Origin of the sequence: Streptomyces scabiei 87.22 (assembly GCF_000091305.1) — a bacterium.
Classification (GTDB): Bacteria; Actinomycetota; Actinomycetes; order Streptomycetales; family Streptomycetaceae; genus Streptomyces; species Streptomyces scabiei.
Genome location: NC_013929.1, coordinates 4,827,292 through 4,883,004, shown reverse-complemented (window position 1 = coordinate 4,883,004; position 55,713 = coordinate 4,827,292). Strand labels below are relative to the sequence as shown.

Annotated in this window: 52 protein-coding genes and 4 pseudogenes (2 of these 56 cut by a window edge); 23 read left to right on the top strand and 33 right to left on the bottom strand. The window is 71.9% G+C overall.

Features of this window, described 5'->3' with window-relative positions; translation table 11 throughout:
* From SCAB_RS20675 to SCAB_RS20665, 3 genes are all read right to left on the bottom strand, one after another.
* A protein-coding gene (locus tag SCAB_RS20675; RefSeq protein ID WP_037723202.1) for a DEAD/DEAH box helicase crosses the window boundary here: on the bottom strand, nt 1–541 show its 5' end (the start). The gene continues 1,121 nt to the left of window position 1, outside the view; 541 of the gene's 1,662 nt are visible here — the first part of the coding sequence; the start codon lies at nt 539–541; the stop codon falls past the left edge of the window.
* A gap of 93 nt (nt 542–634) precedes the next feature.
* Nucleotides 635–838, bottom strand: coding sequence for a cold-shock protein (locus tag SCAB_RS20670; RefSeq protein ID WP_005483357.1), 204 nt, complete (start codon nt 836–838; stop codon nt 635–637).
* Between the two features lie 265 nt (nt 839–1,103).
* On the bottom strand, nt 1,104–1,991 hold the full coding sequence (locus SCAB_RS20665) for a hypothetical protein (protein WP_231885099.1): 888 nt from the start codon (nt 1,989–1,991) through the stop codon (nt 1,104–1,106).
* Between the two features lie 165 nt (nt 1,992–2,156).
* Here SCAB_RS20665 and SCAB_RS47030 point away from each other — a divergent pair, with 165 nt between their 5' ends.
* Complete coding sequence (locus tag SCAB_RS47030) at nt 2,157–3,104, top strand: hypothetical protein (protein WP_013002022.1); 948 nt, start codon at nt 2,157–2,159, stop codon at nt 3,102–3,104.
* A 152-nt stretch (nt 3,105–3,256) separates the two neighbouring features.
* Here SCAB_RS47030 and SCAB_RS20655 read toward each other — a convergent pair whose 3' ends face one another.
* Entirely contained in the window at nt 3,257–4,693 is a 1,437-nt protein-coding gene (locus SCAB_RS20655) for an APC family permease (protein ID WP_013002021.1), read from the bottom strand.
* Nucleotides 4,694–4,999: 306 nt separating this feature from the next.
* On the opposite strand from SCAB_RS20655, the gene SCAB_RS20650 reads away from it, so the two are divergent.
* Nucleotides 5,000–7,519: a SpoIIE family protein phosphatase gene (locus SCAB_RS20650; protein ID WP_013002020.1), complete on the top strand. Its 2,520-nt coding sequence runs from the start codon at nt 5,000–5,002 to the stop codon at nt 7,517–7,519.
* A 30-nt stretch (nt 7,520–7,549) separates the two neighbouring features.
* Here the strand turns inward: SCAB_RS20650 and SCAB_RS48595 are convergent, their stop codons facing one another.
* Nucleotides 7,550–7,930, bottom strand: coding sequence for a DUF2637 domain-containing protein (locus SCAB_RS48595; protein ID WP_231885098.1), 381 nt, complete (start codon nt 7,928–7,930; stop codon nt 7,550–7,552).
* A 571-nt stretch (nt 7,931–8,501) separates the two neighbouring features.
* On the opposite strand from SCAB_RS48595, the gene SCAB_RS20640 reads away from it, so the two are divergent.
* From SCAB_RS20640 to SCAB_RS20625, 4 genes are all read left to right on the top strand, one after another.
* Nucleotides 8,502–9,734, top strand: a complete 1,233-nt coding sequence (locus SCAB_RS20640) for a serine hydrolase domain-containing protein (protein WP_013002018.1) — start codon at nt 8,502–8,504, stop codon at nt 9,732–9,734.
* 54 nt (nt 9,735–9,788) lie between these two features.
* Nucleotides 9,789–10,859, top strand: a complete 1,071-nt coding sequence (locus SCAB_RS20635; protein WP_013002017.1) for a YihY/virulence factor BrkB family protein — start codon at nt 9,789–9,791, stop codon at nt 10,857–10,859.
* Between the two features lie 96 nt (nt 10,860–10,955).
* Nucleotides 10,956–12,020 carry a right-handed parallel beta-helix repeat-containing protein gene (locus SCAB_RS20630; RefSeq protein ID WP_037723190.1) on the top strand — a complete coding sequence of 355 codons (1,065 nt, stop codon included), beginning with the start codon at nt 10,956–10,958 and terminating at the stop codon, nt 12,018–12,020.
* A gap of 43 nt (nt 12,021–12,063) precedes the next feature.
* Nucleotides 12,064–13,155: a methyltransferase gene (locus SCAB_RS20625; protein ID WP_013002015.1), complete on the top strand. Its 1,092-nt coding sequence runs from the start codon at nt 12,064–12,066 to the stop codon at nt 13,153–13,155.
* A gap of 54 nt (nt 13,156–13,209) precedes the next feature.
* Here the strand turns inward: SCAB_RS20625 and SCAB_RS20620 are convergent, their stop codons facing one another.
* The 8 genes from SCAB_RS20620 to SCAB_RS20585 form a co-directional block, all read right to left on the bottom strand.
* Nucleotides 13,210–13,542 (bottom strand): TcmI family type II polyketide cyclase, encoded by a 333-nt coding sequence (locus SCAB_RS20620; protein ID WP_013002014.1) that lies wholly within the window; start codon nt 13,540–13,542, stop codon nt 13,210–13,212.
* A gap of 70 nt (nt 13,543–13,612) precedes the next feature.
* Nucleotides 13,613–14,092 carry an SRPBCC family protein gene (locus SCAB_RS20615; RefSeq protein ID WP_013002013.1) on the bottom strand — a complete coding sequence of 160 codons (480 nt, stop codon included), beginning with the start codon at nt 14,090–14,092 and terminating at the stop codon, nt 13,613–13,615.
* 1 nt (nt 14,093) lies between these two features.
* The gene (locus tag SCAB_RS20610; protein ID WP_013002012.1) at nt 14,094–14,351 is read right to left on the bottom strand and encodes an acyl carrier protein; all 258 of its coding nucleotides are present in this window, start codon (nt 14,349–14,351) and stop codon (nt 14,094–14,096) included.
* Between the two features lie 45 nt (nt 14,352–14,396).
* A complete protein-coding gene (locus SCAB_RS20605; RefSeq protein WP_013002011.1) occupies nt 14,397–15,647 on the bottom strand; it encodes a beta-ketoacyl synthase N-terminal-like domain-containing protein in 1,251 nt (416 codons plus the stop codon).
* Nucleotides 15,644–16,912: a beta-ketoacyl-[acyl-carrier-protein] synthase family protein gene (locus SCAB_RS20600; RefSeq protein WP_041669430.1), complete on the bottom strand. Its 1,269-nt coding sequence runs from the start codon at nt 16,910–16,912 to the stop codon at nt 15,644–15,646. Before SCAB_RS20600 ends, SCAB_RS20605 begins: the two co-directional genes overlap by 4 nt.
* Nucleotides 16,909–17,361, bottom strand: coding sequence for a cupin domain-containing protein (locus tag SCAB_RS20595; RefSeq protein ID WP_013002009.1), 453 nt, complete (start codon nt 17,359–17,361; stop codon nt 16,909–16,911). The genes SCAB_RS20600 and SCAB_RS20595 overlap by 4 nt, the downstream gene beginning before the upstream one ends.
* A gap of 87 nt (nt 17,362–17,448) precedes the next feature.
* A complete protein-coding gene (locus SCAB_RS20590; protein ID WP_013002008.1) occupies nt 17,449–18,603 on the bottom strand; it encodes a SchA/CurD-like domain-containing protein in 1,155 nt (384 codons plus the stop codon).
* A gap of 473 nt (nt 18,604–19,076) precedes the next feature.
* Entirely contained in the window at nt 19,077–20,762 is a 1,686-nt protein-coding gene (locus SCAB_RS20585) for an FAD-dependent oxidoreductase (protein ID WP_041669429.1), read from the bottom strand.
* A gap of 224 nt (nt 20,763–20,986) precedes the next feature.
* On the opposite strand from SCAB_RS20585, the gene SCAB_RS20580 reads away from it, so the two are divergent.
* Nucleotides 20,987–21,430 (top strand): hypothetical protein, encoded by a 444-nt coding sequence (locus SCAB_RS20580; protein WP_049875749.1) that lies wholly within the window; start codon nt 20,987–20,989, stop codon nt 21,428–21,430.
* Here the strand turns inward: SCAB_RS20580 and SCAB_RS20575 are convergent.
* Both SCAB_RS20575 and SCAB_RS20570 read right to left on the bottom strand, forming a co-directional pair.
* Nucleotides 21,373–22,941: a flavin-containing monooxygenase gene (locus tag SCAB_RS20575; protein ID WP_013002006.1), complete on the bottom strand. Its 1,569-nt coding sequence runs from the start codon at nt 22,939–22,941 to the stop codon at nt 21,373–21,375. The genes SCAB_RS20580 and SCAB_RS20575 overlap by 58 nt on opposite strands.
* Nucleotide 22,942: 1 nt before the next feature.
* The gene (locus tag SCAB_RS20570) at nt 22,943–23,968 is read right to left on the bottom strand and encodes a patatin-like phospholipase family protein (RefSeq protein WP_046774193.1); all 1,026 of its coding nucleotides are present in this window, start codon (nt 23,966–23,968) and stop codon (nt 22,943–22,945) included.
* A 159-nt stretch (nt 23,969–24,127) separates the two neighbouring features.
* Between SCAB_RS20570 and SCAB_RS20565 the strand changes: the two genes are divergently transcribed.
* Complete coding sequence (locus SCAB_RS20565; protein ID WP_013002004.1) at nt 24,128–24,736, top strand: TetR/AcrR family transcriptional regulator; 609 nt, start codon at nt 24,128–24,130, stop codon at nt 24,734–24,736.
* Nucleotides 24,737–24,889: 153 nt separating this feature from the next.
* Here the strand turns inward: SCAB_RS20565 and SCAB_RS20560 are convergent, their stop codons facing one another.
* From SCAB_RS20560 to SCAB_RS20550, 3 genes are read right to left on the bottom strand one after another with little or no spacing between them, the layout of a single operon-like run.
* Nucleotides 24,890–26,152: a sugar ABC transporter permease gene (locus SCAB_RS20560; protein WP_037723177.1), complete on the bottom strand. Its 1,263-nt coding sequence runs from the start codon at nt 26,150–26,152 to the stop codon at nt 24,890–24,892.
* On the bottom strand, nt 26,143–26,919 hold the full coding sequence (locus SCAB_RS20555) for an ATP-binding cassette domain-containing protein (RefSeq protein WP_013002002.1): 777 nt from the start codon (nt 26,917–26,919) through the stop codon (nt 26,143–26,145). The genes SCAB_RS20560 and SCAB_RS20555 overlap by 10 nt, the downstream gene beginning before the upstream one ends.
* A 22-nt stretch (nt 26,920–26,941) precedes the next feature.
* A complete protein-coding gene (locus SCAB_RS20550) occupies nt 26,942–28,066 on the bottom strand; it encodes a sugar ABC transporter substrate-binding protein (RefSeq protein ID WP_013002001.1) in 1,125 nt (374 codons plus the stop codon).
* A gap of 415 nt (nt 28,067–28,481) precedes the next feature.
* Between SCAB_RS20550 and SCAB_RS20545 the strand changes: the two genes are divergently transcribed.
* Nucleotides 28,482–29,198 (top strand): polysaccharide deacetylase family protein, encoded by a 717-nt coding sequence (locus SCAB_RS20545; RefSeq protein ID WP_013002000.1) that lies wholly within the window; start codon nt 28,482–28,484, stop codon nt 29,196–29,198.
* Between the two features lie 3 nt (nt 29,199–29,201).
* Here SCAB_RS20545 and SCAB_RS20540 read toward each other — a convergent pair whose 3' ends face one another.
* Nucleotides 29,202–29,567, bottom strand: coding sequence for a helix-turn-helix domain-containing protein (locus SCAB_RS20540; protein ID WP_041669427.1), 366 nt, complete (start codon nt 29,565–29,567; stop codon nt 29,202–29,204).
* 421 nt (nt 29,568–29,988) lie between these two features.
* Nucleotides 29,989–30,480 (bottom strand): DUF5990 family protein, encoded by a 492-nt coding sequence (locus SCAB_RS20535; RefSeq protein ID WP_106437425.1) that lies wholly within the window; start codon nt 30,478–30,480, stop codon nt 29,989–29,991.
* A gap of 651 nt (nt 30,481–31,131) precedes the next feature.
* Between SCAB_RS20535 and chvE the strand changes: the two genes are divergently transcribed.
* The 3 genes from chvE to SCAB_RS20520 all read left to right on the top strand — a co-directional run bounded on the left by chvE (nt 31,132) and on the right by SCAB_RS20520 (nt 33,281).
* A complete protein-coding gene (chvE, locus tag SCAB_RS20530; RefSeq protein ID WP_013001997.1) occupies nt 31,132–32,220 on the top strand; it encodes a multiple monosaccharide ABC transporter substrate-binding protein in 1,089 nt (362 codons plus the stop codon).
* Between the two features lie 144 nt (nt 32,221–32,364).
* On the top strand, nt 32,365–32,568 hold the full coding sequence (locus SCAB_RS20525; RefSeq protein WP_013001996.1) for a DUF4287 domain-containing protein: 204 nt from the start codon (nt 32,365–32,367) through the stop codon (nt 32,566–32,568).
* A gap of 236 nt (nt 32,569–32,804) precedes the next feature.
* Nucleotides 32,805–33,281 carry an MSMEG_6728 family protein gene (locus tag SCAB_RS20520; RefSeq protein ID WP_013001995.1) on the top strand — a complete coding sequence of 159 codons (477 nt, stop codon included), beginning with the start codon at nt 32,805–32,807 and terminating at the stop codon, nt 33,279–33,281.
* A 30-nt stretch (nt 33,282–33,311) separates the two neighbouring features.
* Here SCAB_RS20520 and SCAB_RS20515 read toward each other — a convergent pair whose 3' ends face one another.
* Nucleotides 33,312–33,536, bottom strand: a complete 225-nt coding sequence (locus tag SCAB_RS20515) for a hypervirulence associated TUDOR domain-containing protein (RefSeq protein WP_041669425.1) — start codon at nt 33,534–33,536, stop codon at nt 33,312–33,314.
* 188 nt (nt 33,537–33,724) lie between these two features.
* Here SCAB_RS20515 and SCAB_RS20510 point away from each other — a divergent pair, with 188 nt between their 5' ends.
* On the top strand, nt 33,725–35,380 hold the full coding sequence (locus tag SCAB_RS20510) for a serine/threonine-protein kinase (protein WP_041669423.1): 1,656 nt from the start codon (nt 33,725–33,727) through the stop codon (nt 35,378–35,380).
* Nucleotides 35,381–35,466: 86 nt separating this feature from the next.
* Here SCAB_RS20510 and SCAB_RS48590 read toward each other — a convergent pair whose 3' ends face one another.
* Nucleotides 35,467–35,979 (bottom strand): hypothetical protein, encoded by a 513-nt coding sequence (locus SCAB_RS48590; protein ID WP_041669416.1) that lies wholly within the window; start codon nt 35,977–35,979, stop codon nt 35,467–35,469.
* On the opposite strand from SCAB_RS48590, the gene SCAB_RS20500 reads away from it, so the two are divergent.
* Entirely contained in the window at nt 35,965–36,612 is a 648-nt protein-coding gene (locus SCAB_RS20500) for a hypothetical protein (RefSeq protein ID WP_013001991.1), read from the top strand. The two genes, SCAB_RS48590 and SCAB_RS20500, sit on opposite strands and share 15 nt — an antisense overlap.
* 122 nt (nt 36,613–36,734) lie before the next feature.
* Entirely contained in the window at nt 36,735–38,015 is a 1,281-nt protein-coding gene (locus SCAB_RS20495) for a DUF418 domain-containing protein (RefSeq protein ID WP_013001990.1), read from the top strand.
* Nucleotides 38,016–38,094: 79 nt separating this feature from the next.
* Here SCAB_RS20495 and SCAB_RS20490 read toward each other — a convergent pair whose 3' ends face one another.
* Together SCAB_RS20490 and SCAB_RS47970 are read right to left on the bottom strand one after the other, a co-directional pair.
* Nucleotides 38,095–40,749, bottom strand: a complete 2,655-nt coding sequence (locus SCAB_RS20490) for an RICIN domain-containing protein (protein WP_013001989.1) — start codon at nt 40,747–40,749, stop codon at nt 38,095–38,097.
* Between the two features lie 242 nt (nt 40,750–40,991).
* Nucleotides 40,992–41,375, bottom strand: a complete 384-nt coding sequence (locus SCAB_RS47970) for a hypothetical protein (RefSeq protein ID WP_193789218.1) — start codon at nt 41,373–41,375, stop codon at nt 40,992–40,994.
* Nucleotides 41,376–41,552: 177 nt separating this feature from the next.
* On the opposite strand from SCAB_RS47970, the gene SCAB_RS20480 reads away from it, so the two are divergent.
* Nucleotides 41,553–42,383: an FtsX-like permease family protein gene (locus tag SCAB_RS20480; RefSeq protein ID WP_041669412.1), complete on the top strand. Its 831-nt coding sequence runs from the start codon at nt 41,553–41,555 to the stop codon at nt 42,381–42,383.
* 156 nt (nt 42,384–42,539) lie between these two features.
* Here SCAB_RS20480 and SCAB_RS20475 read toward each other — a convergent pair whose 3' ends face one another.
* From SCAB_RS20475 to modA, 4 genes are all read right to left on the bottom strand, one after another.
* Nucleotides 42,540–42,959 (bottom strand): TOBE domain-containing protein, encoded by a 420-nt coding sequence (locus SCAB_RS20475; RefSeq protein WP_013001986.1) that lies wholly within the window; start codon nt 42,957–42,959, stop codon nt 42,540–42,542.
* Nucleotides 42,960–43,133: 174 nt separating this feature from the next.
* The gene (locus SCAB_RS20470) at nt 43,134–44,231 is read right to left on the bottom strand and encodes an ABC transporter ATP-binding protein (protein WP_013001985.1); all 1,098 of its coding nucleotides are present in this window, start codon (nt 44,229–44,231) and stop codon (nt 43,134–43,136) included.
* Nucleotides 44,228–45,115 (bottom strand): molybdate ABC transporter permease subunit, encoded by an 888-nt coding sequence (gene modB, locus SCAB_RS20465; RefSeq protein WP_013001984.1) that lies wholly within the window; start codon nt 45,113–45,115, stop codon nt 44,228–44,230. Before modB ends, SCAB_RS20470 begins: the two co-directional genes overlap by 4 nt.
* Nucleotides 45,112–45,951 (bottom strand): molybdate ABC transporter substrate-binding protein, encoded by an 840-nt coding sequence (modA, locus tag SCAB_RS20460; protein WP_041669410.1) that lies wholly within the window; start codon nt 45,949–45,951, stop codon nt 45,112–45,114. Before modA ends, modB begins: the two co-directional genes overlap by 4 nt.
* A gap of 367 nt (nt 45,952–46,318) precedes the next feature.
* On the opposite strand from modA, the pseudogene SCAB_RS20455 reads away from it, so the two are divergent.
* A pseudogene (locus SCAB_RS20455) lies at nt 46,319–46,800 on the top strand (molybdopterin-dependent oxidoreductase).
* A gap of 215 nt (nt 46,801–47,015) precedes the next feature.
* Entirely contained in the window at nt 47,016–47,849 is an 834-nt protein-coding gene (locus tag SCAB_RS20450; RefSeq protein WP_013001981.1) for a hypothetical protein, read from the top strand.
* A 137-nt stretch (nt 47,850–47,986) separates the two neighbouring features.
* Here the strand turns inward: SCAB_RS20450 and SCAB_RS47025 are convergent, their stop codons facing one another.
* A complete protein-coding gene (locus tag SCAB_RS47025) occupies nt 47,987–48,202 on the bottom strand; it encodes a hypothetical protein (RefSeq protein WP_148274217.1) in 216 nt (71 codons plus the stop codon).
* 599 nt (nt 48,203–48,801) lie between these two features.
* Between SCAB_RS47025 and SCAB_RS20440 the strand changes: the two genes are divergently transcribed.
* The 3 genes from SCAB_RS20440 to SCAB_RS20435 all read left to right on the top strand — a co-directional run bounded on the left by SCAB_RS20440 (nt 48,802) and on the right by SCAB_RS20435 (nt 50,762).
* Nucleotides 48,802–49,122, top strand: a complete 321-nt coding sequence (locus tag SCAB_RS20440) for a DUF6416 domain-containing protein (RefSeq protein ID WP_013001979.1) — start codon at nt 48,802–48,804, stop codon at nt 49,120–49,122.
* A 100-nt stretch (nt 49,123–49,222) separates the two neighbouring features.
* Complete coding sequence (locus SCAB_RS49075) at nt 49,223–49,345, top strand: hypothetical protein (RefSeq protein ID WP_267889119.1); 123 nt, start codon at nt 49,223–49,225, stop codon at nt 49,343–49,345.
* Between the two features lie 280 nt (nt 49,346–49,625).
* Nucleotides 49,626–50,762, top strand: coding sequence for a PQQ-dependent sugar dehydrogenase (locus SCAB_RS20435; protein WP_013001977.1), 1,137 nt, complete (start codon nt 49,626–49,628; stop codon nt 50,760–50,762).
* A 283-nt stretch (nt 50,763–51,045) separates the two neighbouring features.
* Here SCAB_RS20435 and SCAB_RS20430 read toward each other — a convergent pair whose 3' ends face one another.
* Both SCAB_RS20430 and SCAB_RS20425 read right to left on the bottom strand, forming a co-directional pair.
* Entirely contained in the window at nt 51,046–51,465 is a 420-nt protein-coding gene (locus SCAB_RS20430; RefSeq protein WP_013001976.1) for a DUF6578 domain-containing protein, read from the bottom strand.
* Nucleotides 51,466–51,743: 278 nt separating this feature from the next.
* Nucleotides 51,744–52,520 (bottom strand): annotated as a pseudogene (locus SCAB_RS20425) (transposase); the annotation flags it as partial.
* 108 nt (nt 52,521–52,628) lie between these two features.
* Here SCAB_RS20425 and SCAB_RS45095 point away from each other — a divergent pair.
* Nucleotides 52,629–53,168 (top strand): hypothetical protein, encoded by a 540-nt coding sequence (locus SCAB_RS45095; protein WP_013001973.1) that lies wholly within the window; start codon nt 52,629–52,631, stop codon nt 53,166–53,168.
* On the opposite strand, the gene SCAB_RS20420 is transcribed toward SCAB_RS45095, so the two are convergent.
* Entirely contained in the window at nt 53,086–53,892 is an 807-nt protein-coding gene (locus SCAB_RS20420; protein WP_086022879.1) for an IS5 family transposase, read from the bottom strand. The genes SCAB_RS45095 and SCAB_RS20420 overlap by 83 nt on opposite strands.
* Before the next feature lie 336 nt (nt 53,893–54,228).
* On the opposite strand from SCAB_RS20420, the pseudogene SCAB_RS49550 reads away from it, so the two are divergent.
* Nucleotides 54,229–55,315: pseudogene (locus tag SCAB_RS49550) on the top strand (IS630 family transposase).
* Here SCAB_RS49550 and SCAB_RS20405 read toward each other — a convergent pair.
* Nucleotides 55,314–55,713: pseudogene (locus SCAB_RS20405) on the bottom strand (IS1380 family transposase); its annotated part runs 8 nt beyond the window's last position; the annotation flags it as partial. The pseudogenes SCAB_RS49550 and SCAB_RS20405 sit on opposite strands and share 2 nt — an antisense overlap.

Here is a 55,713-nt window from a genome sequence, read left to right as displayed (position 1 = left end):
CGAGCGTCTTGCCCGACCCGGTGCGCCCGCGGCCCAGGACGTCCCGGCCGGCGAGCGAGTTCGGCAGCGTCGCGGCCTGGATGGGGAACGGGGTGGTCACCCCTTCGGCGCGGAGGGTCTCCAGCAGCCGCCCGGGGAGTCCGAGTGCGTCGAAGGCGTCGACCGCGGGCAGCGCGGGCGTGACGGTCACCGGCAGCGCGAACTCACCGGCGGCGGGCACGGCGGCGGGCCTGCCGCCTCCACCACGACGGCTCCGGCCGCTCTTGGGCGCGCCGTTCTTCGCGGCGCCGGTCTGGGCCGCACCGTTCTTGGGCGTGCCGTTCCTGCCCCCGCCGTTCCTGGCCGCACGGGAGGAAGTGCCCGGGTTGCCCGACCCCGACCCCGACCCCGACCCCGCTCCGGCTCCCGTTCCCTGGGCGCGGGTGCGGTTGCCCCGGGAGGAGCCCGCACCGGTGGAGCCCTTGTCCGAGCGGGTGGCAGAGCTCTGCTCCGTACGGGGGCGGGAGGAGCTGCTGCTGTTGGTACGAGCCGTGCGGTTCATGGGGACCTTCCTCGATGCGGCGACGCCGGTCACACACGAGCCGGGGCCCGCACCTTTCGGGCGCGGGCCCCGGCTCATGCGTACGCGTCAGAGTCAGGCGGGAACGATGTTCTCGGCCTGGGGGCCCTTCTGGCCCTGCGTGACGTCGAAGGTCACCTTCTGGCCTTCCTGAAGCTCACGGAAGCCGGAGGTGGCGATGTTCGAGTAGTGGGCGAAGACGTCGGGGCCGCCACCCTCCTGCTCGATGAAGCCGAAGCCCTTTTCCGAGTTGAACCACTTCACGGTGCCGGATGCCATGCTGTAACTCCCTTGATGCAGTGCCCGGAGTCCACACTTTGCGGACCCGGTGTCGCAGCACGGTTCGACCCGACGGGAAGATTCGAAAAGTCCCGGAAAGTCCCGGAAACAACAAAGAGTGCTCGTCGACGGAAGGTCGAAGAGCACTCAGAAGCCTCTGGTAACCAAAACTGCCACTTCATGTCAAGGTAGCACAGGCTGGGGGCGAGCGCTGTGAGACACGGGACACGACACCCCCAGCGGGATTTCCGACGCCCGTCCGGCGTCAGCCACCGGAGGGCGGCGGCGGTGGCTGCTGCGGGTGCGACGGCGGTGCCGGCGGTGGTGCCGACGGGTACGGCTGGGCCGCGGGGGTGCCGGGGGCGCCCGGGGTGGCGGCGGGCAGGGCCTGCCAGTGCTGCGGGGCCGGAGGGGCCTGTGCGGGCTGTGCGGGTTGTGCGGGCTGCGGGGCCGCGAACGGGTGAGGGGCAGGACCGGGGAGGGCTCCGGCGTGGCCGCGCAGGGCGAGGAGGCTGGTCACGGCCCCGCCGAGGGCGAGCAGCAGGGCGACGGTCAGCAGATAGAAGCCCGGACCGAAGGTCGTGGTCCGGCCGTCCCCGTCCCACTGCGTGTCGTTGAAGGCGTCCGTCAGCACGGTGAGTGTCGTGCCGAACAGCAGCACCCCGCCGGCGATGCCGAGCGCGGGCGCCGACGGGGACCGGCGGCCGCGGCCGCTCAGGAGGAGCACGGCGGCGGCGAGGGCCAGCAGGCCGCCCAGGAGGAGAGGGACGCCGGAGAACTGGGTGACCGAGGTCGGCGCTTCGGTCACTCCCCAGTTGGAGTAGGACCATGCCTTCGCGACGCTCTCGTAGGCCGGTTGCGCCTTCTTCCCGTCGCCGAGGTACTGGACCGACTTGTCCAGTGTGGCGAACGAGCCGCCGATGGCGAGGAGGGCGCCGAGTATGAGCAGCGCGCCCGCCGCGCGGTGGGTCGTCCCCGCCGGGCTTCCCGGCGGCGCGGGCGGTCTGCCGGGACCGGCGGCCGGCGGGGCCGCGTAGGGGTACGGGGCCCCTTGCTGCGGGGGCGGGGCCGGCCAGCCGGGTGCGGGTGCGGCCTGCTGGGGCTCAGGGGTGGGCGGGCCCGCGTACGGGCCGGACCGGGTCGGTTCCGTCATCGTCCGATGATAGGGAGCGGAGATCGTGCGCATAAGGTGAAGTGGCCCCGAAAATAAGGGAGTTGAAGATACAGTCCTCTGCTCTGTTCGCCGGTCGTGATATCGGATCTGCATACGTCCATCTCAAAGCATCACTGTGCGACCAAAATTCGTTACTCTCCGGGCATGGCTCTCCTCGGTCGCCGGCGAAGCACGACCAGACTCGCACCCGAACTCGACGACTCCGACCTCGGGAAGGTACGCAAGCGCCTGGTCGAGAGGGGGAGTTCGGGCGGCCGCAGTCTCGCGGTGGCCATGATCGAGCAGTTGCTGCGCGACAGCGGGCGGGACTGGGACCGCCGGGCCCACCGGCTGAGCGTCCTCGCGGAGTCGGCGTCACCGCCCCTGCAGCGCTCCTGGGCCGAGGAACAGCCGCAGGACCCGGACGCGCAACTGCTGTTCGCCTGGGGCGTCCTGCTGCGGGCGCGGTACGAGGAGCAGCCGGTGCCGGGGGAGACCCGGGAGGCGCTCGACGCCTGCGAACGCGCCGTCGCGCTGCGGCCCGAGGACCCCACCCCGTGGGTGGTGCGGCTCGGACTGCTGCGGCTGTGGCGGCGGCCGGCCGCGGAGGTGTTCCCGCTCTGGGACGAGATCGTCCGGCGCGATCCCTGGAACCGCGAGGCCCACTTCCAGATGCTGGGCTATCTGTCGCCGTGGGAGTGCGGTTCGCACGCGCAGACCGTCGACTTCCTGGACCGGGTGCGCGCGGGCGCGGCGCCCACGGCGCCGACGGCGGGCCTGGAGATAGCGGCCCTCATCGACCTCTACCAGGGCACCCTCGACCAGGGCGGTCTCGAAGCGCTCACCGCCGTGCATCTGTGGAGCCGGCCCAACGCGGTGGCGGCCCTGGGCCGGGCGCTGGCCGACTGGCCCCGCCCCGGGTATCTGACGCACGCGGCGGCCGTCGCCGATCTCAACCTGCTTGCGTACGCGCTGGTGCAGGCGAAGCGGGCCGGGGAGGCGGGGGAGGTCTTCCGGGCGATCGGGGGGCTGGCGACGGCGTATCCGTGGGCGCTGGAGAGTGACGACCCCGTGGCGACGTTCGGCGCGTGGCAGCAGCGCGCGATGAGCTGACGTTCGCGGCGGGTGGGTGCGGGTGGGTGCGGGTGCGCTGTCGGGTGCGGGCCCGGTGGGGCTTCTCGCGCAGTTCCCCGCGCCCCTGAAAAGACCAGCCCCCACGCGCCCGCACCCGACAACGCACCGCACCCGAAGGCACCCCCAGAGGGCTACCGCCTGTTCGGCGCCCCCGCGAGCAGCGGCATCGCCATCCCGGCCAGCAGCGCCCCCGGCACGGCCAGGCCGAGCCAGACGGCGGTGGTGGTGTCGCCGCCGATGAGGGTGGGGAAGTTGGCGACGATCAGCCAGATCGCACCGGCGATGCCACCGGCGCCCAGGGCCGGGGCGATCAGCGTGTTCCACAGCCGGGTGTCACCGGACTGCTCGTGGCGGAAGTACACGATGACCGACACGGAGGTCAGCAAGTACAGCAGCATGATCGCCAGCACGGCGAGACCGCTGAGCCAGGAGAAGAGGGTGATCACGGGGTCCTTGCCCGCGAGGGCGAAGGGGAAGACCAGCAGCGCGGCCACCCCGGTCTGCACGACACCCGCGAGCCACGGCGACTGGCGGCCGTTGAGCGTGCTCAGCGCGCGCGGCAGCAGGCCCTCCCGGCCCAGGGAGAACAGATAGCGGTTGGCCGAGTTGTGGAAGGCCAGGATGCTGGCGAAGAGCGAGGTGGCCAGCAGGATCGGCAGCGCGTCCCCCGCCCACGCGCCCAGCTCCGAGGCGACCGGCGCGGCGACGAAGGCCGCCCCGTCCCCGGACTCCAGGGCCTTGCCCGCGGCGGCCGCGCTGGAGTCCGGGCCGTGCGCCGAGATCAGCATCCAGGACGTGAACGCGAAGAACGCGGTGACGAGGACGACGGCGAGATAGGTGGCCCGGGGGACCGTCCTGTGCGGCTCGCGCGCCTCCTCGCCGTAGATCGCGGTCGCCTCGAAGCCGAACATCGACGCCACCGCGAACATCAGCGCCACACCGGGCGCGCCCTCCAGCGCCGCCGACAGGGAGAAGGAGGAGCCCGGGGCCAGTCCTTCGGGGCCGCCGCCCTTGAGGAGCATCACCACGCCGAAGACCAGCAGCAGACTGATCTCGGCCAGCACGAACACCGCGAGGACCTTGGCGCCCACGTCGACGCCGGTCGCGCCGAGCCCCTGCACGATCGCCATCGTGCCGAGCGCGAACAGCCACCACGGCACGTCCGTGTCCAGGTACTGCAGGGCCAGCCCGTTCATCACCGAGCCGAACAGGCCGTACACCGCCGCCTGGATGGCGTGGTAGGCGAGCAGGGCCACACCCGCGCTGCCCGCGGCGGCCGTACCGCCGAGTCCCTTGCCGACGTAGGAGTAGAAGGCGCCCGCGTCCACCACATGGCGGCCCATCGCGACGTACCCGACGGAGAAGAGCAGGACGACCACACCGGCCACGACGTACATCGCGGGGACGCCGGGGCCGTTGCCGATGGCTATCGCCACCGGTGCCGCTCCGGCCACCCCGGTCAGCGGCGCCTGCGCGGAGAGGACGAAGAAGAGGATGCCCAGGACGCCGAGCGCGTTCTGTTTGAGGGAGCCGGTGGACGCGTAACCGTCGCCGGCCGCGTGCCGCATTCTGGACGCACTTGTAGACATGTTCTACCTGTCGGGCGAAAGGGAGGGATGTGGTTTCGGCTCAAACGAGCTGCCCCATGTTTGCCCCAACGGGCCTGCCTGGCAAGGGAGTGACACGTGTAGGGCCACAGATTGTTCGGGTACTTACGACGTTCCGTGTGCGCTCTCGTCCCGGGCGGCCCCCGGCCCGCCGGTGCCCGGTTTGCGGTCTCGAATGAGAGTGAAAAGGTAGCAATCGGACATATCAAAGGTAGCGACGCGAGCCTCGGCGCGGGGTGGTCTCGGGCGAGAGTGAGATGAGCGGTCATGGAGCGGCATGCCGTCGGCGGACCGGGGGCGGACCCGGGCCCGGACACGGTCGGGGAGACGCCCACCGCGCGGGCCACCGTCGACGAACACGGCACGGTGACCGGCTGGAGCGCGGGCGCCGAACGGCTGCTCGGCTACACGCCGACGCAGATCCTGAACCGGCCGGCACTCGTCCTGCTCGCCGAGGCGCCCGCGCCGGGCGCCCTGCCGCGCTTCTCCGAGTTGTCGCGGTGGCACGGCACGCTCGTCCTGCGGCACCGGGACGGGCGGCGCGTGGAGGTCAGGGTCCTGGCGCACCACCGCACGTCGTACTGCGGGACCCGCGACTGGTCCCTCGTCTGCGCCCTCACCGGCACCCGGCCCCGCCCCGGCGACGACGCTCTCGCGCTCCGCGGCTTCCTCGACTCCCCGTGCTGCTCGACCTCGGTGCACGACACGGAACTGCGCTTCCGCCGGTCCAACCGGGCCTCGGGCGCCGCCCTGGGGCTGGACGACGACGCCCTGCGCGGGCTGCGGATGACGGAGGCGGTGGACGACCCCGCCGCCGGCGAGGTCGAGCGGCTGATGCGGCGGGCGCTGGAGACCGGCGAGCCGCAGTACGTGGAGAACCACGCACGCGCCCCCGACGAGACCCGTGAGCACGCGTGGTCGGTCCACTGCTACCGGCTGGAGGACGACGACGGCCGGGTTCTCGGCGTGGCCGCCACCGGGCACGACACGACGGAGCAGTACTGGGCCCGCACCCGCCTCCAGCTGATCGCGGAGGCCGGCCGGCGCATCGGCAGCACCCTGGACGTGACGCGGACGGCGCAGGAGCTGGCGGACGTCGCGGTCCCGGACCTCGCCGACTTCGTCAGCGTCGATCTGCTGGCCTCCCTCGACGAGCGGCACGAACCGCCCGAGCGGGTGCCGGGGGCGGGCCGTGCCCTCGGCCTGCGGCGCGTCGCCCACCAGTCCGTGCTGCCCGGCAGCCCGGAGGCGGTCGTCGCGCCGGGCGAGGTGGACGAGTATCCGGACGGCTCGCCGCCGGTGGAGAGTCTGCGCTCCGGGCAGGCCGTGCTGTACCGGGTGACCGAGCCCGCCATCGCCGACTGGGTGGCGCGCGACCCGCTGCGGACCGCCCGCATCCGCGACTTCGGGTTCCACTCGGCGATGACCGTGCCGCTGTCGGCCCGCGGGACCACCCTGGGCGTCGTCGTCTTCGCCCGTCACCGGCACCCCGACTCCTTCCAGGACGACGACCTCGTCCTGGCCGAGGAACTGGCGGCGCGCGCGGGGGTCAGCATCGACAACGCGCTGCGCTACACCCGCGAGCGCGGCACGGCCGTCACGCTGCAGCGCAGCCTGCTGCCGCAGAGCCTGCCCGAGCAGGACGCGGTCGAGGTCGCCTCCCGCTACCTCCCGGCCGGTGCCCGCGCCGGGGTCGGCGGTGACTGGTTCGACGTCATCCCGCTCTCCGGGGCCAGGGTGGCGCTGGTCGTCGGTGACGTCGTGGGCCACGGCATCCACGCCTCCGCGACCATGGGCCGGCTGCGGACCGCCGTCCGCACGCTCGCCGACATCGACCTGCCCCCCGACGAACTGCTCACCCATCTCGACGACCTCGTGGCCCGGCTGGCCACCGAGGCGGAGGCCGGTGCGGAGCGGGCTGCGGAGGGCGGGGCGGCGGTGGGCGACACGACCGCGGGTGTCGTCGGGGCGACCTGCCTGTACGCCGTGTACGACCCCGTCTCGCGCCGGTGCACGCTCGCCCGGGCGGGGCATCCGCTGCCGGTGGTGGTGGGCCCGGACGGCACCGCCGGACTGCTCGACCTGCCGGCGGGGCCCCCGCTGGGCCTGGGCGGACTGCCCTTCGAGTCACGGGAGACCGAGCTGCCGGAGGGCGGCCTGCTCGCCCTCTACACCGACGGCCTGATCGCGTCCCGGGGTGGCGGTGACGGTGGCGGCGTGGACGGCGGAGGCAGCGGTGGCGGGATCAACGGCGCCGGCACCGACGTCGACGACGGCATCGCCCGGCTGCGGCAGGCGCTCGACGCCCCCGGCGCCTCGCTGGACGCGCTGTGCGACCGGGTCCTCGGCGCCGTACTGCCGCGGCGGCCCACCGACGACGTGGCCCTCCTCCTCGCCCGGCCCCGCGCACTCGACCCCGCACGGGTCGCCACCTGGGAGGTGTCCCCGGATCCGTCCGCCGTCGCGGAGGCACGCAAGAACGCCCTGGGCCGGCTGGAGAGCTGGGGACTGAACGACGCGGCCTTCGTCACGGAGCTGGTTGTCAGCGAACTGGTCACCAACGCCATCCGGCACGCCGAACCGCCCGTGCGGCTGCGCCTGATCCACGACCGGAGTCTCATCTGCGAGGTCTCCGACGCCAGCAGTACGGCACCCCACATGCGCCGCGCCCGCACCTACGACGAAGGGGGTCGGGGCCTGCTCCTGGTCGCCCAGCTGACCCGGCGCTGGGGCACCCGCCCCACCTCCACGGGCAAGACGATCTGGACGGAGCAGGCCCTCGACTGACCCTCGGACGACCCAGGCCGTCCGTGCGGCCTACGGCCTGTTCTGCTGCTTGGGGCCGTTCAGGGGGTCGGCGGCGTGCCGGGGGCCCTGCCCCGCGGAGAACTGGCCGACCAGTTCACGGAAGCAGACGAGGGCGGTGATCGGCGGGATCCCGACGATCACCATGGCCAGCACCGAACTCGTCGACTGGCCGATGCACAGGGCCACCGCCGTGGCGGAGCACAGCAGCATCACCGCCCAGGACTTCCGCGCGGTCCGCTGCTGGACGGAGGCCCGCAGGATGGACAGGCCCGCGAGCAGCCACGGCCCGTAGACGGTCAGGGGCCACCAGCGCGCCAGATGCTCGGCCACGACCAGCAGCGCGATGCCGCGAAGCTGACCGTACGAATAAGAGACGGACCAATAAAGCATTGTCAGTGCGCAGACGGCGATTGTCGTAATTAAGAAAAAGACAGGGACGATCCTAGGGTTTTTCGAAAGGAAGTGGGTCCCCGGGCGTGGCCGCCGCCGGCTGACCGGGCGGCGCGGGCGGTCGCGCAGGTCCGGCAGCGGGGGGACCGGGACATCCATGGTGTGCGCCATGTACGGCATGTGGATCAGGTCTTCGTTCGGGTCCCACACACCCGAAGCGGCTCTCGGGCCGGGGAGCCAGATGGGCTGCGTCTCGAACGGCTGGGGCCCGTCGAAGTGATGATCCACCGCGTCGTAATCGGTTCTCATTTTGTATCCAGTCCATTCGGGATCCGCTTTTCCGACCGGTACGAGAGGAGTCGATACCTGATTTTGGGCATTCGGGAGAATAGCGATCGCCGGGGGTTTTCGCGAGTTTCGAATCGTGATCGATGGCCGTTGAAATGCTGCGAACGCGCGTGGCTCCGAACGAGTGGACTCGACTCGACGCGTCCGGGAGGGGGCTCTCGGCCCGGGGCCCGGATGGTGACGTGGGCGCCTCTGTTCCCCGCTCCGGAAGAGGCGCCCCTCCATGCGACGTACCCCCTCCCGCCGTCTGCCGGCCGCCGCCGCGCTGGTGGTGTCCGTACTGATCCCTGTGGCGGTGGCACCCGCCGTGACCGTCCACGCCGCGGCCGGCCGCCATGCCACGGTCGACCGCCACGGCACCGTCGACCGTCACGAGAAGGACGAGTGCCGGCCGGGCGGTCTCGGCCGGGAGCTGACCGCCCGGCTGGACAAGGCCGTCGCGAAGGTCCGCCGCGAGGCCGCCATCCCCGGCGTCGCCGTCGGACTGTGGATGCCCGGGCGGGGGTGCTACGTCCGCGCGACCGGCGTCGCCGACACCGCCACCGGCCGGCCGATGACCACCGACCAGTACATGCGGATCGGCAGCGAGACCAAGACCTTCACCGTCACCGCCCTGCTCGAACTCGTCGACGACCGCCGGCTCCGGCTCGACACCCCCATCTCCCGCTATGTGCGTGGGGTGCCGAACGGGGACCGGATCACCCTGCGCCATCTCGCGGAGATGCGCAGCGGCCTGTTCCCGTACAGCGCCGACTCGGACTTCGTGCGCGCCCTGCTGAGCGACCCGGCCCGTTACTTCACCCCGCGCGAGCTGCTCGCGTACGGCTTCCGGCACCGGAACACCTTCGAGCCGGGTGCGCAGTTCCAGTACTCCAACACCAACCTCGTCCTGCTCGGTCTGGTGATCGAGAAGGTCGGTGGGCGGCCCCTCGCCGAGTTCATCCGCGAGCGGGTGCTCGGCCCGGCCCGGCTGCGGCACACGCTGTTCCCCGAGGGGCGCGAGTTCCCCGAGCCGCACGCGCACGGCTACACGAACCAGACGCTGAGCGGTGAGGTCGAGGACGCCACGGACTGGAACCCCAGCTGGGCCTGGGCGGCCGGGGCGATGATCTCCGACCTGCACGATCTGCGCCGCTGGGCCAGGATCGTCGCCACCGGGACCCTGCTGAGCCCGCAGACCCAGCGCGAGCGGCTGACGATGCTGCCGACCGGTTTCCCCGGCACGAGCTACGGCCTCGGCATCTTCGAGTCCGGCGGCTGGATCGGGCACAACGGCTCCATCCCGGGCTACCAGAGCGTCACCGTCCACCTCCCCTCGCGGAAGGCCACCCTGGTCGTGCTGCTCAACACCGACATCACCCACGAAGGACAGGAGCCGTCCTCGCTGCTCGCCCGCGCGATCACCGAGATCGTCACCCCGGACAACGTCTACGACCGTCCCGCACCTCCGCGCTGACCTATTTGTGGCATATGCACGCATAGGCCGGAACGGGTCGGATACCCGGCCGCCATGATGCGGACGCTGAAACGACATGACAAGCGGCCCGACGTCGACCAGGGCGCCGAACGGGACGCCGAACGGGACGTCGGGCCGGACGAGCGGGTGGAACAGCGGGCGCCGGACAGCCCCACGCAGCTGTCCGGGCGCTCCTGGCGGTCGGTGCTGAAGGGCACCCTGAAGGAGTTCAAGAAGGACGAGCTGACCGACCGGGCGGCGGCCCTGACCTACTACGGCATCCTGGCCCTGTTCCCGGCGCTGCTGGCCCTGGTGTCCCTGCTGGGGATCGTCGGGGAGTCGGCGACGCGGGAGGTGCTGGACAACATCCAGAAGCTGGCGCCGGGCGCGGCCCGGGACGTCCTGACCAACGCCGTCCAGCAGATGCAGAACAACGCCGGGCTCGGCTCGGTCATGGCGATCGTGGGCCTCGTGCTCGCGGTGTGGTCGGCCTCCGGCTATGTCGCGGCGTTCATCAGGAGCGCGAACGCGGTGTACGACATCCCCGAGGGGCGTCCGGTGTGGAAGGTGCTGCCCGTCCGGGTCGGCCTGACGATGGTGCTGATGGTCATGGCCGTGATCAGCGCGCTGATCGTGGTGTTCACCGGCGGCCTCGCGCGCGAGGTGGGCACGGCGCTCGGGGTCGGCGACACGGCGCTCACCGTGTGGTCGATCGCGAAGTGGCCGGTGCTGATCCTCCTGGTCACGATGATGATCGCGGTCCTCTACTGGGCCACCCCCAACGCGAAGGTCCGCGGCTTCCGCTGGATCACCCCGGGCAGTCTGCTCGCCCTGCTGATCTGGATGGCCGCGTCGGCCGGGTTCGCGTTCTACGTGGCGAACTTCGGCTCGTACAACAAGACGTACGGCGCCGTCGCGGGTGTGATCATCTTCCTGGTCTGGCTGTGGATCACGAACCTGGCGATCCTGCTGGGCCTGGAGTTCGACGCGGAGCTGGCCCGTCGGCGTGCCGTCGAGGGCGGCCATCCCCCGCACGAGGAGCCGTACGTCCAGCCGCGTGACACCCGCGCGTGGGACGAGGAGGACCGCCGCCGCCTCGGCACCGACTCGGGGACCGGGTCCTGAGGGGCCGACCGGGTTGCGGTCCGGGGGGCGGGCGGGACACGCCGTCGGATGGGTTATCGGGGGGGTTGGGGCGAACCTGGTCATATCTTGCGGAATATGACGAAATGGCATATTGCCTTTGTGGCGAGTATCGCGGCGGTCATCGGGGTGGGGCTCGGGGCCGCCCCGTCGGCCGTCGCCGACCATCACCGGACCCATGTGGTCTTCCCTGGGGAGTCGATCCAGCAGACGGTCGACGCCGCGGCGGCGGGCGACACCGTCCTCGTGGCCTCCGGCACGTATCGAGAGAGCGTCAGGATCACGACGGACGGGCTCACACTGCGCGGCATGGGCCGCGGCACCGTCGTCGTGCCGGCCACGACCAAGGCCGCCGAGAGCTGCGCCGACGGCAACGGCATCTGCGTGGCCGGGACCAAGGACCGCAAGGTCGAGGACGTGACCGTCGCCGGGCTCACCGTGGCCGGCTTCACCGGTTCCGGGGTGTTCGCCCAGGACACCGACCGGCTGACCGTACGGCACGTGACCGCCGAGAAGAACGGCGTGTGGGGCATCGCCCAGGAGCGTTCGGTGCGCGGGGTGTTCCGCAAGAACACCGCGCGGGACAACGGCGACGCGGGACTGTTCCTCGCGAACACCGTCAAGGCCGAGCAGGGCGCCACGGACAGCGGCGGCGCCGTCGTCGCCCACAACCGCCTGGAGGGCAACCGGATCGGACTCACCGTCCGGCGCCTGCGCAACCTCACCGTCGCGGACAACCACCTCACCGGCAACTGCGTGGGCGTCTTCGTCGTGGGTGACGAGAACATGCCGCGGGCCGGCGCGCTCACCGTGCGCGACAACCTCATCGAGCGGAACAACAAGTCCTGCCCGAAGACCGCGCGGCTGGACGCGCTGCAGGGCACCGGCATCGTGCTGACCGGCGCCGAGGACACCCTGGTGACCCGCAACCGGATCACGGAGAACGTCGGTGCCTCCCCGCTGTCGGGCGGCATCGTCGTCTGGAAGAGCTTCGTGGGCACCACCAGCGAGCGGAACCGGATCACCGACAACGTGCTGGAGGGCAACGCCCCGGCGGACATCGTCAACACGGACACCGCCGGCAAGGGCAACACCTTCACGGGCAACACCTGCCGGGCGTCCAAGCCTGCGGGCCTGTGCTGACCGGCCCCGGTCGTCCCACGAACGCGAAGAAGGAGGACGTCGTATGACGACCGCTCAGACCCGACAGACCACCACCGCGCCGGTCTCCTCGGACAAGGCCCCGCACCCGGCGCAGGACACCTCGGCGCCCCCGCCCCCCATGCGGTTCAGGGAGCTGGTGTTCGGCGCCGCCTGTGCCGCGGCCCTGCGTGCCGCCGCCCGGCTGGGGGTCGCCGACGCCCTCGGTGACACCCCGCTGTCCGCGGAGGACATCGCCGCCGCGGTGAAGGCCGAACCGAAGCCGCTGCGGCGGCTGTTGCGGGCCCTGTCCTGCTACGGCGTCTTCACCGAGCGGCCGGACGGGACGTTCGCGCACACCGACATGTCCCGGCTGCTGCGCGAGGACGACCCGCACAGCCTGCGCGCCATCGCCCTGTGGTGCACCGAGCCGTGGACCTGGGACGCCTGGCCGAAGCTCGACGAGGCGGTGCGCTCCGGCCACAACGTCGTCGAGGAGCTGTACGGCAAGGAGTTCTTCGTCTACCTCAACGAGGACGCCCCGGAGTCGGCGGACGTCTTCAACCGCGCCATGACGACCTCCAGCGTGCAGTCCGCGCGGGACGTCGCCGACTTCCTCGACCTGTCGGGGAGTTCGTCCGTCGCCGACATCGGCGGGGGACAGGGCCACGTCGTGGCGAGCCTGCTGGAGAAGCACCCGGAGCTGCACGGCACCCTGCTCGACCTGCCGCGCGTGGTGGAGAACGCCGACCCCCGGCTGCGGCCGGGCGGCGCGCTCGCGGACCGCACCCGCGTCGTCCCCGGCGACTGCCGTGAGGCCGTCCCGGTCCGGGCCGACGTGTACGTCATCAAGAACATCCTGGAGTGGGACGACGACAGCACGGTCCGGCTGCTGCGCAACGTCATCGCCACCGGCGGCCCGGGGACCCGGGTCGTGGTCATCGAGAACCTCGTCGACGACTCGCCCTCGATGCGCTTCAGCACCGCGATGGACCTGCTGCTGCTCCTCAACGTCGGCGGGGCCAAACACACCACCGAGAGCATGACCCGCCGACTGACGGACGCGGGACTGGTGATCGACGACGTGCGCCCGGTCAACGCCTATCTGCACGCGTTCGACTGCCACGTGCCCGGATGACCGTACGGGCCGTCGGGCACGCGTCTCGCACGTGCCCGACGGCCCGACGGCGGTTCAGGAGCGGCCGTCCCGCTCCCACCGGTAGAAACGGTTCGCCATCGCGTCCTTCGGCGAACGCCAGGTCGCCGGGTCGTACGCGGTGACGTACGACGACAGCCGTTCGCTGATGGCCCGGAACTCGGGGTGTCCGGCCATCTTCGTGATGACCGGCGTGGGGTCCCGCTCGGACTCGACGAGGTGGATGTAGACGTCGTCGAACTGGAAGAGGCTGCGCCGGGAGACCCCGATGAGGTGCGGCAGCTCGCCCCGGTCGGACTCCTCGAAGATCTTGGCGATGTCCGGGGCCGACCCCGGGGCCATCCGGGCGACGATCAGGGACTGGTGCATACGGTGTTCTCCGTCCGGCTCGGTCGGTCGGCGCGTGGGGCGCGTGGGGCGCTCATGGTGCGCGTGGCGCTCAGTCGGTCAGGCCCGGCGCGGCGCCCTGTTCGGCGGCGGCCTTCTCGATGCGGTCCCGGATCAGGGCCATCTGCACCTTGGAGTTCCGGTTGATGTTGTCCGTCATCCAGTCGTCGTCGACCGGCGCGTCGGGCTTCATCGCGAAGTCCTGCGTCCAGGTCATCCGGGTGCCGGTGGGGACCTTCTCGTACTCCCACAGGATGTTCATGTAGGCGAAGGGCCCGGTCTCGACGCGGCGGGCCTCCACGCTGAGGGTGTCCCGGTCCGCCTCGCGCTCCGAGACCCAGCTCCACACCTTGCCGTTCTCGTCCGGGTGCATGGTCAGCCGGAACGTCACCCGGTCCCCCTCCCGGGAGAGGATCTCGGCGGTGGCGTACTCGCTGAACAGCCGGGGCCAGTTCGCGACGTCGTTGGTCATGTCCCAGACCAGGTCGACCGGGGCGGCGATGGTGATCTCGTTCTGCGTGTGTCCGGCCATGTCAGGCACCCGCCATCAGCGCGGTGTTGACCTGGTCGAGGAACTGCCGGGGGCTCCGGCTCTTCTCCGCGTCCGGCGGCATCGGTGTGCCGTACCGGTTCTCCAGCTCGCCGACGATGCCGAGCAGACCGAGCGAGTCGATGCCGATGACGTCGAAGCCGGACTCCAGGCGCCGCTGGAGCTCCTCCGGGGTGACGGTGACCCCGGCGGCCTTCTTCATCAGCTCGGACAGCTCTTCCACGGTGATGCGGTCACTCATGCGGTTCTCCTTGGTGGTGCGTCGGTGGTGCGTGGTGAGGGGTGGTCAGGAGGCGTTGCCGGGGCCGAGCCGCAGCACCAGTGCCGCGTTCGAACCCATGAGGCCCCGGCTGAGGACCAGCGCCGTGCGCGGCTCGGCGGCGCGGGCGGTGCCGGTGACGAGGTCGAGGTCGTGGCAGACGTCGAAGACGTTCGGGGTGGGCGGGATCACCCGGTGCTCCATCGCGAGCACGGCCGCCGCGACGTCCAGCACGGCCGCCGCCCCGTTGCCCCGGCCGATGGCGGTCTTCGGCGCCGTGACGGGGACCCGGGTGCCGTGCGCGCCGAGGGCGTCCGCGATCGCCAGCGCCTCCGCACGGTCCGCCTCCGGTACGCCGAGGGCGTCGGCGAAGACCACGTCGATCTCCTCCGGGGCGCAGCCGGCCTCGTCCAGGGCGGCCCGGATCGCCTCGGCGAGCCCCGCGCGGGACTCCTCCCAGCGGGAGGCGCCGGTGAAGGTGGCGGCATGGCCCGCGACCAGGGCCCGCACGGGCGCGCCCCGCTCCCGGGCCGCGCCCTCGGCCTCCACGACGAGCATCGCGCCGCCCTCGGCGGGCACGAACCCGCAGGCCGCGGCGGTGAACGGCCGGTACGCGCGGTCCGGGTCGGCCACGGTGCTCAGCTCCGGATAGCCGAGCTGGCAGACCATGGAGTAGGGGGCGAGCGGCGCCTCGGTCGCGCCGGTCACCATCACGTCGGTGCCGCGCCGCACGGCCCGTGCCGCGTGCGCCACGGCGTCCAGACCGCCCGCCTCGTCGGAGGCGATGACCCCGCAGGGGCCCTTGAAGCCGCGGCGGATGGAGATCTGGCCGGTGCTCGCCGCGTAGAACCAGGCGATGGACTGGTACGGGCCGACGAAGCGGCTGCCCTTGGACCACAGCTGCTGCAGCTCCCGCTGCCCGAACTCGCCGCCGCCGGAGCCGGCCGCGGTGACCACGCCCACCGAGAACGGGGCCGCGTCGGTCTCGGGCCGGTCCAGGCGGGCGTCGTCGAGCGCCTGGTCGGCGGAGGCCATCGCGAAGTGCGTGAACCGGTCGGTCTGGACGAGGTAGCGCTCCTCGACCGCCGACGGCGGATCGAAGTTGCGGACCTCGCCCGCCACCTTGAGCGGCAGGTGCTCGCAGCCCTCGCGGGTGACCCGGTCCAGGACGCTGATGCCCTCCCGGGTCGACTTCCAGAACGTCTCGGTGCTCGTTCCGTTGGGCGCGACCACGCCGATTCCGGTGACGGCCGCGCGCCGAGGACGCCGTTCGCTCATCGTGTCTTCTCCCTCGGCAGGCTCATGACCACCGCGGACTGGAACCCGCCGAACCCGCTGCCCACGGAGAGCACGTTGGTCAGCTTCCGTTCGCGGGCGACGCGCGGGACGTAGTCCAGGTCGCACTCGGGGTCCGGGGTCTCGTAGTTCGCGGTGGGCGGGACGACCTGGTGGGCCAGGGCCAGCGCACAGGCGACGACCTCGATCGCGCCGATCGCGCCCAGCGAGTGGCCCACCATGGACTTGATGGAACTCATGGGCGTGTCGTAGGCGTGCGCGCCGAGCGTCCGTTTGACGGCGGCCGTCTCGTGCCGGTCGTTCTGCTTGGTGCCCGAGCCGTGCGCGTTGACGTAGTCGACGGCCGTGCGGTCCAGCCGGGCGTGGTCGAGGGCGTCCTCGATGGCCCGCGCCATCTCCAGCCCCTCACTGGTCAGACCGGTCATGTGGTAGGCGTTGCCGAAGGTGGCGTAGCCCCCGATCTCGCAGTAGATCCGCGCGCCCCTGGCCTTCGCGTGTTCCAGCTCCTCCAGGACGAGCACGGCGCCGCCCTCGCCCATGACGAAGCCGTTGCGGTCGGCGTCGAAGGGACGGGAGGCGTGGGCCGGGTCGTCGTTGTCGGGGGAGGTGGCCTTGATCGCGTCGAAGCAGGCCATGGTGATCGGGGAGATCGGCGAGTCCGAGGCGCCGGCTATGCAGATGTCGGCCCGGCCCTCCTCGATGGTGTGGAAGGCGTACCCGACGGCGTCGAGTCCCGAGGTGCAGCCGGTGGAGACGGTCTGCACCGGCCCGCGTGCCTCGAAGCGCTCCGCGACCGTCGAGGCCAGGGTGCTCGGCGCGAACGCCCGGTGCAGATGCGCTCCGGCCTCGCGGTGGTCCACGTCCCAGCGCTGCCCGCCATGGCTGACCAGCACGTAGTCGTGCTCCAGTCGGGTGGTGCCGCCGACCGCGGTGCCGAGGGAGACCCCGACCCGCCAGGGGTTCTCCGCGGCGAGGTCGAGTCCTGAGTCCCGTACGGCCTCCTCACCGGCCACCAGGGCGAACTGGATGTACCGGTCGCACCGGGCGATCTGCCCGGCGTCCAGTCCGTGGGCCGCCGGGTCGAAGTCGCACTCGGCGGCGATCCGCGAACGCAGCCCGGACGGGTCGAAGAAGGTGATGCCGCGTGTCGCCGTGCGACCGTCGGCCAGCAGGTCCCAGAACGCCGGGACCCCGATGCCGCCAGGAGCGACGATGCCTATGCCGGTGACCGCCACGCGCCTGGTCATGAGCGGACCTGAGGTCGCTCGGCCCGTCCGGCGTGGGCCGCCTCCACCGGGATCGGTACGCCGTTCGCGTCCTCGGTGTCGACGTGGCCGAGCGGCGGGCTCGGGGCCAGCGGGCCGAGGTGGAAGACCATGCGGGCCTCCACCTTGCCGACGTTGCGGAACCGGTGCCGCATGTGGGCGGGGATCAACAGCCCCTGCTCCGGCTGGAGTTGGTGGGGCTCGCCGTCGAGATCCACCTCCAGCTGTCCGCAGATGACGTAGATGAACTCCTCGGAGTACGGGTGGTAGTGCTCGGCGATGCGGTCGCCGGGCGCCACGATGGCCACACCCATGAAACCGCTGGTGGAGCCGACCGTGGAGGGGGTCAGCATGGCGCGCAGATCGCCGCCGCGCCGGGTGTTGGGCTCGACCTCGCTGACATCCACGATGCCGGGATGGCGATTGATCACGACGTTCCTCCGAACATGAGCTGCGTCGGGCGGGTGCGGGGGTCGGGGGCGTGCCCGGTGGACGGGCACGGCCCCCGGTGCCGGGGATCAGGCGTCGGGCGCCCGGCGGTCGGTGACGAGGTCCATGCGGGCGACCGTGAGCAGGCGGGCGGGGGCGCCCTCCCTCGGCGAGCCGTCCGCGCCGAGGGCGCCGCCGTCCAGGAGCGCCGTCAGCTCGGCCGCACGGGCGCGGTCGGTGAGGCCGAGCACGGGGCCGGGGTCGTTGTCGATGCCGCCGCGCACGTCGACCAGCCGCACCACGATGTCGTCGCGCTGGAAGATCGTGCTGCGCAGCACCGGCCCCTGCGGGTCGTCCGCCGCCGCCTCGTCCTGCCGGGCGAGCAGTTCGGCCAGCTGCAGACCGCAGCCCTCGCGGGCCGGGTAGTACAGCGCGTGCCGTACGGCGTCCGGGCTCTCCTGGCCGGCCGTCACATGGTGGACGGCGGGCAGCGCCGCGCGGGTGAAGAAGACCCGGGCGGAGTCGGGGTCGTCCAGGTCCCGGTCCTGCTCCAGATAGGGGTTGATGGCCTCCTCGACGGCCCGCACCTCGGGCTGCCGGGCCACGTGCCGCAGCGCGGCGAGCAGGTCGCCCCGCACCTCGACGGCGCGGACCACGCGGTTGCCGTGCATGAACAGGGAGGTGCGGCACAGGCGGGTGGTGTCGTCGACCTTCGGGTCCGGCGCGGCGTAGTCGGCGAGGATCCGGGCGACCTTCTCCTCGCTGCCCGGCTTGACCGTGAAGGTGAGCGCGTGCCGGATCAGGCCGTCGCCGATGCGGGGCGAGGTCTGCAGCCGGCGCTCGCCGGTCTCGGCCGCCACGGCCGGGCCGCCGGTCTCGCGGACGATGTGGAAGCGCAGGGAGCGGGTGTCGCGGACGCAGTTGTGCAGCGGCTTGACCATGTCCACGTGTTCTTCGCTGTTCACCCAGGTGAGGAACGGCGGGGCGGACTCCCACTCACTGGTGATCAGCCACTGGGAGGGGTTCTCGATGGACTGGCACAGCTGGTCGCTGACGTGCCCGGGGACCGACGCGACCTGGTTGCACAGCTGCTCGTACGCCTCCAGGAACTGCTGCTGGGCGCCGTCGTAGACGTCCACGAGGAGGACGACACGGAGCCGGGAGCCGTCGAAGACGGACTGGGAGACCCGCTGCGACACCTGTCGCTTCAGCGTCTCCGTAAGACGTTCGGACGTGGTGGTCATCCTGCGCACATCTCCTCGGTGGGGGGCGGGGACGGACGAACGTCGGCCGGTTCGGCGAGACGTCGGCGTGCCTCGATCCTGGGCCCGCCCCTTCCGGCGCGCGACTCGTATGCACTGCGCGGGTGACCGGTGCGCCGCCCGGGTGACGGCCTCGCCGGGGCGGTGCGGAGCCGTACCACCGGCCAACCGCGGTCGGGCGGTCTGCGCCGCCGAGCGCCGGCCGGGGGCGGGGCGGGCTGCCGGCGTACGCGGCCGAGCCGCCGGTGGGGGTGGGGCCGGTGGGCCGGACCTCCGGGTGCGTCCTCGCTGCCGGGCGAGCCCCCGCGGAGTCGGCCGCAGAGTCGACGCCTCGTCGGGTGTGCGGGTGGCGCGTGCGGTGTGATGGATCGTCAGGTCCCTTGCCCAGGTGCGCGCATGACGCGGCCGGCCGGTACCGGGGGCGTCCCGGTGCCGGCCGGCCGTGTGTTCCCGGGTCAGTCCGTCGCCAGCAGGGTGGTCAGGGCCTCGCGCAGCGTGGACTCGGCGTCCGGGACCGCTCCCGGGGACCGCCATGCCACGAACCCGTCGGGGCGTACGAGGACGGCGCCGGGGGCGGTCGTCCCGTGGGCGGCCGCCCAGTCCCTCTCGCCCTCCGCGGTCAGCTCGGCGTCCGGTCCCGTGCCGAACCGGTACGAGGTCAGGGGGACGGACATGGCCTCGGCGAGACGGAGCGCGGCCGCGTGCCATCCGTCGGCCCCGCCGGCGGCCGCGTCGCTGAGCAGGACGAGGGAGCGTTCGTACAGGTCCAGGGTGGAGATGCTGTCGCCCCGGTGACGTACCGCCAGATGGGGGGCGCGGCTGCCGGGTTCGCCGGTCAGGTCGAGGCCCTCCGGGACGACCGGCGCGGTCGGGTCGGTGCCGAGGACGGCTCCCCGGGGGTAGCGGTAGCCGAGGGCCACGTTGAGGATGCCGCGCTGCGGGCCCCCGCCCCCGCCGACCCCCGGGGCCGGTGCGAAACCGGGGTGGCTGTGCTCGACCGAGCGGGCGGCGGCACGGGCGCTGGTGGCCTCCGCGACCGGGCGGCGCTCGGCGTCGTAGGAGTCCAGCAGAGCCTCGCCGGCCCAGCCGCCGAGCACCGCCGCCAGCTTCCAGGCGAGGTTGTGCGCGTCCTGGATGCCGGTGTTGGAGCCGAAGGCCCCGGTGGGGGACATCTCGTGGGCGGAGTCGCCGGCCAGGAAGACGCGTCCCGACCGGTAGCCGCGGGCGACGCGCTGGGCCGCGTGCCAGGGGGCCTTGCCGGTGATCCGGACGTCGAGACCGGCGACGCCGACCGCGCGGCGGATGTGCTCGACGCACCGCTCCTCGGTGAACTCCTCCAGGGTCTCGCCGTGTTCGGGGTGCCAGGGCAGGTGGAAGACCCAGTTCTCCCGGTTGTCCACGGGCAGCAGCGCCCCGTCGGCGTCCGGGTTCGTCAGGTAGCAGACGATGAAGCGGCGCTCGCCCACGACCTCGGCGAGGTCGCGGGAGCGGAAGGTGACGCTGACGTTGTGGAACAGGTCGCCGGGGCCGCTCTGGCCGATGCCGAGCTGTTCGCGGACGGGGCTGCGGGGGCCGTCGGCGGCGATGAGGTACTGCGCGCGGACGGTGGTGTGCTCGCCCGTCTCCCGGCTCTTGACGACCGCGGTGACACCGGAGGGGTCGCTGTCGAACGACATCATCTCGGTGGAGTACCGCAGATCGCCGCCGAGCCGCCCGGCGTGCTCGAACAGCACCGGCTCCAGGTCGTTCTGGCTGCACAGACACCAGGAACTGGGGCTGAACCGGGCGAGGCCGCCGCCCGCGTCGATCTCCTTGAACAGCCACTCGCCCGCGTCGCCGACCAGGGTGGGCGTCTGCAGGATGCCGTGGTTGCCGGCGAGCGTGGCGGCGGCCCGGCGGATGCCCTCCTCGACGCCGGCCGTCCGGAACACCTCCATCGTGCGGACGTTGTTCCCCCGGCCGCGCGGGTGGATGGAGGTGCCGGAATGCCGCTCCACCAGCAGGTGCGGCACCCCGAGCCGGCCCAGGAACACCGAGGCCGACAGACCGACGAGGGACCCCCCGACGATCAGGACCGGGACCTCGTGGGCCGCGGTACCGGTGGGACCGTTCCGGTCCGGGCTCTGTCTCATCGCGTTCATCGCTCCACTCCAGCGCGTCGTGTCCGCCGACTCGGCCGGATACGGCCGGGGGCTTCATCCATGCCCCGCGCCACGGGCCGGGGCCCAGGCTTCACCCGCTTAGGGGGCAGACTCCGCCCGGCCTCCGGTGCGGCCCCCGCCCGGCCTCCGTCCGCTCAGGTACTCGGGTGCGGATGAGTACGTGTGCTCTGTCCGGCCGAGGGGCGCGCCGGGAGGCTGGGGGCATGAACCAGCGACTCCTGAGATCCGTTTCCCCCCTGCTGCCGGCCGCGGTGACGGCCGTGGCCGCCCTGACGATGTGGGCCGCCTGGCTCGGCTGGGACCAGCGGCTCGATGTGCACCCCGACGGCACGTCGACCGGCCCGTACGAGGCGTGGCAGGTGATCGGCCTGGTGCTGACGCTGCTGGTCCCGGTGGTCTGGGCGGCGTCCCGGCGGCACATCGCGGGCGCCGTCGTCGGCACCACGGCCGGTCTGGCCGTGGCCTCCTTCTACGACTGGTCGGACGACGCCAGCGGTCTCTTCTTCATCGGCGTGATGATGGTGACGGTGGGGACCGCCGCCGTCACCACCGGCCTCTCCTTCCTGGTCGCGGCCCTGTGGTCGCAGCCTCAGCCGCCGGTGCCGGTGCCGGTGTCGGCGCCGGCGCCGGCGCCGGTCACGACGTAGGCCTCGGGGTCGAACCGGGCCAGCCGCCGCCGCATCCGGCCCGTGGACCAGGGCCAGCTGAAGCTGTTGACGCCGTTGTCGTCGAGGTAGTAGCTGGAGCAGCCGCCCGCGTTGTAGACGGTGGACGGCAGCGCCTGCCGCACCTCGGCGTTGAAGGCGGCCTGCACCTCGGGGCGCACGTCCATGCTGGTCAGGCCCGCCGAGCGGAAGTGGCGCACCGCGCCCGCCACATGGTCGAGCTGGGCTTCGAGGACGGCGTAGGCGGAGGAGTGGCCGGTGCCGAGGTGCGGGCCGAGGAGGACGAACGCGTTGGGGAAGCCGGTGACGGTGGTGCCGAGATAGGCGTCCGGGCTGCCCTTCCAGTGGTCGTCGAGGGCGGCCCCGTCCGCGTCGAACACGCGGTGGGCGATGGGCATGTCGAGGATGTGGAAGCCGGTGCCGAGGATGATCGTGTCGACCTCCGCACGGCTGCCGTCAGCGCCGACGATCCGGCGGCCCTCGACGGCCCGGACGGCCGTGGCGTGCACGGTGACGTTGGGCCTGGTCAGCGCCTGGTAATAGGTGTTGGAGAACAGCAGCCGTTTGCAGCCCAGCGTGTAGTCGGGGGTCAGGGCCCGCCGCAGTGCCGGGTCCTTGACGGTGGCCCGCAGATGGAGCGTGCCGACCTTCTGCACGGCCCGCAGGAGGGCCGGGTGGCGGAAGCCGACGCCGAGGGTCTCCAGCGCCGTGTACTCGGCCCGGCGCAGGGCCCGCCCGGCCGCGGGGAGGTTGCGCAGCAGCCATCGTTCGGCGCGCGGCACCGGGTGGTCGGGCTTGGGCAGCACCCACTGGGCGGTGCGCTGGAACAGGTGCAGCCGCTCGACGCGGGGCTGGATCTCGGGCACGAACTGCACGGCCGAGGCGCCGCTGCCGACGACGGCCACCCGGGCGCCGGTGAGGTCGTGGTCGTGGCGCCAGCGCGAGGAGTGGAAGACCTCGCCGGGGAAGCCGTCGAGGCCGGGCAGGTCGGGGAGCCGGGGCTCGTGCCAGGGCCCGGCCGCGGCTATCAGGAACCGGGCGGTGTAGCGGTCACGGCTGGTCTCGACGTGCCAGCGGGCGTCGGCCCGGTTCCACTGGGCCCGGGTGACCTCGGTGCCGTAGCGGATGAGCGGGGTGACCCCGTACGCGTCCGCCGTGTCGCGGAGGTAGGCCCGGATCTCGGGCTGGCCCGCGAAGGCCCGCGTCCACTCGGGGTTGGGCGCGAAGGAGTACGAGTACAGGGCGGAGGGCACGTCGCAGGCGCAGCCCGGGTAGGTGTTGTCGCGCCAGGTGCCGCCGAGGTCGTCCGCCTTCTCGACGATCACCAGGTCGCGGACGCCCGCCTCGCGCAGTCTGATCGCCGCGCCGATGCCGGAGATTCCGCTGCCGATGACCAGCGCCTCGACGTGACGGGTCTCGCGGGTGACGGCGGCGGCCGGGCTGCCGGTGGCGTCGGGGGTGCCGGGGCTGTCGGGGGTTTCGGGCCGGGGCATCTCAGGCTCCTGTCCGGGCGGGGAGGGCGTCGGTGGCGTCGGTCGCGTCGGTCGCTTCGGCGGGGCCCACGGCGGAACGGACGAGGGCGCGGGTGGTGCGCAGGGCGGTCTCCAGGACCGCCGGGCGGCGGCGGGGGTCCATGAAGTTGCCGCCCATCACCTCCAGGTCGGCGGCGCCGGGTTCGATGCGGACGACCCGGGTGCCCGCCGCCCGCAGCGCGGCGCACTCCGCGTCGAGCGTGCGGGTCATGACCCGGCGCAGCAGCGCCTCCGCCCGGCCGAGCCCCCGGCGCGGTCCGGGGGAGCGCGAACTCATCGGCGCGACGACGTACACCTCGTCGAGTCCGTTCGGGACCAGCAGGTCGGCGGAGGCGGTGGAGAGGATGCCGCCGTCGGCGTACCGCCGGCCCCCGATGGTGACGGGCCGGTACCAGCCCGGTACCGCCCAGGACGCCCGGAGCGCGTCCCGCAGCGCGGCCGGCGGGGTGTCGGGGTGACCGAAGACGGTACGGCGGCCGGTGTCGAAGTCGGTGGCCACCAGCCAGGTCGCCGGATGCCGCACCCATCGGCCGGGCGGCGTCAGCGCGTCCGCGAGGGTCACCAGCCGGCGGTCGTCGCCGCGGCCGTGGGGCAGCAGGCCGGACAGCCCGGCCAGGACGGGAGCGGTGCGGCCCAGCGCGCGGCGGGCCAGGCGGGGCGAGCCGAGGAAGGCCGCGGGCCGGGGCGGCAGCGCGGCGGGCGGGGCGGCGACGTGCCGGAGGAGTTCCGGGCGGGCGCCTTCCAGGCCCAGTTGCGCGGCCAGCAGCTCCTCCACGCCGACACCGGCGCCGAGCAGTGCGGCCACCTCGGCCCCGGCGGAGGTCCCCACCAGGACGTCGGCGTCCCGCGGGTCCCAGCCCGTGGCCCGCTGGAGCGAGTGCAGGGCGGCCGTCGTCCAGGCCGCTCCGAGTGTTCCTCCACAGCCCAGCACCAGGCCCCGGGAGGGGGTCGTCCGGGCCGGGGTCGTTCGTGTGCTCGTCGCGGTCACTGAGGTCTCTCCGCCCATTCGGGATACCGACGAGATCCGGATACTAGCGGTATCCGAAAGCGGTGGACAGCCCGTGCCGGAGATAGGATCCGGGTGCCGGGAGAGGGCGCGACCGCGCCGGTACCCGAGAACCGCGCAGGACGGGAGAGGGAGCGAGACATGGCCCGCCTCAGCCGCGTCGAGAGCCAGGAACGCACGCGGGAGCGGCTGGTCGCCACCGCGCGGCAGCTGTTCCTCTCCCACGGCTACGCCGCCACCTCGCTCAGCGACGTCGCGGAGACGGCCGGGTACTCCAAGGGAGCCGTCTACTCCAACTTCCGCGGCAAGGGCCATCTGTGCCTCGCCGCCCTCGACGACATCCGGGCCGAGCAGCTGGCGCTGCTCACGGACGCCGTCCTGGGCGGGGCCGGGATCGACGAGCGCCTGGCGGCCTTCGCCGGGTGGGCCGAGGCGCACATCGGCGACGAGGCGTGGACGACGCTGGAGGTCGAGTTCCTCACCAGCGCCCGGCACGACGCCGAACTGCGTGACGAGATCACCGCGCGGGTCGGCGTGGTCCGCGAGGCGCTCGCCGGGCTGCTCGACGCGCTCGCCGCGGAGCTGGGCGTCGCTCCGGCGATGCCCGCGGACCGGGCCGCGGCGGCCCTGCTCAGCCTGGGTATCGGGCTCGGTGTCCAGCGGGTCGCCGACCCGACGGTCCCCACCGCCGTCCTGACCGAGACCCTGCGCCTGGTCCTGCGGATGGACGGGACGGCCACGGCCGGCTGACGACCCGACGGCCGGCTGACCACCCGACGGCCGGCTGACCGCCCGACGACCGGGCTGACCGCCCGACGACCCGGCTGCCTGGTCACCGGTCCCGGCGGGGGCCGCTTCCGCTCCGGCGCCGGGCCGCCTCGCGGCCGACCGCCCCGGGTGCCCTCAGGCCCGCCCCCGTGACTCCGCCGCGCGGCGGGCCAGGGAGTCGAAGACCACCGCGATGAGCAGCACCCCGCCGGTGATCATGAACTGGACCGCCGGCTGGACCCCCAGCAGGGCCATGCCCGAGGCGATCGACTGGATGATGAGCACCCCCAGCAGCGCCGACCAGGTCGAGCCGCGCCCCCCGAACAGACTGGTGCCCCCGATGACGGCGGCGGCGATGGCGTTGATCAGCAGCATGCCGGAGCCCGGGACCTGGGTCGCCGAGGTGAGCCGGGAGGCGACGAACAGACCGCCGACCGCCGCCAGGGTCCCCGAGATCAGGAACACCGAGATCCGTACCCGCGAGACGTCGACGCCGGACCGCCGTGCCGCCTCCACACCGCTGCCCAGCGCGAGGACCTGCCGGCCGTACACCGTGCGGCGCAGCAGGAGGTCCGAGGCGACGACGACGGCGAGGAAGATCAGCAGCGCGAGCGGCAGCCCCTCGAACCGGTCCAGGACGAAGACCGTGGCGAACGCGACCGCCGCGAGCAGTGCCGTACGCAACCAGATCTCGCCCTTCGCCCGGCAGGGCATCCCGGCGGCGGCACGGCGCCGGCGGTCGCGCCGGCACAGCAGGAGGTACGCGGCCGGGCCGAGCGCCGCCAGTCCGTAGGTGACGGCCGGGGAGCCGAAGGACCGGGTGGTCAGCTCGGCGACCAGCCCGTCGTCGCTGAAGCTGATGGAGCTCTCCGGTCCCAGCAGGTAGAGCATCAGGCCGTTCCAGGCCAGCAGGCCCGCCAGGGTGACCACGAACGCGGGCACGCCGATCCGGGTGAACACGAACCCGTGGAGGGCCCCGGCCGCGGCCCCGCAGCCCACCGCGACGAGCACGGCGAGCCCTTCCGGCATGCCGTGGTTCACGTTCAGCGCCGCGAACATGGCACCGGAGAGCCCGGCCAGGGAGCCCACCGAGAGATCGAGTTCGCCGATCAGCAGCACGAAGACGACGCCGACGGCGACCATGCCGGTGCCGACGATCTCCACGCTGAGGACGGACAGGTTGCGCGGCGAGAGGAAGTTCTCGTTGAGGCTCTGGAAGACGGTCCAGGTCACGGCGAGCGCGAGCAGGGCCGGCACCGGACCCAGCCCGCCCGCGTGCACCCGGTGGCGCACGGCACGGGCGTATGCGCGGGGGCGGTCGCCGTACCACCGGCGCCCGCTCTCCTGCCGGTCCTTCGTCTCCCCGCCGTCCTCCCGGCCGCTCCCCCTCACGGCCATGTCTCCTCCGGGCCGGTGCTCCGATGGTCGGCGGTGTTGTCCACCGCGCCGGTGATGGAGGAGATGATCTGCTCCTGGGAGGTCGTGCTCACGTTGAACAGCCCGTTGTTGCGGCCGAGGCGCAGGACGGCGATCCGGTCGGCGACGGCCTTGATGTCCCCCATGTTGTGGCTGATGAGGAGCACTCCGGTGCCCCGGTCGCGCAGTTCCTCGATGAGGTCGAGGAGCTGGTTGGTCTGTTCCAGACCCAGGGAGGCGGTGGGTTCGTCGAGCAGCAGCAGACGGGGCGCGCTGACGAACGAGCGGGTGATCGCGACGACCTGGCGCTGTCCCCCGGACAGCGTGGCGAGCGGCACCCGCACATCGGGGATGCGGATGGAGAGGGTGCGCAGCAGCTCACGGGTCCTGCGCTCCATCTCCACCTCGTCGAGGACGCCGTACCGGTGGATCTCCCGGCCGAGGAAGAGGTTGCCGACGACGTCGAGGTTTCCGCACATCGCCAGGTCCTGGTAGACGGCCGCGATGCCGAGGAGCTGGGCGTCCTGGGGGCGGCGGATCTGGACGGCGGTGCCCTCCCACTCGATGACGCCCTTGTCGGCGGGCCCGACCCCGGAGATCACCTTGACCAGGGTGGACTTCCCGGCCGCGTTGTCGCCCACCAGGGCGACCACCTCCCCGGCCCTGATCTCCAGCTCGACGTCCACCAGCGCCTGGACGGCGGCGAAGCGCTTGGACACGCCACGCAGGGCCAGCAAGGGCTGAACCACCGGGCCACCTCCTGGATGCGGCTCACGGGCTGAGTCCGGCCTTCTCGCAGGCGGACCGGAGCTTCGGGGTGCAGATCTGGGCGATGGTGTACATACCGTCCTTGACCAGAGTCTCCTCGATGTTCCCGGCCGTCACCGGGACCGACGGGAGCAGGACCGCGGGGATGTCCTGGTCGGTGGGGCTGTCCACGGTTCCGGTGGCGATGCGGTCGACGCTCTCGCCGCGCCCCAGCGCGACCGCCATCTCGGCGGCGGCGTCGGCCGCCGGCTCGAACGGCTTGTAGACGGTCATGTACTGGTCCCCCGCGACGATGCGCCGCACGGCCGCGAGGTCGGCGTCCTGTCCGGTGACGGGCGGTGGCGGCCGGACCCCGCTGGCGCCGAAGGCGGAGACCACGGCGCCGGCGAGGCTGTCGTTGGCGGCCAGGACACCGTCGATGGCGTTCGCGCCGAGGGCGGAGATGGCGCCGCTCATGTTCACGTAGGCGTTCTCCGGACGCCATCCGACGGTGTCGTACGACTTGCCGATCTTCACCTTGCCCTCCAGGACGGAGAGGGCGCCGCGCTTGTACCAGCCGGCGTTGGGGTCGGTGGTGGCGCCGTTCATCATGACGATCTGACCGCCGTCCGCCTCGGGGCCCATGGCCTTGAGGAGGGCCTCGCCCTGGAGCCTGCCGACGGTCTCCCCGTCGAAGGTGACGTAGCCGGAGATGGGGCCCTGGGCGAGCCGGTCGTAGGCGACGACCGGGATGCCGGCCCGGTCCGCGGCCTCGACCGAGGAGCGCAGGGCCTTGGGGTCGACCGCGGCGACGATCAGCACGTCGACCCCCCGGGTGATCATGGCGTCGAGCTGCTGCCGCTGGACCGCCGGTTCCGCCGTGGCGGCGACGGTGGCCGCCGGGCAGCCCGGGCACAGCTCCTTGAGCCTCTTCTCGATCAGCGGTCTGTCGAACTGCCCGAAGCGGGAGGCTCCGCCGCCCGGGAGCAGGACACCGACGGTGAGGTCGTCCCCTTCGCTCCCGCTCGCACCGCCCTCGTCCCCGCCGCACGCCCCGGTCAGGACCAGGCCGACGGCGACCACGGCCGCCGCTGCCGTCCGACTGAGGGACCTTCGCTTCACGGCCGACCGGCCGACACCGAGACCCATGTTCGGTTCCTTAGGAAGATTTGCCCGATCCTAACCCGCTATGTGCGCCTTCCATCCAGCGTAGTCACGCGGCGGTCGGGGTCCAGTGCGGTCCGATGCGGTCCGGTGCGGTCCAGTGCGATGCGGGTGCGGGGTGCGGGGTGCGGGGTGCGGGGTGGTGCGAGGTGCGTCCCGGGGCGTGTGCCGGGTGCCCGGCTCCGGGGCGGGGTCGGGCGACGGGTCCTGTGAGAGGGGTGCCCGCCGGGTTCGCCGGGTGATTCGTCGACGCGCGGTACGTCACGCCTGGGTGCACCCGGGCAGTTTCGCTCCGGTATGACCCCTTCCGTTTCTTATGTACATCCAAGGCCGCGTCACATGCGTCTTACGAGGCAAGTCCCCTGCTCGCAAGGGAAGTTCACCGCCACCGGAGGACCCGATGCAACGACGCCTCGTCATCTCGGCCATCACCACAGTCCTGTGCGGCACCACACTGGTCGGTACCGCCACATCCGCCTCGGCCGCACCCCGCGCCGTGGACTGCCGCAAGGTCAAGTGCGTCGCCCTCACCTTCGACGACGGTCCGGTGGCCGACACCCAGCGACTCCTGCGCCTGCTGAAGGAGAGGGACGTCAAGGCGACCTTCTACGCCGTCGGCGTGAACGTCCAGAGGAACCCCTCGACGATGAAGGCCGCGGCCCTCGCCGGTCACCAGATAGGCAACCACAGCTGGGACCACGCCGATCTGACCAGGCTCAGCGCTACCAAGATCAAGTCACAGCTGTCCCGTACGGACGCGGCGATCAAGCAGGCGACCGGCATGAAGCCCACCACGTTCCGCGCCCCGTACGGCGCTCACAACGCGGCGGTCCGCTCGGCCGCCGGACGGCCGCTGGTGCACTGGAGCGTCGACACCCTCGACTGGAAGTACCGCGACTCCGCCCGGCTCATCAAGTACGTCAACGCGCAGACCAGACCCGGTGACATCGTCCTCATGCACGACATCCACCGGACGACGGTCGACGCCGTGCCCGGCATCATCGGAGCCCTCGAGGACCGCGGCTTCCACTTCGTGACCGTCGATCAGCTCTTCGCCCCGGCCAAGCTGCCCAGTGGAAAGGTCACGTACCACAACCGCGCCGCCTACCGGCCGTGAACGTCAGCCGGCACCGGGCAGCGCACCGGAGACCGGGCCGCCGGGCGCTTCGCTTCCGGCGCGGCGGCGGTACTCGGCGTTGAGGCGCTGCGCCTCCTCCAGCTGGTCCTCGAGGATGACGATGCGGCAGGCGGCATCGATCGGGGTGCCGCGGTCGACGAGTTCGCGCGCTCGCGCGGCGATGCGCAGCTGGTAGCGCGAGTAACGGCGGTGTCCGCCCTCCGAGCGCAGCGGCGTGATCAGCCGGGCCTCACCGAGGGCGCGCAGGAAGGCCGGGGTGGTGCCGAGCATCGCTGCGGCCCGCCCCATCGTGTACGCGGGGTAGTCGTCGTCGTCCAGGCGATCGCCCAGGTGGTTGTCTGCTGTCATGTCACCTCGTAGTACAACGCGTCGAGGGGCCCTGATGCCGTACGGCACCAGGGCCCCGAAGGAAATTCAACACCATCTGTCGGCTCTTGTGCTGTGCCGACCTTCTGTTTCCGCTACCAGCCCTGACGAAGGGGGGTGCGGGGATCGCGGCTGCTTGACCGGAGACCACCTTCCCATCCGGGGTCTTGCGGTACCCGGGCCGAGTGTTCCTCGGGCCGGGCGATCCTGATGGCGTCTCCTCCGTTCTTGCTCGTGTGCGGCGACCCTGCCGTTCCGTGTCCGGCAGGCCGCCAGTCCGTCTTGATGCGTCAGAGACTAGTCGCACCGAAGGGCAATGTCTACAGCGGCAACGACAGATTTCAATCGTCTGGAGGCATAGATTGTCTGTGACCAGCGGTGACGGGCGACATGCGCTCCGTGGCTAGTTGGTTGGCCGGTCCGTTCGCTGTTCCGCCCGCTCGGCGGTCCAGGTGATGAGGGGCGGCTCGACCCGGGCGCACAGGGGCCCGCCCCGGGCGTCGGTCAGGCCGAGGCGTCCGACCAGCAGTCCGTCGCGTGCGGCGGCGGCGAGGACGTCGGCGGGGATCACGTCGAGCATCAGCTTGGCGCGGCGGAACATCGTGAAGGTGCCCGACTCGTCGACCGTGCCCCAGGACAGGTAGACGAACCGCCGTCCCAGCCGGTTCTGCACATGGGGCCCGCTGATCCCGGCGCCGGCCGGTGACCCGCCCGGGGTGCACTCCAGGGTCCAGGTCGCGGACGGGGCGTCGCCGGGCTGTGGGTCGAGGAGTTCGGCCGGACGGTCACGGCGCTGCACCGCGACATGGAGGTTGTCGTACGCGGGGACCCTGCCGTCGGCGGAGGCGGGGCGGGTACGGCCGGGGAGGTCGACGGCGTCGATGCGGATGCGCATGACGGCCATCATCCCGCCCGTCCTCCCTCCAGGGCACCGCCAGGCCACCGCCATGGCACCTACATGGCAACGCCGAGACGCGCCAACACGACGGCTGCGGACGTCAGTTGGCCGACGTGCCGCCCATGGTGGGGAAATCGGCCAGATCACGTCGTCCCGGCGCGGGCGCCGTGGCCCATGCTGGACGTCACCGAGAACCACACCCCGGTTCTTCGCGGCGTGCGGCAGGGGAAAGCGTTTGTGGGCTTTCCGTTGACACCCGGCACATCCGCTCCTAATGTCACGCCAATCTCGCCAAACTTCTGACCATGTGACGAGATTTCGAACGACGGGAAAGGCAAGTGCCCTGCGCAGCACCGGAGTCGGCACGGACGTGGCCGGGATGCCGTGGCACAGCCCCACCCCTGTCCAGGTGCACGCGGGCAGCGGGACCACGACAGCCGCAGGGTCCCGGAGTGCCGACGCGTCCGGGCACCGGCCCGACCGAGGTGCCGGGCGACGCGATCCGCGATGACCCGGCGCGTTTTGCACCCCCGCCCACCGGTGCCGAGGCGGAACCGCGAGGCCGCGGGGCGGACCCTCCGCGACCGGCGCCGCTCCGCCCGACGTTCGGTCCGTCCCGACGACGACAAGAAACAGGGAACGATCACCATGCCCAACCGAAGAGCCGCGCTCGCCACCCTCGCCGGAGCGGTCTCGCTCGCGCTCACCCTGTCCGCCTGCGGCGGTGAGACCAGTCAGAGCAGCTCCGAGCGCGGCACCATCGGTATCGCCATGCCGACACGGGCCTCCGAGCGTTGGCTCACCGACGGCAAGAGCGTCGTCGAGGACCTCAAGGACAAGGGGTACGAGACCGAGCTGCTCTACGGTGATGACAATCCGCAGACCCAGGTCGCGCAGATCGAGAAGCTGATCAAGCAGGGCGTCGACGCGCTGATCATCGCGGCGATCGACAACAAGTCGCTCAACGGCGCGCTCGAACAGGCAGCCGCCGCGAAGATCCCCGTGATCTCCTACGACCGCCTCATCCTCGGCACCAGGAACGTCGACTACTACGTCTCGTTCGACAACGAGCAGGTCGGCCGGCTCCAGGCCCGCCACATCATCGAGAAGCTCGGCCTGGAGGACGGCAAGGGCCCGTTCAACATCGAGCTGTTCGCCGGCTCACCCGACGACAACAACACCAAGTTCTTCTTCGACGGCGCGATGCACCTGCTCCAGCCGTATCTGGACAACAGGCAGCTGGTGGTCAGGTCCGGCCTGACCGACATGGACAAGATCACCACGCTGCGCTGGGACGGCCCCACCGCCCAGAAGCGCATGACCCAGGTCCTCTCCCAGTCGTACCGGGACCGGCAGGTCGACGCGGTGCTGTCGCCGTACGACGGCATCTCGATCGGCGTCATCACCGCGCTGAAGGCCGCCGGTTACGGCACCGCCGCCAAGCCCCTGCCGGTCATCACCGGGCAGGACGCCGAACTGGCCTCGGTGAAGTCGATCATCGCGGACGAGCAGTCGCAGACCGTCTTCAAGGATCTCCGCCAACTCGCCGGCAGGGCCGCGAACATGGCCGACGACATCCTCAACGGGGAGACGCCGGAGCTGAACAACAGGAGGGCGTACAAGAACGGCGTCAAGGCCGTGCCCGCCTACCTGCTCCAGCCGATCAGCGTCGACAAGTCCAACTACGAGTACGTCCTGGCCGCGAGCGACCTCTACACAGAGGAGGAGCTCAAGTAGACCGGGCCGAGTGACCCGGATCACGCCGGGAGCCCGCTCACTTCCGGCGCCTCGGCCGGTCATCACCAACGACACGTGCCGACACGTGCCGCCGGGCGCCGCGGGCGTGGCGCCCGGCGGACCGACGGAAAGGACGCGACCGACATGACCGAACCCGTGAAGGGCCCCGCCGCCTACTTCCCCTCGATCGAGAAAAAGTACGGCCGCCCCGTCGCCGAGTGGAAGGACATGATCCGGGCCTCGCCGCTCACCAAGCACATGGAACTCGTCGCCTGGCTCAAGAGCGAGCACGGACTGGGCCACGGCCACGCCAACGCCCTCGTCGCCCACACGCTCGCCGAAGGGTGAGCGGAGGGCTCCGCCGCGCCGCCGGTCCCGTGGACCCGCGGGCGTGATGTCCTGGTATGCGTTCTTAGTGTGGTCTGGTCTGGCCTGGTCTGGCCTGGTCTGGCCTGGTCTGGCCTGGTCTGGCCTGGTCTGGCCTGGTGTGCCCGTGTGCGGGTACTCGTGACTCCGGGCCGCCGATCGGACCGCCGGGATCACCCGGACCGCGGTGGCCGGCGCGCGCAGAGAGGGGCCACGGCATGCAGACCTTCCTGCCCTATCCCGATTTCCGGGCCTCGGCACAGGCCCTGGACCGCCGCCGGCTCGGCAAACAGCGGGTCGAGGCGCTGCAGGTGCTGCGCGGGCTCGTCCGGCCCGGGTACGGGTGGCGGCGGCATCCGGCGGTGCGGATGTGGGCGGGTTACGAGGAGGCGCTGGTCCGCTACGGGCTGGAGATCTGCGCGGTGTGGTGCGAGCAGGGCCACCGGGACACCTGCGCGGCCACCCTGGTCACCGATTTCACGGAGTTCCGGCCGGGCGCCACGACCCGTGACCAGGCGGGCCTGGCGACCGCCGGGGAGCTGCCGCCCTGGCTCGGCGACGACGCCTTCCACCGCAGCCACCGCTCCGCGCTGCTGCGCAAGGACCCGGACCTGTACGCGGGCTCCTTTCCCGGCGTACCGGACGACCTGCCGTACGTATGGCCGGCGTCCGACCGGGAAGAGGTCTCCCGCTGACCGCCCGGTGCGGGCGTCACCTCTCGCGCTTCACCCCTTCTTCCTGCGGTGCAGCGCCTGCGGCCGGTGGACGGCCGTACGTCCGGACTTGTCGCTGCGGACCAGGTACTGAGGGTCCTCGGCGGAGGCTTCGACGGTGCGTCCGGCCGCCTCGGTCCGCTCGGTGATCTTCTTCTCGACCTTGCCCGTGGCCTCGGACCCGTGACTCCTCCACGCCACGCGGTCGCCCTTGCGCGGCTGTCGCTTCCCGGCCATGCGGCACCTCCTGTCGGTCAGCTCGCGAGTGCCCCGGCGGAAGTGTCCGGAAACGACCCGCAGGATCCGTTTCGAACACATGGCTGGCGTACCGCAACCGCCATGGCCGAATATGTGTCTCACTCTCCACGCGACCCGGTCCCACGGGAGCGGGTGGAACGGCGGCGCACGGCGGCCCTGGGGGTGGAATGAACACATGGGCGGTGCCCGGATACACCGAGTCGCTCGAACTCGGGTCCGGGGCGAGCGGGCGGGTCGTACTCGCCGTGCACGAGGAGACCGGTGTCCCGGTCGCGGTGAAGTACCTCAGCGAGCCCCTGCGCACCCGCCCGGGCTTCGTGCGTGACTTCCGCGCCGAGGCGCGGCTGCTCGGCGGACTCGACAGCCCGCACGTGACGGGCCTGTACGAGTACGTGGAGAGCCCGCACGGCGCCGCGATCGTGATGGAGCTGGTGGACGGTGTCTCCCTGCGGACGCTGCTCTCCAGGCAGGGTCCGCTCGACCCCGAGGCCGCGCTCGTCATCCTCAAGGGCTCGCTGCTCGGCCTCGCCGACGCGCACCGCGTCGGCGTCGTCCACCGCGACTACAAGCCGGAGAACGTCCTGGTCGTCCCCGACGGGGAGTCCAAGCTCGTCGACTTCGGGATCGCGGTGGACGCGGGCACCAGCGCCGGAGTGGCCGGAACGCCGTCCTACATGGCCCCGGAGCAGTGGACGGGCGAGCCCGCCTCGCCCGCCGCCGACGTGTACGCGGCCACGGCCACGTTCTTCGAGTGCCTGACGGGCCACAAGCCGTACGCGGGGGACAACCTCGCCGAACTCGCCCTGCAGCACATCGACGCGCCCGTCCCCGCGGGCGAGGTCCCCGAACCCCTGCGGGACCTGGTGCGGCGGGGGCTGGCCAAGGACCCGGAGGAGCGGCCCACGGAGGTCGCGGCCTTCGTCACGGATCTGGAGGCGGCCGCCGGCGGCGCCTACGGGCCCTACTGGGAGGAGCGCGGCCGGAGCCGCCTCGCCGCGCTGGTGGCGCTGCTGCCCCTGCTGCTGCCCTCGGCCCGCGGCGGACCCCGGAGCAGCACGGACACGGCCCGTACGGTGCTGAGCCAGGGGTCGGGCCGGGGCTGGGCGCGGTCCTGGCGGCCCGGCCGGCCCGGGATGCTCGTGTCCGGGGCCGCCGCGATCCTGGGCGTCCTCCTGACCTACGGCATCCAGTACGCCCCGGGAGCCGCCCCGCAGGAGGCGGCCCAGGCCCTGGCCACCACCAGCGCCGGGCCCGGTACGGACACGGCGGGGCCCACCGCCGAGCCCTCCTCCGCCTCCCCGTCCCCGTCGGCGTCCCCGTCCGGGTCGGCGGACGCGTCGGCGTCACCGGGGCTGTCGCCCTCGGCACCGGCGGCCACCGACACGGGGGAGCCGTCGGCCACCGCCACCACGACCGTGGACCCGGTGACGACACCGCCCGTGGACACGGAGAGCACGCCGGCGCCGACGACGTCGGCCCCTTCCACGCCCGCCGCCACGGCCGTCAAGGACGTCACGGTGTCGGCCTTCCGGCAGACGGGTCTCTCGACGGCCACGTCGACCGTCGAGATCACCGCGGACGGCACCGGGCCGGTCTCCGTCACCGTCTCGTTCTTCAAGGGCGACACCTTCGGACAGCTCGGCGCCGCGGACGGCGCGGCCCAGACCTTCCAGCGCACGGGGGCGACGCGGTACACGATCACCGTCGAGCACACCTTCGGACGCGGTGGCTGCTACTGGGCGGTCCAGGGCACGACCAGCCCGGCCTCCGCCGACGGCGGCGCGTCGCAGCAGCTGCTGACCAGACAGTGCGAGATCCGGTGACCGCCCCGCCGAACGGCCCGTACCGGCCGCAGGACTGGCCTCCGGCGGCGTCCGACGACCCGGAGCCGACCGAGGTGCCGCAACCGTCAGGGGAGCAGGACGCCACGGTCCGGTTCGGCCCGGCCGGGGAGCAGGCCGACGAGCACGGCGGTACCGTGCGTCTTGGTGCGGCGGGGGAGCAGGGCACCGTCCGTCTTGGTCCCGCCGACGGGCGCGGAGCCACGGCCCGGTTCGGTGCGGGCGCGGTGCAGGGCACCCCTGTGCGTCCCGGCCCCGCCGACGAGCCGGGCGCGACCGTCCATCTCGATCCGGCCGACGACCACGGCGGTACCGTGCGTCTCGGTGCGGCGGGGGAGCAGGGCACCGTCCGTCTTGGTCCGGCCGATGAGCAGGGCACCGTGCGTCTCGGTCCGGCCGACGAACGCGGCGGCACCGTGCGTCCCGGTCCCGGCGACGGGCCGGGTGCGGCCGTCGATCCCGGGCCCGTCGGCGAGCACGGCGCCACCGTCCGTCTCGACGGTCCCGTCGACGGCCGCCCGCCGGGCGGTGAACCCGCCTCCGACGACGCCGCGTACAGCGCCACCGTGCTGGCCAGCCACTGGATCCAGCGGCCCGAGTCCGGTGACACGCTCGTCGAGGAGTTCCCGACACGGCCCGCGACCGAGACCGGGACGATGCTCTTCACGGCGCCGGAGCCGGGTGCGGGGCCCTGGCCGGGGCCGACGCCGCCCGATCGTGTCGAGGGCACCCTGCTGCGCTTCGGCCCGGGCGTGACCCCCGAGGTCGCGCACCGCACCCACCGGACGCTGCCCGTGGTGCCACCGGTCCCCGTACCCCGGCGAAGACGGCTGCGCCGGCACGCCCTGCCCGCCCTGGTGCTGCTCTGCGTCCTCGCCCTCCTCGCCTGGCAGCGCCTCGGCCCCTCCGTCCAGGTGAGGACGGTGGCGGCCACGGTCGAGCCGAAGGTCCTGGGGTGCGACGGCACCGCGGACATCGTCGGTCTCGTCCGCACGAACGGGCGGCCGGGCACACTCACCTACCGCTGGACCCGCAGCGACGGCACCTCCTCGGGCGTCCTGCGCGAAGTGCTGGTCCGGGACCAGCGACAGGCGCGCCTGCACCTGCTGTGGACGTTCCAGGGCAAGGGGCGCCAGGAAGCCCGCGCCCAGCTGCGCATCCTCTCCCCGTCCCGGCGGACGGTCTCCGTCCCGGTCACGTACGCCTGCTCCTGACGGGCTGGACCGGACCGCCTCCGGGCCCGCCGCCCGGCGGGGTGACGACAGCCGACCGGCGGGGCAACTCCCGTGGGACGGCGGGTGGTTGGCCGCACATCCGGCTCGGCAACGTAGCCCCGGTGAGCGAGACCGAAAGTACCGAGAAGCCGCCTCCGCCCTCCCTGCCCGCGCCCGCGTCGGCACCCGGGTCCGGCACGTTCGCGGAACGCGCCGCGCCGACGGCGCGGCTGGTCGCCGTGGACCTGGCCCGCGCCCTGGCCGTGTTCGGGATGTTCGCCGTGCACGTGGGCCCCTTCCCGACGCCGGGGGGCGGCGTCGGCGACTGGTTCCTCGGTCTGGCGAGCGGCCGCGCCTCGGCGCTGTTCGCCACCCTCGCCGGGTTCTCCCTGACGCTGATCGCGGGCCGCCCGGAACCGAAGACCGGCCTGGCCGGCCGGCAGGCGAGGGCCCGGATCGTGATCAGGGCCGGGGTCCTGCTGGTGCTGGGCGTCGCGCTGGCGACGACGAACTTCGGCGGGGCCGGCATCCTCAACTTCTACGCCGTGTACTTCCTGCTGGCCCTGCCCCTGCTGCGGCTGCGGTCCGGCACGCTCGCGGCCGTCGCCGTCGCGCTCGCGGTCGTCACGCCGCAGCTGGCGTTCGCCCTGCGGGCGCTGCTCTCGGAGTCGCTCGTGCGCACCATCGACTCCTACGACCCGATCGCCCGCCTCTCCGGCGTCGGCGTCCTCGACCTGCTGCTCACCGGTCTCTACCCGGCGATCACCTGGATGACGTTCGTCGTCACCGGCATGGCGCTGGGGCGGCTGGACCTGGCCTCCGGCGCGGTACGGCGTCGGCTGGCCGTGGTCGGTCCGGCGATGATCGCGTTCGGCTACGGCGTGTCCTGGCTGGTGCTGCGGGTGTCCGGCGGCGATCAGAAGATCATGTCCGGGATGCCCACCCCGGAGGAGTTCGAGGCCATGAAGGACTCCGGCGGAGCGGCGGCGTCCTTCGACATGCCGGTCGGCAGGGGACTGTGGGGCCCGGACGCGTGGGGGCTGCTGGCGGCCGAACCGCACAGCGGTTCCACGTTCGACCTGATCGGCAGCCTGGGCATCGCGATCACCGTGCTCCTGTGCCTGACGGTGGCCCTGGACCGGCTGCCGTGGCTGGGCCGGGCGGCGACCCCGGTCATCGCCGTCGGCACCATGTCGCTGACCCTCTACGTCGGCCACATCCTGGTGATCCTCGCCCTCCCCGGCGAAGCGGCCGCCCCACCGGAGTCCGCCTCCACCCCGCTGCTGCTCTCGTTCATCGCCGGCGCCGTGCTGTTCGCGGCGGTCTGGTCCCGCTACTTCCGCCGGGGCCCGCTGGAACACCTCCTCCACCGCGCCACCACCCTGGCGAGGTCCGTCCGCTGAGCCCCGCCCGGCCCGACGCGAACGGGGCCGCGGACCGTGGTGGCCGCGGCCCCGCCCGGGCGTCGGGGACGGGGTGGGATCAGGACGGGTCGCCGTACTGCAGACCGCGTCCGTTGGTGCCGACGTAGACGCGGCCGAAGGTGTCGGGGTCACCGGTGACGACACCGACGCCGCCGATCGCGCCCCACTGGTGGGCGTCGTCGTTGACGCGGAGCCAGGTGGCGCCCTTGTCGGTGGAGCGGAAGACTCCGGTGACGTCCTTGACCGTGCCGATCAGGTACAGCGCCTGGTAGTCGGCTCCCGACGCGGCCTTGCCGAAGCCGAGGGCGGACGCGGACCGCACCGACGTGAGCGTGGTGAAGGTGCGGCCGCCGTCGGTGGAGTGCAGCAGCCCCTTGCCGCCGCCGGCGATCCAGAGGTCCCCCGCGACGCCGGGAACGGCCGTGAGCCGGCCGGAGGGCAGGTTGTCGGCGCGGGCGGTGAAGGTGGCGCCGCCGTCGGTGCTGGCGTGCAGCGTGCCGCCGGACAGCGAGTAGAACGTCCTGGCCGAGGAACGGTCGGCGACGACCACGGCACCGCTGCCCAGGCCGCCGGCCCTGGACCAGCTCGCCCCGTTGTCGGTCGAGCGGTACGGGGCCTCACCGGCCTCGGTCCAGACGATGGTGGAGCCGTCCGCCGACAGCGCGATGTGACCGTCCTGGGCGGAGGGCACCGGCTCCGCCTTGAAGCCCTTCCAGCTGGCGCCGCCGTCGGTGGAGTACGCGCCGTCCTGCGCGCCGCCACGGCCGACACGGACCATCGTCGAGGGCTTCGACTGGGCGAAGTCGATGTCGGTGCTGTTGCTCATCATCGGGTTGTCCAGCCGCCCGGACGGCACCTTGGTCAGGGAGTCGTGCCGGAAGCCGCCCTGATCGCCCATGGCGGTGACGACGGCGGCGCCGCCCGGAGGGGCGATCGCGTCCATCAGCGCGGTCTCCTCCAGCCCTCGGGCACCCATGGCCCAGTGGCTCGTGCCGCCGCTGTCGGAGGCGTCGGCGTCCTTGCTGCGCAGGATGCCGTTGCCGGTGCCGTACAGCGCGTGCCCGGAGTCGAAGGGGTCGATGGCCAGGGCGGTCATCCAGTGCCCGGTGTGGGTGCCGACGTAGGGGGCGGCGGAGGCGCTGCGCACCGACTTGTCGGCCAGTGCCTTCCAGTTCGCGCCGCCGTCGGTGCTCCGGTAGATCTCGTCCTCGGGCCACCAGCGGCCGAGGGTGGTGACCATCACCGTGGACGGCTTGCGCGGGTCGACGGCCAGACCGGAGAACCCGTAGGAGCCCTGGGAGGGGGAGATGTCCTTCCACGCTCCGGTGGCCGGCGCGTACTTCCACACCGAGCCCCCGGTCACACCGTTGGGTCCGAGGGCGTTGGTGTAGGTCAGGTACAGCGAGCCGTCGCCGGAGAGCACGCCGTGCTGCGGCAGCTGGCCCGTGGGCTGCCCGGACACGGTCTGCCAGGTGGTGCCGCCGTCGGTGGAGCGGTAGAGGGAGGCGGACTTGTCGGCGACGCCGACGTAGATGGTCCCGCTGCCGGCCTTGCCGTACGTCACGAAGGAGATGCCGGCGCCGCTGCCCGCCCCGTCCTTGACCGGGAACGAGGAGACCTGCTTCCAGCTCGCGCCGTGGTCGGTGCTGCGCCACAGGCCGTTCTTCCGGGTGCCCAGCAGCAGGGTGCCGTTGTCGGCGGGGTCGACCACCAGCCGTTCGCCCGCGCCGCGGCCGTCCTCGTTGCCGCCCAGTTTGAAGGGCAGTTCGGTGCGCTTGAAGGTGCGGCCCCGGTCGGTGGAGCGCAGGATCGCGCCGTTGCCCGCCCAGTCGTTGGTGTAGGTGCCCGCCCCGAGGTAGAGCCGGTCGGGGTCGACGGGGTCGGTGGCCAGCGAGTCGATGCCCAGCAGGTTCCAGTCCTTCTCGCCGATCCAGTCCGTCAGCGGGATCCACTGCTCGGCCCCGGTGTCCCAGCGGTAGGCGCCCCCCATGTCGGTGCGCGCGTACAGCAGGCCCTTCTCCTTCTGGTTGAACACCAGACCGGTCACGTAACCGCCGCCCACTACCTGGGCGTTCTTCCACACATACGGCCCGGTCCTGGCCGGGACCTGTGTGCCGCCGGTCCCGGACGCCCCGGTCCCGCCCACCTTCACCAGCTTCCACTGCTGGTGGGCGCCGCCCTTGCCGGGATACTGGATGACCGCCGCGCCCTGGGCCGTGGAGGCCCCGGAGACGTCCAGGACCTGGCCGCTCCTGCGGGAGGTGAGGGTGACGGCGCCGGACGCCCCGCTCACGTCGTCGATCCGCCACTCCTGGGAGGTCGCGGAGCTGTCGGTCTGCTGCTCGGTGGCGGCGGACTTCGCGGTCGAGTTGCCGGTGACCCCCAGCACCTTGCCGCTGTTGCGGTTCACCAGCTCGTAGTAGCCGCCCCCGGCGGGCTTCAGCCGCCACTGCTGGTTGGCGGTGTTCTGGTCGGTCCACTGCTGGATACGGGTGCCGTCGGCGGTGGAGAAGCCGTTGACGTCGAGCACCTTGCCGCTGCGCACGGAGACGAGCTTGTAGAAGGCGTCGCCGTCGATCGTCGCGGCCTGCGAGTCCTCCTGCGTGAACAGGAGATACGGGACGACGGCGAGGGGCGCGCCGAGCAGCACGGCGGTGGCGGTCCAGCGACGACGGTGACGCCCGCGGCGCCCGCCGTTCGTGGGGTTGTTCATGGGGAGCTGGTTCTCCTTGCGAGCCGTTCACGAGAGAAGGCGGATCCGGACACGTGAACCGGCCGGATCCGCTTCCTTGTGGTCACAGCCCCCGCAAAGGGTTGCCTCGAGATGACGGACTTTTTCAGGTCATCTCGTCTTCGGGTCCATGCGCCCGCCGCTCCCCGCCCGCCTGCGCTTCCTGCCCGCGCGCGATGCCCGCCGCCCGCGATCCCCACCGCCCGTGACCGGACGACGCGCCGTCAGGTCTGTGTCATCAGACCGGACTCCCACACCCATGCGGCGATCCCCACGCGGTTCCGGACCCCCAACTTCCCCCGGAGCGTGGGACGCCTGGTGACCGGCCTGGTGCTGCTGGTGACACTGTGCGCTCCGCTGGTGTTCGTCATGGCGTTCATGGACCTGCCCGCGACCATGCGTGCCGCGATGGCACCCGGGGTCGCCCTGATGGTGATCCCGTCGCTGGCCGTCCTCGCCCCCTGGATCGTGCCCCCTCTCATCCGCCCGACGGCCGCCGTGATCCGTCTCCTCGACCGCCGCGTCGGGCGTGTCGCGGCGGCGGGGCTGCGGGCGACGCCCGCCCGTGCCACGGCCATGGCGGTGCCGGTGCTCCTCTCCGTCGGCATCGCCGTCTCCCTGCTGGGCGCCGGGGCCACCATGGGGAAGGCGGTGCAGCGGCAGGCCGCACAGGGGCTGCGCGCCGACGCGGTCGTCACCGCGGAGCCCGGCACCCGCCTTCCCGCGTCGGCACCCGCCTTCCCGCGACGGCACCCGCCTGGTCCGCCGGGAGCGCGACGGCGCTGGTGGCGACGGAGGTCACCGCCCCGCCCTCGTGGTACGACGACCGGCCGGTGGCCGCCGGCGCCTGGGGCGCCGACGGACGTCCCCTGTCCGAGGTGCTGGACCTCGATGTGCGGGAAGGCCGGATGTCCGCCGTGCGCCCGGGGACCTTCGCGGCGGGTGCCATGCAGGCCGACGGACACCACTGGCGCCTGGGCGTGAAGGTGAGGCTGGCCCTGGCGGACGGCTCCCGGCAGACGCTGACCCTGGTCGCCGTCTACGAACGGGACCTCGCCTTCCCCGAGTTCGTCATCCCGCGGTCCACCGCCCTGCGGCACACCCCGTCCGCGTACGCCGACCGGATCCTGCTCACCGGGCCGGCGGCCGACTGGCTCCGTGCGCGGGGCCAGAAGGTCGCCTCCCGCACCGCCTACCTGGACGACCTCGCCCCGCGCAACGCCGCCGACGACCTGGCCTCACGGCTGATCGTGGCCGTCGTCGCGGGCTACGCGCTGCTGGCCGCCGCCAACACCAGCTCCCTCGCCCAGCGCGACCGGCGGGCACAGCGGGCGTACCTGCGGGCCATCGGCCTCGGCCGTCTCCAGCTGCTGCGCTGCGTGCTGTACGAGGCCGCGGGCGCGACGGTCGTCGGCGTGGCGCTGGCCGCCGTCACCGCCGCCGCGTGTCTCGTCCCCCTGGCGGTGGTGCTGGGCACCGGCACCCTCCCGGCCGTCGACGCCCCCTGGACCGCCGGCGTACTGGCCGCCTCGGTCCTGGCGGTCGCCCTGCCCGCCGCCTGCACGGCGCACCCCCTGTCCGACGCCCGGAAACAGTTCGCGAGGAGAGCGGCATGAAAGCGCGGCGAACGGCACCGAACACAGACGGGAACCGGAGTCTCGGCCGGCGGTTCCGGCTGCTGTTCCTCGGCGAGTCGGCCTCCGCCGTGGGCACCGCGGCCTCGGTGTCGCGCTCCCGCTGGTCTTCCGCGGGTCGTCGCGGGTCGCCGCGGCTCAGCCGGTCGCGAGGGAGACCTCCGTCGACTTGAACAGGGCGGTGACGGGGGAGCCCTCCGTCAGGCCGAGGTCGGTGACCGCTTCCCTGGTGATCGCGGCGGTCACTTCGCCGCCCTCGACCGAGATCCGCACCGAGGCCATGGCGGACCCGGTGGCGACCTCACGCACGGTGCCGGGGAGCCGGTTGCGGATCGACAGGCCCTCCACCGCGCCGGTGGCCAGCGCGACCTCGGTGGCCTTGACCAGGGCGCGTACGGCGGTGCCTTCGGCGAGGCCGAGGTCCTCGACGGCGTCGAGGGTGACGGCCGCGGTCACCTCCTGACCGCCGTCGAGACGGACCTTGACCGTCGCCATGGCCTCGCCCGGAGTGAGGGCGGTGACGGTGCCGGGGAGCTGGTTGCGGATGCTCAGGCTCATGATGGGGCGCCTCGCGGGAGAGGGGATTTGGCCGGTTTCGGGCTGTTGTGGTCCACCGTAGTCCGGGGAGGGTGCCTCCCGCGCGAGCCTCGTCGCGACCGAGAGGCGAGGGCAGCCCCCCGCCTCGTGGACCTCGCTCGACGGTGCCGGGCAGGCGGGGTACGCGGATTTCGGTCAAGCGGGGTACGCATGTGTCTGCGCGGCCTTGACCGTGGCCCAGACCTCGGCGCCGGGGTGGAGGTCGAGTTCCGCGGCGGCGACCGTCGTCAGATCGGCGGCCAGGGGCAGTTCGCCGGTGAGGGCGGTGCGGATCTGGTCACCGTGGGTTTCGAGGCCGGTCACCTCGCAGCGCCAGAGGTTGCGGGCGCTGGAGCCGGCGGGCCGGTCGCGGTGGAGGGTGACCGCGCCGGGCGGGAACGCGACGAAGACGGGGCCGGTCATGTCCTCGGTGATGGTGATCGCGGGACCGTCGGCGATGTGCACCGTGTGCCCCTGCGCCTCGCCCCGATAGAGGTTGAGGCCGACCAGATGGGCGATGTAGTCCGTGCGCGGGCGGCGGGCGATGTCACCGGGGGTGCCCTCCTGCACGACGTGCCCGTCCTCGATGACGACGAGACGGTCGGCCAGCACCATCGCGTCCAGCGGGTCGTGCGTCACGAGTACGGCGACGGCCTCGAAGTCGTCCAGGTGGCGCCGGAGTTGGGCGCGGACGTCGAGACGGGTGCGGGCGTCGAGGGCGGCGAGCGGTTCGTCGAGAAGGAGCAGCCGGGGGTGGGTGGCCAGGGCGCGGGCCAGGGCGACGCGCTGCGCCTGCCCGCCGGAGAGCCGCCGGGGTTTGCTTCCGGCGTGGTCGGAGAGGCCCATCCGCTCCAGCCACGCGGCGGCCTCCGTCCGCGCCTCGGCCTTGCTCGCGCCGTGGCAGCGGGGCCCGAAGGCCACGTTGTCGAGCGCGGAGAGGTGAGGGAAGAGGAGATAGTCCTGGAAGACGACCCCGACCGGGCGGGCCTCCGGCGGCGTACGGTCCAGCTCCACGCCGTCCAGACGCAGTCGGCCGCCGTCCGCCAGGGGGACGAGACCGGCGAGCGCACGCAACGCCGTCGTCTTGCCCGCCCCGTTGGGGCCGAGCAGGGCGACCACGTCACCGGGCGCGGCGGTGAGGGCCACGTCGAGCCGGAACGCGGGGCCCCGTTCGACGACCAGCCGGGCGTCGAGCCCGTCACCGTTCGGGGCGGGGGCGGGGGCAGTGAGGGCGGGCTTCTCGGTGCGGTTCATGAGGCGGTCATCCAGCGGTCGCGCAGCCCCGCCAGCACCGCGATCGACACGGCGAGCAGGACCAGACTGAGGGCGATCGCCGCCTCCGGGTCGTTCTGGAGGGCGAGGTAGACGGCGAGGGGCATGGTCTGGGTACGGCCGGGGAAGTTGCCGGCGAAGGTGATGGTCGCGCCGAACTCGCCGAGCGCGCGGGCCCACGCCAGCACGGCGCCCGCCGCGACCCCGGGCGCGATCAGTGGCAGCGTCACCCGGCGGAACGCCGTGAAACGGGACGCTCCCAGCGTCGTCGCGGCCTCCTCGTAGCGCGGGTCGGCGGCCCGCAACGTGCCCTCCACACTGATCACCAGGAACGGCATCGCCACGAACGCCTCCGCGACCACCACCCCGGCCGTCGTGAACGGCAGCGTCACCCCGAACCACGCGTCCAGCCACCGGCCCACCACCCCGTTGCGGCCGAGCGCCATCAGCAGCGCCACACCGCCGACCACCGGCGGCAGCACGAGGGGCAGGGTGACGAGGGCCCGTACGAGACCGCGTCCGGGGAAGTCGACCCTGGCCAGCAGCCACGCCAGGGGCACCCCGAGCACCAGGCTGACCACGGTGGCCGCCGTCGCGCAGAGCAGCGACAGCTGGAGCGCCTGCCAGACCTCGGTACTGGTGAGCAGGTCGGGCATGCTCCGCCAGGGTGCCCGGACGAGCAGGGCGACGAGGGGGAGGACGAGGAAGACGAGGCCGAGCAGCGCGGGCAGCAGGAGGGGCAGCGGGGCACCCCCGTGACGCCTGCGGAGGCGGCCGTGACCCCGGACGCGGCGGCGCCGCGGGCCCCCGTCCAGGGTGTCCACGGCACCGGCCTCGTCCGGGGACGAAGAGGGCGGGGAGGTCACGGCTGGAGGAATCCGGCTGCGGTGAGTACCTTCTGGCCGTCGGCGGACCGCACCAGCTCGATGAAGGCCTTGGCGGTCTCGGTGTTCTTCGACTCCTTGAGGAGGGTGATGGGGTAGTCGTTGACGGCGTCGGCGGACTCGGGGAACTCCACGCCCTCCACCTTGTCACCCGCGGCCTGCACATCGGTCTTGTAGACGACGGCCGCGTCGGCCTCCTTCAGCACCACCTTGTTGAGCGCGGACTTCACGTCCTCCTCGTAGGAGACGGGCGTGAGCTTCAGCTTGCTCGCGTCGAGGGCCTTCTTGGCGGCGGCGCCGCACGGTACGGCCTCGTCGCATAGCACGACCTTCAGATCGGAGCCGGTGAGGTCCTTCAGGGAGGCGATCTTGTCCGGGTTGCCGGGGAGGGTGGCGATCTCCAGCTGGTTGCGGACGAAGGTCTCCGGGGCGCCGGAGGCGTCGCCGGCGTCCGTGACGACGGCCATCGTCTTGGGGCTGGCGGAGGCGAAGACGTCCGCCGGGGCGCCGCCGGTGATGCTCGCCGCGAGCGCGTCGCTGCCGCCGAAGCTGAACGTCACCTTCGTATCCGGATGCGCCTTCTCGAACTGCTCGCCCAGCGTCGTGAAGCTCTCCTTGAGCGAGGCGGCGGCGAAGACGGTCACCTCACCGGACAGCTTGTCCGAGCCCGAGCCCGAGGCGTCCGCCTTGGAGCCGGCGTCGTCGGACGAACCGCCGCAGGCGCTGAGGCCCAGCACAGCGGCGGTGCTCACCCCGACCACCTGCAAGGTCCGGCTGATCCGACGGGTCCGGCTGATCCGGCGTACGGAACGGGTCATCACGGGTCCACTCCCTCTGGTCCTGAACGGACTCAGCCACGGTCTTGCGACCTGATCCACAATCTCTCGACGACCCCGTTGTGCGACCTCATCCGCTTGCTCACGACATGCCGACTCACGGCCGACCACCGCCGTCAGTGCAGGCCCCGAGATCGACGGACGCCTCACATGAGTCGGCGTCGACACCGCAAGGCAAGGCAGCCGAGTCATCGATCCGGTAGGTGCGCACGCGCCGATGATACGTCCGCAGATGCCAGGCAAGAATCCCCTGTCTCATCGCATGAGCAGCGCGTACTGCCAGTTGGCATGGTATGTGCGATTGTGCGGGAGAGGTGTGCGGGTGCGGTCATGCGGGCGGTGGTAGCCCGTGAGCCGGTCCCTCGCGGCTGCCCGTACGACCGCCGGACCGTCGGCGGAACTCGTCCTCACCGGCGACCTGGCCCGCCCGGCCCGGCTGACGGTGCCCGATCTGCTCGCGTGGCCCCAGCACCGGGCCCAGGTGGTGTTCGAGTGCGCCACGAGCGGTGTCCGGCACCACACCTTCACCGGTCCGCTCCTGCACGACGTGCTCAGGGACGCGGGCCCCGCCTTCGACGCCGCCCGCCGCAAGGACCGCCTGCGCTTCCTGATCGCCGTACGCGGCGCCGACCGCCATCACGCCCTCCTGTCGTGGGCGGAGATCGACCCGGACTTCGGCCGCGCCCCCGTCTCCTCGCCACGACCCTCGACGACACCCCGCTCGACCGCACCGGCGCCCAACTGGTCCTGCCCCAGGACCGGTGCGGGGCCCGGTACATCAGCGGGATCGAGGCGATCCGGATCGACGGTGGCTACGGGGCGTGGGGCTGACGGGGCCGCAGCGCCGGGGGTGCGGGTGCAGTGGTGGGGTCATGGGCCGGCTGGTGAAGTCTGCCGACGTCCGCACACCGCCGCACGGATTCCGGACCGACACGCACCAGCAGTACACGTACCCCGTCGATGCCGGTGGTTGAGGCTTACTTGCTGCGGGTGTTCACCGGCGGCAGGGGGATGTGCAGATCTGCGGCGTCCCTTACGGTCGGTTCGTGTTGATCGATTCGGGTGAGCCCCGCAGGCTCGGCGTTCCGGCCCCCGAGGCGCGGTTGCGCTTCGAGACGGAGCAGCGGGCGGCCGGGGGCGGGCCGGGGCGCAGGTTGCTCGTGGTCGACGGGGAGCCCGCCTTCGAACTCAGCTTCTGGTGCGGAACGTGCCCGCTCCTGTTCCGCCGGCTGGAGGCCGCCCGGCAGACCCTGTCGCTGGAGGGTGTGCAGCAGACGCTCACCGGCGCGCTGGCCCATCCGGACGACGGTGGCGTGATCGATGCGTTCGGTTCGTTGCTGCCCGAGGGCGAATACCTTCCGGTGCTGCTCAGTGTGGAGCCCCGTCTGGTCGTCCCCGGCCAGGAAGGCGACTACTTCAGCGGCGAGCAAGTGGCAACGTGGGGACTCGACCAGTTCTGGGGGCTCCCGGAGTACCCGCACACGCCGTACTACCGGACCTTCGAGACGACGGTCGACCGGTCCGCTCATCTCTATGAATTCGTCGTGCCCATGGTCCCTCCGACATGGAACACGAGAGAACGCGTCGAGGAGTATGCCGAACTCATGGACCGAGCAACGGTCCCGACAGCCGTGGCCGTCTCGACGCTGGACATGTGCGAACCCGCCTCCGGCCTGCCGGCCGACCACTACCGGCACTGGGGCCTGACGCATTTCCTCCTCGACGGTCACCACAAGATGGAGGCGGCGGCCACGATCGGTCGCCCTGTGCAGCTCCTCTCGCTCCTGGCCCTGGGCGAGGGCCTGGCCGGACCTGAAGCCTGTGCCCGGCTGCCCGCCCTGCGCGCACAACCCCGCTCGGTCCGATCCACGGGTGCCTGAACCGGGCGCTGCCTGGTGGGGCGGCGGAGGGCGACGATCCTCTCCCCAGGATCCGCTCGCGAGCCGACCTGATCCTCGACGCCGACGCGGCGATGACCGCTCCCCAACCCGGCAGAGGGGCGACCGCCGGGTTCGTGTCACGCCTCGCGGACGCGCAGCGACCCGCAGACCACGAAACCGTCATCCGATCCGTCCGAGACGAGCAGCGCGTTGAATTTGGCCTTATGCCTGTCCGGAATGTCCACGAACTCGTCGATGCGGGTGGTGGCTGCGTCAGGGGCAGCGGAGACCAGAAGCTCGGAGTAATGGGACTTCAGCTTCATGCCCAGGACGTTGAGAAACTCGATCTCCACCGTCCCGTCCAGCCCGCCTCCCGGGTGACTCCGCAGCACAAGACGGCGATGGGACACCTGGTAGGACCAGAGCTGGAAGGGCCGTCGGAAGCGGAGGGGCAGCTCCCCCTCCCGGCGCGCTACCTGCGACTGCACAAGGTTCACCCTCCCTGAGGGGCTGGAGACGGCGTCCCCTCTTCGCCGTACCACCGCGGCGGAGCGACTCGGTGGTCATCAGAAGGCCGGTCGGCCTGCGCCGACGACCAGAGCTTCGCTGCCCAGAGGGCAGGCCCCGTACCCCAGTCGGGCCCGGGGCTCGGGGCGCGATCGCGTCGCCTGCCTTGGCGGGCGCACCGGCAACCTTCCGTTCCCAGGCTCAAACAGGGGCCCAAGGCTCTCCCAGGACTCGGCGCCGACTAGCCATGCCCGTCGACAGGGGCGGGCGCCTGGAAGACCCCTTGTGGTTGCGTCCCGACTCTGTACGGTGCGATCGGCACACATGCTAGTGACGAACAGTTGGGGCGGCTATGACGGAATATCTGTCCGAAGCTGATCCGCGATGGGCTGAGCACTCGGGCGGAGAGGGGCACCACAGTGCCCCGGAATGGAGCCCGGAGGACTTGGAGCGCGCTGGAAAGTTCTTGGCTGAACTCGCACCGCAGGCCCGGCAGATGTTCGAGTATCTGCTGCGCAACCCCGGCCGGAAGATCCACTGCACGGAGCTGGTGGACATGGCCCTGGGCGGTCCGAACGAGGACGCTCCGGCGCAGCGCGTGGCAGGCGTGATGAGGGGAATGCACAAGGCACACAGCAATAGTGGGCGGCGGCTTCCGTTCTACTGGTGGGAGGCTCCTGAGGGGAGCGCGGGCGCGACGTACGCGGTCCGCCCCTCGGTGGCGGCGGTGTTCCTGGCTGCGATCCTCGGCACTGCCGACAAGTAACCCGGCCACTCTGGTCCGCCCCGTCGGACCACCCAGGAGTGCTCACCTACGGCGTCGTTCAAAACGCTCGTGGATGTCAGGACGATGCAAGCATGTCGCCGTGATCGGCACCGATGTCAGCGGGATTACCGACGAACGCGCCGCCGCAAGGCTTCGGCAGGCGCTCGACGACTACCGAGCCACGTACCGTCCGGAGTTCGTCGCAGAGTATGCGCAGCAGTGAGAAGTTCGCGCTTGCCGCCCGGCTCTGGCGCCGTCGCCGACGAGTATCTGTGCAGCCGGGGAACGGGGAGGCTCAGGCCACGACGGGAAGCGGAGCGACGGTACATGGCTGGCGAAGTCTGGTCTGTTTCAACAACTCCTGCCCCGGTAGCCTCCCCTGTGCCAGGAGCGCACCATCCCCCCACCCCCCAGGTTCGCGTGCCGGCGTGGACGACACCCGCTTGTCTCTCCCCATGGCAGCCGGGTGCTCTCGCTCGTTCGCCGCCTCTAGGAGGATCACGGTGAAAGTTCGCACCAGAAGCTCGGCGATCATCGGCACTCTCTGCCTCGTCGCTTCCCTCGCCCTGACCACGGCGTCTGCCGAAGAGCTCAGCACCCCACGTCCGGCAGCGAAGGCCGTGCTCAAGAAAGTGGCCACGGCCCAGAATCCATCCGCCGGCGCCTCGGGCCCCGGTGGCACGGTCTGGATAGCCGAACGCGCGGGCAAGGTACGGGTCTTGGGTGACGACGGGCTCGGCGCGCCCGTCCTCGACATATCCGGCGAGACCACCACCAACGGCGAACGCGGCCTGCTGGGCATCACGTTCGACAAGAAGTTCGAGCATTTCTACATCTCGTTCACGAACCTCCAAGGCACCAGCACCGTGGACGAGTTCGCGGTGCGGAACGGCAAGATCCAGCCGGACACCCGGCGCACCGTCCTCACCCAGACACAGCCCTACGCGAACCACAACGGCGGCGACATCGCGTTCGGCCCCGACGGCTACCTCTACATCGCCCTCGGCGACGGCGGCTCGGCCGGCGACCCGCACGGCAACGGGCAGAACCTCAACACACTGCTCGGCAAGCTGCTGCGGATCGACCCGAGCGGTGGCAGGCCGTACGCGATCCCGCCGGGCAACCCGTTCACGGACGACCCGAACGCGAAGGACGAGATCTGGGCGTACGGGTTGCGCAATCCGTGGCGGTTCTCCTTCGACGCGGGCACGGGCGACCTGCTGATCGGCGACGTCGGCCAGAGCGCCTGGGAGGAGATCGACTGGGCCCCGGCGACCAGCAAGGGCGGCGAGAACTACGGCTGGTCCCAGATGGAGGGCAACCATCCCTTCCGGGGCGGCACGGAGCCCGCGAACCACGTACCGCCGATCCACGAGTACGACCGCAGCGGGCCCGGCTGCTCGGTGACCGGCGGATACGTCTACCGGGGCGAGGCGATCCCGGACCTCAAGGGCCAGTACGTCTTCAGCGACTACTGCGACGGCACCATCCGCACCCTGCAGATGAAGAACGGCAAGGTGACCGGCGTGAGCGACCTCGGAGTCGACGGCGGCCGGGTCGTCGGGTTCGTACAGGGAGGCAAGGGCGAACTGTACGTACTCGACCTGCGCGGCAGCGTCTCCCGCATCGACCCCGCGTAACCGGACAGCCCCTCTCGACCCGTTCCGGCGCGACCCTCCAGGCCACGAGGGTCCGCGCCGGACACTCCTCCGAGAAGAGCACGCCGGTCCATCAGCACCCCGACGAGGAGCGGCAGCGCGGTCTCACCCCAAGGCTGTGCGGGAGTGGCGGCAGCGACTTCACGCTGTCGATGACGAACTTCTGAGGCGAGGTGTTCAGGGGGCGTAGCCATCGTGTGTGAGCCGTCTGGCGGTACGGAGTTGCTGTACAGCGACCGGGCAGGGAATCGACCCGCCGACTCCTTCACCGACCGCGAGCAGCCGCCCTTCCCGGTTCGTCTGCGGCATGCCGGGCCGTCACCAGATAGCCCGCAAAACGAACGTCCGGCCTGGCCTTTGCCCACCCGTCCGCTTCCTTGACCGGAACCAGCACGGTTGTGCCCGGGACGGGGTGGTTCACTTTGTCCGTAGCGCCCGGCGGCACCTCGTAACGACAGTGCACCTCGGCGATCGACATCACCTCCACCGAGGTTCGTGTGTGCTCATCCGCCTGGCCGTGATGCTCCTCGCGGAAGTCGATCTCATCCGCGCGTTCGCTGCCGACGACGTCGGCGTAATCCTCCGGATCGACCTCCAGCAGTGTCCAGGAGACGACATCCCCTGGCGCGAAGCTCTGCCCGCAGCACTGGATTTGCCAGTCGTCGACCCAAATCGTCAACGTCATACCGCCATTGTCCGCCGAGCGACCGGAGCGCATCGGGGGCCTCGCGCATGATGTACGACGCCCGCTTCAGGAGTTCGATCTACCCTCGTCTTGGTCCGGACTTGCTTCGGGCACCGGTGTCGGACGTGGTGGTCGCGTGTCGCTGCGGAGTCGGTGGACCGTTTTCGTGCCGCGGGCTGAGGTTGTGCATGCCCAGGACCCGAGTGTCGTCTCGGGGTGGCGCCGGGTTCCACTGCTCTGGGTGTTGGGGTGCTGTCGTAGGGACGGGAATCCGTTGGTCAGCCGGGGTTCGGCAGGAGTGCGAGCCGTTCGAGGGCTGTAGTGATGTGGCTGGTCCAGGGCCAGTGCCGGACCAGGTGGAGGATCCGCCGACGGCCGGTGGTCACGAATTGCCCGGCTGCGGTGAACAGGCGGAGCCGCAGTCGGCGGGGCTCCCAGCACCTGGCCTTGCCCGTCAGAGCGAGCTCGCCATCCAGGCCGGCAGGTCCAGTGCGATCTGCACGATCTCCAGCCAGATCCGGTTCTGGGCGGTGCGGTGCAGAGGGAGATTCCGCGGGCCAGTAGCCCGGGCGGTCCGGATGCGGTCCTCGGCCCGGGCCCGCAACCGGTGACGGAGCTCGGCGATCGGCTGGTCGGACGTGTTGGTGGCGAAACAGGTCAGCCGCATGCCGTCCGAGTCCGTGAGTCGCAACTGGGCCTCGGGGTGCGGCCGTTCCTTCCTGACAACCAGCCGCATGCCCTTGGGCCGGCCGACCAGGACATCGCCGGTGAGTTCAGTGGCCCAGGCGCCGTCACGGATCTCGCCCTCGGCCTCGACGGCGGGCGTCCAGGCGGACTCCCGGAACCGTCAGTACGTGCTGGTGGATCGCCTCGGTGATCACCATGCCGACCGAGTAGGACAGCCACCGCCCTCGCTGAGCGAGCCAGACGACGAAGTCGTGGGTGCCGCCCGCGGAGTCGGTGCGTATCAGGGTCTGCCGTCCGCGCCGGTACTTCTTCGGCATGTGGGCCAGGGCCAGTTGGGCGGCGGTGATGTGGTCGGCGGCCGTGTTAGAGGCCGTTCTCTTTCCGAATGTCGTGTGCGGATTCCGCTGGTCAGGCACGAGATTGCGGCTGTGGCGGGAGTCTCGACTCGTTGTTGGTCGAGTCGGTGGGGGTGGCGGATGCCGTCGATGCGGGCGGTCCTGGAATCGCGGCGGAAGGCCGCTGCCGTGCGGGTGGATGAGCTCGAAGCCGAACTGAAGCGGGTCCGGGCAGACTTGGCGGATGCCGAGGAGGTTCTCAAGCTTCGGACGATCGGCCTCGAGCAGTATCTGGAAGCGCTCGCCGAGGAGGAACAGCCGGCCGAGACAGTCGTTGGCCCGTCGCCGAGGACGCCGGTGGGTCCGCGCCGTGCGGTGCCGCATCGACAGAACGCGGCCGGGGTCGAAGACCTGTCGGTGGACTACCAGGCGGTGATGGCAGCCGCGGCCGAGGCCGGGAACGACGGGCTGGGTGCCCGGCGGGCGGCCGTGGTGCTTGGCTGGGACAGTGCCTCGGCCTCACGCGTCGAGGGTGCGAGAGCACGGCTGAAGAGGCTGGTGGAACGGGGCTGGCTGGTGGAGACGAAGCCTGGGAGGTTCACCCTGCCGTCAGGACTGCAGGCCGACGAGATCGTGCGGCCAGGCGGCGGCTCATCAGGGCGATCATCGACCAGCGGATGACGGCTTCGCTCGTGTCGGTGCGGCGTTCGTAGTCCCTGACCAGGCGGCGGCTGCGCAGAAACCACGCAAAGGACCGTTCGACGACCCAGCGGCGGGGCAGTGGCTGGAAGCCGCGGACGTCCTCGCTGCGGCGGACGATGTCGAGGACGAGGCCGAGGTGCTGGCTGGTCCAGTCGGTGAGGTGGCCGGTGTAGCCGCCATCGGCCCAGACCCGGGCCAGCCGCCGGAAGCGGTCGGCCGCCGCTTGCAGAAGGGACCTGGCGCCGTCCCGATCGGTCACGGACGCCGGTGTGACCAGCACGGCCAGGAGAAGTCCGAGCGTGTCGGTGAGCAGGTGCCGCTTGCGACCGTTGATCTTCTTGCCCGCGTCGAAGCCCCGTGAGCCGAAGGTGACGGTGGCGTCTGCCTTCACCGACTGCGAGTCCACGACCCCCGCGCTCGGCTCGGCGCTGCGGCCTTCGCCGGCGCGGACGGCTTCCAGCAGCCGGTCGTGCAGCTCGGTGACCAGTCCCGTGTCCCGCCAGCGGGCGAAGAAGGCGTAGACGCGCGGCCAGGGCGGGAAGTCCGCGGGCATTGCCCGCCACTTGATGCCGTTGTCGACGAGGTAGCGCACTGCGTCGATCATCTGCCGGTGGCAGTAGCCCTCCGGACGCCCGCCGCGGCCCGAAAGCCAGCCCGGCACCGGCAGAAGGTCCCTCACCACGGCCCACTCGGCGTCGCTCATGTCCGAGCCGTATCGGGGCCGGCGCTGCGGCCGGTCGACCGCGTTCCCGAACCTGTGGGCGAGGCAGTCACACCCACGAGTGGACGAACTGGACTCGGCGACCACGACCACGCGACACTTCGACAACAGGGCCTCTTGCTTCTCGCTGGACTCGACATCCGCGAGCTACCAAGAGGCCCTTCCTTCATGTACCCGCCCCGGACAACTCACCCGAACCAGGACCCCGTTCGAACCAGACCGAGCGCACGACCGGATAGAGAACAGGCAGTTACTGACCTTTGTGGCGTGATGTCGTTGGGGGCTGACGAGGTGTGATCGTCGCGGTATGCCGGTTGTGTGAGATATCCGCAGGGTGGTGGGCTGACGCCGGAACGGCAGGCGTTTCGCGAGCGGATCCGGCTGGAGGCCGCGGAGCGATTCGCTGCGGGCGCCTCCAACGCCGAGGTCGCCAAGGACTTACGGGTGAGTGTGCGCTCGGTGCAGCGCTGGCGCCGAGACTGGCACGACGCCGGCACCGAGGGGCTGCGTTCTGCCGGGCCTGCGTCACGGCCCAAACTGAGTGAGGCCCTGTTCACCGTGCTCGAGCAGGAGCTTGCCAAGGGGCCGGTCGCGCACGGCTGGCCGGACCAGACGTGGACGCTGTCGCGGATCAAGACGGTGATCGGGCGCCGGTTCCACAAGAGCATGACGCTGTCGGCGATCGCGCGGATGCTGCACCGGCACGGCTTCAGCCACCAGGTCCCGGCCCGCCGGGCGGTCGAGCGTGACGAGCAGGCCGTGGCGGGCTGGGTGAAGGAGACCTGGCCGCAGGTGGAAGGTCCGTGGCGGCGCTCGACGCCTGGCTGTGCTTCGAAGACGAAGCCGGCTTCTCGATGACGCCGCCCACCACCCGCACCTGGGCCCGACGCGGACTTACACCCCTCATCCGGGTGCGGGGACGCTCCCAGCGCACCGCTTCTCCATCGCCGCTCTGGCCTGCTACAAGCAGGGTGAACGCTCACGGCTGATCTACCGGCCGAAGCGGCATGTCGATCACAAGCGGGGCGGCAGACGCAGTTTCACCTGGACCGACTACCGCGATCTGCTCATCGCCGCACACCGGCAGCTCGGCGCCCCCATTGTGCTCGTGTGGGACAACCTCAACGTCCACAAGGACCGCCGATTACGGGAGTTCATCGACACCCACGACTGGATCACCTGCTACTTCCTGCCGGCCTACGCACCCGACCTCAACCCCGTCGAGGGCATCTGGTCCCTGCTGCGGCGCAGCAGCCAGGCCAACACCGCCTTCACCGACCCCGAAAACCTCATCAGCACGATCCGACGCGGTCTCCGCCAAATCCAGTACCGCAGCAACCTCATCAACGGATGCCTCACCGAAACCGGTCTCGCCTTGACGACATCACGGCGACAACGTCAGTAGAGCCTGCGTTGCCCCGTCTGAGCAGGGCTGCCACGGGCTCACCGGTGCCGCCCGGTCCGTGGTCGACGAACCCCATCAGCGGGTGGTGCCCGTAGGTTCGCCTCCACGTCGGTGCGGCGTCCTCCTTGTCCGAATGCGCGATCACCAGCACCCCGTCGAGGTCGACGGTCACCGTCCCGCCCGCATCAGGCGCTTTGCCGTCGGCCAACCGCCAGACATGTCGGCGGACTTCAGCCCGCGCGGCACGAATGGCCCGCAGGGCCTTCTCGCCAGAGGCGGCAAGGGTGTCGATGAGGCGGGAGACCGTCGGGTCGGTGGCCACCGGCCCGAACACGGCCGGCTCGGCCCGCAGCATGACGACATCCGCGAGGCAGTCGCCGCCCAGCGCGACCGCCAGG

Coding starts and splice junctions, on each gene's coding strand:
- SCAB_RS20670 (WP_005483357.1), bottom strand. CDS start 838: ATGGCATCCGGCACCGTGAAGTGGTTCAACTCGGAAAAGGGCTTCGGC.
- SCAB_RS20665 (WP_231885099.1), bottom strand. CDS start 1,991: ATGACGGAACCGACCCGGTCCGGCCCGTACGCGGGCCCGCCCACCCCT.
- SCAB_RS47030 (WP_013002022.1), top strand. CDS start 2,157: ATGGCTCTCCTCGGTCGCCGGCGAAGCACGACCAGACTCGCACCCGAA.
- SCAB_RS20655 (WP_013002021.1), bottom strand. CDS start 4,693: ATGCGGCACGCGGCCGGCGACGGTTACGCGTCCACCGGCTCCCTCAAA.
- SCAB_RS20650 (WP_013002020.1), top strand. CDS start 5,000: ATGGAGCGGCATGCCGTCGGCGGACCGGGGGCGGACCCGGGCCCGGAC.
- SCAB_RS48595 (WP_231885098.1), bottom strand. CDS start 7,930: ATGCTTTATTGGTCCGTCTCTTATTCGTACGGTCAGCTTCGCGGCATC.
- SCAB_RS20640 (WP_013002018.1), top strand. CDS start 8,502: ATGCGACGTACCCCCTCCCGCCGTCTGCCGGCCGCCGCCGCGCTGGTG.
- SCAB_RS20635 (WP_013002017.1), top strand. CDS start 9,789: ATGATGCGGACGCTGAAACGACATGACAAGCGGCCCGACGTCGACCAG.
- SCAB_RS20630 (WP_037723190.1), top strand. CDS start 10,956: ATGACGAAATGGCATATTGCCTTTGTGGCGAGTATCGCGGCGGTCATC.
- SCAB_RS20625 (WP_013002015.1), top strand. CDS start 12,064: ATGACGACCGCTCAGACCCGACAGACCACCACCGCGCCGGTCTCCTCG.
- SCAB_RS20620 (WP_013002014.1), bottom strand. CDS start 13,542: ATGCACCAGTCCCTGATCGTCGCCCGGATGGCCCCGGGGTCGGCCCCG.
- SCAB_RS20615 (WP_013002013.1), bottom strand. CDS start 14,092: ATGGCCGGACACACGCAGAACGAGATCACCATCGCCGCCCCGGTCGAC.
- SCAB_RS20610 (WP_013002012.1), bottom strand. CDS start 14,351: ATGAGTGACCGCATCACCGTGGAAGAGCTGTCCGAGCTGATGAAGAAG.
- SCAB_RS20605 (WP_013002011.1), bottom strand. CDS start 15,647: ATGAGCGAACGGCGTCCTCGGCGCGCGGCCGTCACCGGAATCGGCGTG.
- SCAB_RS20600 (WP_041669430.1), bottom strand. CDS start 16,912: ATGACCAGGCGCGTGGCGGTCACCGGCATAGGCATCGTCGCTCCTGGC.
- SCAB_RS20590 (WP_013002008.1), bottom strand. CDS start 18,603: ATGACCACCACGTCCGAACGTCTTACGGAGACGCTGAAGCGACAGGTG.
- SCAB_RS20585 (WP_041669429.1), bottom strand. CDS start 20,762: ATGAACGCGATGAGACAGAGCCCGGACCGGAACGGTCCCACCGGTACC.
- SCAB_RS20580 (WP_049875749.1), top strand. CDS start 20,987: ATGAACCAGCGACTCCTGAGATCCGTTTCCCCCCTGCTGCCGGCCGCG.
- SCAB_RS20575 (WP_013002006.1), bottom strand. CDS start 22,941: ATGCCCCGGCCCGAAACCCCCGACAGCCCCGGCACCCCCGACGCCACC.
- SCAB_RS20565 (WP_013002004.1), top strand. CDS start 24,128: ATGGCCCGCCTCAGCCGCGTCGAGAGCCAGGAACGCACGCGGGAGCGG.
- SCAB_RS20560 (WP_037723177.1), bottom strand. CDS start 26,152: ATGGCCGTGAGGGGGAGCGGCCGGGAGGACGGCGGGGAGACGAAGGAC.
- SCAB_RS20550 (WP_013002001.1), bottom strand. CDS start 28,066: ATGGGTCTCGGTGTCGGCCGGTCGGCCGTGAAGCGAAGGTCCCTCAGT.
- SCAB_RS20545 (WP_013002000.1), top strand. CDS start 28,482: ATGCAACGACGCCTCGTCATCTCGGCCATCACCACAGTCCTGTGCGGC.
- SCAB_RS20540 (WP_041669427.1), bottom strand. CDS start 29,567: ATGACAGCAGACAACCACCTGGGCGATCGCCTGGACGACGACGACTAC.
- SCAB_RS20535 (WP_106437425.1), bottom strand. CDS start 30,480: ATGCGCATCCGCATCGACGCCGTCGACCTCCCCGGCCGTACCCGCCCC.
- chvE (WP_013001997.1), top strand. CDS start 31,132: ATGCCCAACCGAAGAGCCGCGCTCGCCACCCTCGCCGGAGCGGTCTCG.
- SCAB_RS20525 (WP_013001996.1), top strand. CDS start 32,365: ATGACCGAACCCGTGAAGGGCCCCGCCGCCTACTTCCCCTCGATCGAG.
- SCAB_RS20520 (WP_013001995.1), top strand. CDS start 32,805: ATGCAGACCTTCCTGCCCTATCCCGATTTCCGGGCCTCGGCACAGGCC.
- SCAB_RS20515 (WP_041669425.1), bottom strand. CDS start 33,536: ATGGCCGGGAAGCGACAGCCGCGCAAGGGCGACCGCGTGGCGTGGAGG.
- SCAB_RS20510 (WP_041669423.1), top strand. CDS start 33,725: ATGAACACATGGGCGGTGCCCGGATACACCGAGTCGCTCGAACTCGGG.
- SCAB_RS20490 (WP_013001989.1), bottom strand. CDS start 40,749: ATGAACAACCCCACGAACGGCGGGCGCCGCGGGCGTCACCGTCGTCGC.
- SCAB_RS47970 (WP_193789218.1), bottom strand. CDS start 41,375: ATGCCGACGGAGAGGAGCACCGGCACCGCCATGGCCGTGGCACGGGCG.
- SCAB_RS20475 (WP_013001986.1), bottom strand. CDS start 42,959: ATGAGCCTGAGCATCCGCAACCAGCTCCCCGGCACCGTCACCGCCCTC.
- SCAB_RS20470 (WP_013001985.1), bottom strand. CDS start 44,231: ATGAACCGCACCGAGAAGCCCGCCCTCACTGCCCCCGCCCCCGCCCCG.
- modA (WP_041669410.1), bottom strand. CDS start 45,951: ATGACCCGTTCCGTACGCCGGATCAGCCGGACCCGTCGGATCAGCCGG.
- SCAB_RS20430 (WP_013001976.1), bottom strand. CDS start 51,465: ATGACGTTGACGATTTGGGTCGACGACTGGCAAATCCAGTGCTGCGGG.
- SCAB_RS45095 (WP_013001973.1), top strand. CDS start 52,629: ATGCCGTCGATGCGGGCGGTCCTGGAATCGCGGCGGAAGGCCGCTGCC.
- SCAB_RS20420 (WP_086022879.1), bottom strand. CDS start 53,892: ATGAGCGACGCCGAGTGGGCCGTGGTGAGGGACCTTCTGCCGGTGCCG.